We start from the raw sequence: 57,671 nt of genomic DNA, 5'->3' as shown, positions 1-57,671 counted from the left end.
CAGATGCCTATGAAAAAGAATATCAACTGGCAGAGTTTACAAAGGTTTTTAAAACTTTTTTAAAAACATATAACGATAATACCACCCTCCCTGACACGGCGCACATTCAAGTAACCAGATCAAGTGATTCAAAATATCAGGTATTTTATTACAATACTTATAAAGATGGTGTTGTATATAGGCTCGACTGGTTTGTGGTTTATGGCAGTATTTATAAAAAACAGGTTCTGCATTTTCATGATAAAACCTTTTCGCATAAAGATAAAAGGGGAAATGGGGCGTTTAGGTTGCATCTGTCAAAGTTAACAGAAGGAACCCATGATTTATATCCATTAACATTTTCTTTTAAGGCTGATGGCAAAATTTATAGAGAATACCGGGATTTGGCGTCTGTTTGCATGTTTGAGCAATTGCTTTTACGAAAAACAGATAAAGAGAGAATGTCATTAAACGACTCCATCTTGAGCAGGATGGAAATTCTGTGGGGAAATAAAGAGTATTTTGGATCAGGGTTTAAAGGTTTAGGCCGGATGTCAACTTTAATATCGGAAGACAAAAGAGTAAAAGTTTGTACCTGGAATATTCCTATGGAGAACTCATCAAATAAGTTTTTTGGTGCGGTAATTATAAAAGACGATAAGGGGGATGTAAAATACTTTGTTTTAAACGATGCATCGGATAAAATGCGTTCTCCGGAAAAGGCTGTATTATCTCCACGAAAATGGTATGGAGCAGTATATTATGATATTGTTCCGGTTAAAGATAGAAATTATGGAACATATTATATGTTGCTGGGCTACAAACCCAATAATGAAATGACAAAGAAGAAAGTAGTAGAACCTCTTATTGTAATCAGTAACACTACTCCCAAATTTGGTCACTCAGTATTCCAACGGGAAAGGGTGGTTGATAAAAGGTTGGTATTTGAATATGGGGCAAACAATAATATGATGCTAAAATACGACAAGCATAACAAACGTTTTGTTTTTGATCATTTATCACCATCAAGTCCGTTGTTTAAAGGTAATTTTAGACTCTATGGGCCAGATTTTTCGTATGATAGTTACGAGTTTGAAAAGGGCAAATGGGTGCTATATAAAGATGTGGACTTGAGGAATGCTGCTTTGGAATAAAGAGAGAGGGCGTTAACAATTGTTCATTTTGTTACCCTCAATCATAGTTTTAAAATTCTATTCAATTATTTATGGGTGTTTTTGCAGAAAAGTTTGATGATATAAAAATATTTAGGTTTGATGTTCCCGGTTTTCAAAAGCTGACATTAAAGCAAAAGCTATATGTTTATTATTTAAGCCAGGCAACATTGGCCGGGCGAGATATTTTATGGGATCAGCACGGAAAGTATAACCTTTACTTACGTGATATCCTCGAAGCTGTTTATGTACAGGTTAACGAAGATCAGCATGCGGAGTGGGAAGCTTTTGTTACCTATTTAAAAAAGGTTTGGTTTTCGTCAGGGGTTCATCACCATTACAGTACGGATAAATTTATCCCTGGATTTTCTGCTGAGACTTTTTCGTTGTGGGTTAGTAAGTTAAATGTAGGTGCTGGCAAGATTACAGATGACCATCTGAATGCACAAAATTTAGAAAAATTAAAGGAGCTGATATTTAATCCTGAAGTAAGTGCAAAAAGGGTAAATACAAATCCGGATTTCGACCTGATCACCTCTTCTGCAAATAATTTTTACCACGGAGTAAATCAAACAGAAGTAGAATCCTATTACCAAAAGTTGAAAGATGAATCAGAAAACAAAAAGCTTTCTTTTGGTTTAAATTCACGACTTGTCAAAAATAATGGAAAAATAACTGAAGAGGTATATAAATCCTCAGGACTGTATGGAAATGCCATTGATGAAATTGTTCATAACCTGAAGCAGGCTAAAAACTACGCAGAGTCAGAAGAGCAGATTGCCATTATTGATTTGTTGGTGAGGTTTTACCAGACTGGTGATTTGGAAACTTTTGATGATTTTAATATCAGTTGGGTAAAGGCTCTTTGTGGCGATGTGGATTTTATAAATGGGTTTATAGAAACATATGGCGATCCAATGGGCATGAAGGCAACCTGGGAAGGATTGGTGCAAATAAAGGATGAAGATGAAACCAGAAAAGCCCAGGTGATTGCAGAAAATGCAAATTGGTTTGAAGCAAACTCTCCGGTAGACAAAAAGTTTAAAAAGGATGAGATTGTTGGTATTTCTTTGAAAGCTATAAATGCAGTAATGTTAGGAGGGGATTGTTATCCGGCTAGTCCATTGGGTATCAACCTGCCTAATGCCGAATGGATAAGGGAAGAGTTTGGATCTAAATCGGTTACGTTGACCAATATTTCAAATGCACACCATAAAGCTTCGTTAAGCACAGGATTCGCAGAAGAATTTACGTGCTCAGGAGAAGATGTTGAGCTTGAAAAAAAATATGGGGCAATAGCGGATAATTTGCATACGCACTTGCATGAATGTGTGGGACATGGTTCCGGGAAGTTGATGGCTGGTGTGAGTTCCGAAGATTTGAAATCTTTTGGCTCTGTAATTGAAGAAGCCCGAGCCGATTTGTATGGCTTGTATTTTATGTATCATCCCAAAACACTAGAATTGGGGTTAATTCCACATTTGGATGCTGCAAAAGCTCATTATAATTCGTACATCAGAAACGGATTGCTAACCCAAATAACAAGGATTAAATTGGGTGACCATATTGAACAGGCTCATATGCGAAACCGACAACTCATATGTAAATGGGTTTACGAAAAAGGGCAGGACGAAGTAATAAAGAAGGTAATAGAAAAGGGCAAAACTTATTTTGTAATTCATGATTTTGAAAAGCTACACACCTTGTTTGGTGAATTGCTTCGGGAGATACAAAGAATAAAATCAGAGGGAGATTATGAAGCTGCAAAATTGATTGTTGAAACCTATGGTGTTACTATTGAAAAGGATTTGCACAGGGAAGTTTTGGAGCGGTATGAAAAATTGAAGCTTCCTCCGTTTACCGGATTTTTAAACCCTGAAATGGAATTGCAGAAAAAAGGTGAAGAAATTATAGATGTTTGTATATCTTACCAGACAGATTATGCTCAACAGATGATAGGATATTCAAAAAAGTTTGGTTGCTTAAACGCCTTTGATTAGTAACCGGGTTTAAAACAAATATTTAATAATGCGTATTAGGTCGATTTACTTATCTATTTAAGATATTTAAGTCTTTTTTTTGCAATTGGCTTTTTGTTTATAATAAAAAACTCGCTTTCTTTGCATAAATAATTTGATATAGAAATCATTAAAAGATAAAATATATGGAAATTTCAAGAAACAAAATGGTAACACTATCCTATGTGTTGCGATTGAACGGATTTGAGGGGGAGATTGTTGAAGAAACCAGTGAAGAAAAACCATTGGAGTTTATTTTTGGAACAGGAAGAATGTTGCAAATGTTCGAGAATAAGCTTGAGGGATTAAAGGCCGGAGAAGAATTTAAGTTTGAGCTAAAGGCAGATGATGCTTATGGCCAGATAAATGAAGAGGCTAAGGTAAATATTCCTAAGAATATTTTTGAAGTAAATGATGGTAAAATGGATGAGGAGTTGATTAAAGTAGGAAATATGGTTCCTATGCAGGATGCTCAGGGAAACCGTTTGAATGGTATTGTTTTAGATGTTACTGATGAACATGTGCAAATGGACTTTAATCATCCGTTGGCAGGCGATGATCTATTCTTTTCTGGTGCTGTAAAAGAAGTGAGAGAAGCTACTGATGAGGAAATTATGGCTGTAGTTGGTGGCGGTGGCTGTGGTTCAGGTTGTGGCTGCGGTGATGCACAAACAGGTTGTGATAGCGGATCTTGTGGATCTGATGGATCCGGATCAGGTGGTTGTGGTTGTTCATAACAAAGCACGATAAAAATTTAAAATATAAAGCCTGTTTTCTATGTGAAAATGGGCTTTTTTATTTTTATACAATATATGTGAAAGGGATAATTCAATATCTTTTCTATTTTTGTGACATTAATCATGTAATATAGATTGTTAGATTTTAAATAAGAGATATTTAGACTTCTTGAAAGATATGCTTATGAAACTAACATTTTATCAATATTGAACTTGTAGATTAGACAGATATTGAATTAATTAAGGCCAAGAGTCCCTTATCTCAAGTCTCTAATCTAATAATCATTAAATAACAATGGCAGGTAATTCTTTTGGAAAATTTTTTAAACTTACATCTTTTGGTGAGTCACATGGTAAAGCAGTTGGTGGTGTAATAGAAGGCGTTATGCCGGGACTGGAAATAGATATGGATTTTATTCAAGGTGAATTGAACCGTCGCCGTCCTGGTCAGAGTTCAATTACTACACCACGGGATGAAAAGGATAAAGTGGAGATTTTATCCGGTGTTATGGATGGTATAGCAACAGGTACACCTATAGGTTTTGTAATTTGGAATGCCGATCAGCGCTCAAAGGATTATGGAAATATAAAGGATGTATTCCGGCCTTCCCATGCCGATTATACATATCAAAGCAAATATGGTATCCGTGATCATAGGGGAGGGGGACGTTCCTCTGCAAGGGAAACCATTGCACGGGTGGTTGCCGGCGCAATTGCTAAACTGACTTTAAAAAAATATGGAGTTGATATTGCTGCCTATACTTCTCAAGTTGGCAATATTAAGCTGGAAAAGACATACAACGAACTGGATTTGTCGAAGATTGAAGATAATATTGTTCGTTGCCCCGATGCTGAAATGGCAGAAAAAATGATTGAATATATTGATCAGGTTCGTCAGGCAAAAGATTCGGTTGGAGGAGTGATTACTTGTGTAGTTAAAAATTCTCCAGTTGGACTGGGAGAGCCGGTGTTTGATAAGTTCCATGCTGAGATGGGAAAAGCAATGTTGGGTATTAATGCCGTTAAGGGATTTGAATATGGTATGGGCTTTAAGGCAGGTGAGATGAAAGGAACTGAGCACAATGATGAGTTTTATATGGAAGGGGAACAGGTCAGGACCCGGACCAATAAGTCAGGCGGTGTTCAAGGAGGAATTACCAATGGAGAAGATATATACATGAATATTGCTTTTAAACCTATTGCAACTATTTTAAAAGAGCAAAATACCGTTAATAAGCATGGCGAAGAGGTGCAGACTACGGTAAAAGGGCGTCATGATCCATGTGTGCTGCCTCGTGCAGTACCTATTGTTGAGGCTATGGCAGCTATGGTTATGGTTGATATGATATATTTGAATAAGATGTATAGCTAGTTTTGAGTTAAAAGTCGAAAGTATTGTAGTTTAATGAAAAATACTCCTCTTTACATAAAAATTATTCTTGGTATTATATTGGGTGCTGTATGGGCCATTTTATCAGGTTGGCTGGGCTGGCAGGAATTTACCCGTGACTGGATTGCCCCGTTTGGTAAAATATTTATTAACCTGTTAAAATTAATTGCAATTCCATTGATTTTATTCTCAATAATAAGTGGTATTGTTAGCCTGGGTAATCCCAAAGATCTTGGTAAATTGGGGGTCAGGACTTTGGGTTTGTATTTAATTACTACGGTATTAGCGGTTTCCTTAGGCTTGGTGTTAGTGAATGCTATTGCCCCCGGAAAATCGCTGTCGGAAGAGATACGTACAGAAAGTAGGATTACCTATGAACTTTGGGCAAAACAAGAGGGGGTAGAAATTAAAGATCAGGTTCGGCTTATTGATTCGCCTGAATTAGAAGAGATTGTATTACAGAAGCGCGAACAGCTGAAACGAGATGTTTCCATGGATAAAGCACCGGTTTTTCAGTCTCCAAAGGATCATGGGCCACTTCAGGCTCTTGTTGATGTGGTTCCGGTAAATATCTTCAATGCCCTTAGTGGTAATGGATCTATGCTCCAAATTATATTCTTTGCCATCTTCTTTGGGATTGCAATACTGTATGTTCCTACTGAAAAATCAATAGTTTTAATTCAATTTTTTGATGGGGCCTCCGAGGTTTTTATTAAGATGGTAGATATAATTATGAAAGGATCTCCGTTTTTCGTATTTGCCTTGATGGCTGGAGTTATAAATGATATTGCCGGAGATAATCCAGCCATGATTGTTGAGATATTTAAAGGATTGGGATGGTATTCTGTTACAGTTGTAGTTGGTTTGTTACTGATGGCTTTTGTTATCTATCCTGCTGTTTTAAAAATGTTAGTACCTCAACGTAAGTTTTTTGACTTTTTAAGGGGGATAAGTCCGGCACAGGCATTGGCCTTTTCAACCAGCTCCAGCGCAGCTACTTTGCCTGTTACATTTGAGTGTGTAGAGGAAAATTTAGGTGTGGATAAAAAAACAGCTGGTTTTGTATTGCCAATAGGAGCTACTGTAAATATGGATGGAACTAGCCTTTATCAGGCTGTTGCAGTCGTTTTTCTTGCTCAGATGCATATGATTGATCTTTCATTATGGCAACAAATTACCGTAGTATTAACAGCAACGCTAGCCAGTATAGGTTCTGCTGCAATTCCCAGTGCAGGAGTAGTTATGCTGATGGTAGTGTTAAACTCTGTAGGATTAAACCCAGCCTGGATCGCTATTATTCTGCCTGTTGATAGAATCCTGGATATGGTAAGAACTACTGTAAATGTAACAGGGGATGCAACTGTGGCAACAATTATTGATAAGTATGCCCAGTAAGGTGTTTTAATGTAAATTGGTTGGTTTTGTAAAGTTGAGTTTTGCAAGTTTATTGCCCACAGATATTGAAATGATAAGGAAATAAAAAAAGCTGCTTTAGGATTGTGTTTCCAAAGCAGCTTTTTTTTATTTCAATTTTTATTTAAATCAATTCTTTTGCAGCATTTAAAGCTCCGTCGTAATCCGGATCATTAGTAATTTCAGGAACATACTCAACATATTTAACTGTATTATCTTTGTCGATAATAACAGTCCCGCGTGTTAACAACCTGAATTCATCAATAACAAAACCATATTTCTCGCCAAAATCAAGGTCTTTATGATCGGAAAGAGTTATGATGTTTTCAAGCCCTTCTGCACCACAAAAGCGGCTTTGTGCAAAAGGAAGGTCAACAGAAATAGATAGGACCACAACATCTTTCAGGTTGTTGGCTTCTACATTAAACCTTCTGTTTTGAGCGGCACATACGCCAGTGTCAATTGATGGATATATAACAAGAACCTTTACTTTTCCATCATAATCAGAAAGTTTTACAGGTTCTAGTTTTTCATTTATAACAGTAAAGTCAGGTGCTTTATCACCAACGTTTATTTTATTACCTACTATTGTTACAGGATTTCCTGCGAATGTAATTTGTAAATCTGTCTTGTTCATTATTTAATTTGTTTTTGTTTATGAAAAGAACAAGAAAGTTATAAAAAGGTTTTTATTAATGGTGAAATTTGCATTTGTTAACCGTAAATAAATTTCACATATGTTGGTTTTATTTTGTTTAAGTAATTGTAATATAGTGTATAGTGACTGTTAGTTTAGACAGGATATTTTTTTTGAAGGTTTGCTTTTTGCTTTGATTTTTTTAGGTATCGAAACTAAAAACTCAGTTCCCTTACCAACTTCGGAATTTATAATTATGGTGCCATTTAGTTTTTTTATCAGGTCGTAACTTATAGAAAGACTTAGGCCAACACCATCCTTCTTGTTGTTGAGCTTAAAACTTATGGTGTTGAATTTTTTAAAGATCATTTTCTGTTTTTCGCTTGTTATACCCGGGCCTGTATCGCGTACAAATATCTTTATATTGTTTTTGTTTTTATGACAATGGGCAATCCCAAACTTTACTTCGCCTTGTTGTGTGTATTTTATGGCGTTTGAAATAAGGTTTGAAAGGGCCTGATGCAATAGTAATTCGTCAGTAAAAACTTCCAGGTTCTCGTTGCAGTTGATTTCGTAGGATAAAACTATATTTTTATTCGGAGGCAATTGGTTGGAAAAAGAGTTAAAAAGCCTGACAATTAGAGGCTTTATGAGTGTTGTTTTTTTGTTTGGTTCAATTAGTCCGGCTTCAAGTTGCGTGGCGGTAATAATGTTGTTCATAAGTTTTAGGAGCGAGTCTCCGTTTTCCTTAATTATCTTAAAGTAAAATTCCTTTGTTTGAGCATCATCTTCACAGTTTTTTAATAACTCAGAAAAGCCAATAATGGCGTTCATCGGAGTGCGGACTTCGTGGCTCATATTTTCCAGGAAACCTGATTTTACACGTTCTGAGTTTATTTTGTTCATGGTTTGAGCTATAAACTGCTTTTGTATCAGGTACAATAAGGGTACTTCAATCAGGAAAAATAGCATTGATACAAGGTAGAGGTCTAAAAATCTATCAAAAGTGCTTTTATAAGGAATGATGGTTTGGGGCATATAATATTCTAAGGTGAATAGTGCCAAAAGATTGGTTGAGAATGCGATGATAAGTAGAGATTTTCTTTTTATTTCAATAAAGAATAAAAATAATGGAATGAAAGCTTGTAAAACAAATAACGTAGGACCATTACTGCCGCCATTGGTAAGCCATAAAAAGTTTAATGCAGCAAATATGTATATAATAAACGCCCTTTTTGCAAAATGGTATTTGTTTTTAAAATGAGATAGATATAATAGTAAACAATTTAATAGTAAGGATGCTCCAGTAAATAAGGTCAGCTTATATGATAAACCAAGGATTAGGTTTGAAATAGTTGAGAATATACTGATTACGATACAGAAAAACAGGATGTAATGAAATGTTTCCTGCGTGTTTATTCTTCTGATTTTAATACTGATCCATCGTTCTAAGGTGGAGATGAGAGGTAGGTGCATATTTAATGTTTATGAGTTAGTGAGATAAAGGCTTAATGATGAAATATGTGATAAAAAAAATATTAACTATCTTAAAGTTTGTATAATAATTTGATATTTCCAAATTTTATTTGGTACAACATGTTTATTATCAGTTGTTAATTGTAGTTATAACGGTGTCTTTTTTGTGTTTTTGGTAAGGATGAAAATATGGCTTGATAAAAGATATAGGTGTTATATGTAAATAAAAAAAGCCATCGGAATTGATGGCTTTAGAATATTTTGATTTTGAAAGCTGTTGCTTTAGTTAGCTTTTAACGCTTCAACCTTTTTGCGATAATCGTTAATGGCAACATGGTAGTCTGGGTCTTTTAATATGTTTACGTCACATATTTTTTCAGCCCTATTGATTAATTTGACACAGTCATGACTTAAATAGCGCAGGTGTACATTGGTGCCTACCAATTGGTATTTTTCAGCTACTTTATTGATGGCTTCAATAGCAGATTGATCCATAATTCTTGAGTCTTCAAAACTGATGACCACTTCTTTTGGGTCGTTTTTAACATCAAAGCTATTTGAAAAAGTTGCGGTTGCAGCAAAAAACAGCGGGCCATGAACAATATAGTGCTTAACTCCATGTTCTTCGTCCATAGTACTTGAAATTCGTATTTTTACAGCGTTTTCCCAGGCAAATACGAGAGCTGAAACAATAACCCCTGCAGCAACAGCAATTGCCAGGTCAAAAATCACTGTAAGGATAGTAACCAGGGCGATAACGATAACATCTGCTATTGGAATTTTATTGATGATTTTAAACGTACTCCACGCAAAAGTTCCAATAACTACCATAAACATAACCCCTACAAGAGCTGCAATTGGTATCATTTCAATATATGCAGAACCAAATAGGATAAACATTAGCAAAGCAATGGCTGCAACAATTCCAGATAGTCTGCCGCGGCCGCCTGATTTGATATTGATGATACTTTGGCCAATCATGGCGCATCCACCCATACCTCCAAAAAAACCGTTTGTGATATTTGCAATCCCCTGGGCAACACATTCCCTGTTTCCACTACCTCTGGTCTCTGTTAATTCATCAACCAAAGTAAGGGTCATTAACGATTCGATCAATCCGATCATTGCCAGGATAAAGGCATAAGGGGCAATAAAACCGAGTGTTTCAAAGTTTAAAGGAATCATGGGGATGTTAAATGTTGGCAATCCGGCCTTGATGCCTGTGCCTCCTCCTGAAATAACAAAGGATCTTACTGTTTCAGTTTCAATACCCCCAAGTATAACTATTAACGAAACCACAATTATTCCTACAAGGGCTGCCGGGATCTTTTTGCTAAACTTTGGCAAAAAATACATTATTGCCATGGTTAAAAATACGAGCCCAAGCATTATGTATAGCTTTGATCCTGATAGAAATACGCCGTTTATTTTAAACATGCCAAGTTGCGATGTGAAAATCACAATAGCCAATCCATTTACAAATCCCATCATTACCGATTGTGGAACCATACGGATAAATTTACCGAGTTTAAGCATGCCGGCTGACATTTGAATTAACCCGGCCAGTATAATAGTAGCAAATAAATATTGGATTCCCATCATACTCCCATCTGGCCCCATAGCATTCCCTTCAATAACAAGGTTAACCATTACTACAGCAAGTGCGCCAGTTGCCCCGGATATCATTCCTGGTCTTCCGCCCAATACTGCAGTGACTAGGCCCATCATAAAAGCCCCATATAAACCAATGATGGGTGAAATACCCGCAACAAAGGCAAAGGCAACCGCTTCCGGTACCAAGGCAAGGGCTACGGTAAGGCCAGATAAAATATCATCTTTAACCGACCCCTGTCGTTTGTCGATAAATGAAAAAGTAAACTTCATATTTTGTATGTTATGTATTACTAATGAAATGTTTAAGATTGTTTTCCTAATCCAGCCCGCAAAATTAATAAAATCACTTTGTTTTATGCTATTGAATTAGGAGTTGAAGTTCGGAAAAAGAATAAAGAATGTTAAAATGGAAAGGCATTTAAGAAATATATCAGGAAAAACTTACATCCTGATTTGATAAAATCATTTCTTTTTTGGGGAGGTCGGTAGAAGAATGCGTGTTAAAGTTATTTTATTTGGAGAGTGTAGTATAATAAGTTGGGATTATCTGATTTTATGAATATATTAAGCCAACAATTGTGTAGTGTTTGAGTATGGATACAGTAGCAGAGGAACTATCGTTGATAGGTAAATTGAAAGAGGAGCTAAATCTTTTAAAGGAGAGAAATATAAAGGGTGACTTGTCGCGTGCATTAGATCTTGTTGATGAATTGGAAAGTGATATTAAGAATAGGTGTTCATCACATTTAATTACGGACGAATTACGTTTTATTCTTGATAAAATAGATGAAGCTGTATATGTAAAGGATACAAAATCTTGTTTTATTTACGCCAACAACAAGTTTCTGAAAATTGTGGAAGTTGATTCTTTTGGTGAGATTGAAGGAAAAACAGATGACGATTTAAATTGGGGCAACCTGGAGCGCGACCGGTTTAAGTACATGAGTAAGATATGTATTCAAAACAAAGCCTCCGTTAAAAATGTAATTGGCCCGGTTAAACGCAGTAATGGTCAGCATTATTGGTTTGAATGTCGTAAGTCGCCCGTAATTAATGCCCAGGGGAAGGTTGAAGCTGTTTTTGGTATTTTAGATGATGTAACTAATTCTAGAAAAAAGCAGCAGGCCTTGTTGCATAGTGAGGCTAGGTTGAAAAACTATTTCCTGAACACTAATGATGGGTTGTTTATTCTTAATTATAAGTTTGAAATAATCGATGTTAATCCTGCCATATTTCAGATAACAGGGTATAAACGGGATGAATTGCTGAAGCGTAACTTATTTGATCTGTTTATTGACAACGAAAGCCTGGATGGTTTAAAAGAGAAGTGTAAAAATATTGGTATAAATACAGAGTCGCATGAATGCAGTCTTATTTCTTTGGATAATAAGCTGAAGCATGTTAAGCTGGATATTTTAAATGTTGAAATAGACCATTATATCTGTTTTGTTAAAGATATTTCGGATCTAAAACGAGCTATAAAAAAAGCAGAGGAAAGTAATCGTTTAAAAACTGCTTTTTTGCAAAACATCAGTCATGAATTGCGTACCCCTTTAAATGCAATAATTGGTTTCTCAAATATTCTCGTTCGTAAGATGTATGATACAGAGAAAGATGCAGATGCCTACAAAAAGGTGATCTATAATAACTCAGAGTATTTGCTTGGATTGATAAATAATGTAATTGATTTAAGTAAAATAGAAACAGGACAGACTGATTTAAATCCTTCCAAATTTGTGTTGGTGCCTTTTATAAAAAATGATGTATTGCCTGTGATCATTGCCGAAAAAGAACGTTTGAATAAAGATAAGGTGATTATAGATTTGGATGTGAGTGATCTTTCGGAAAGGGTGGGTTTGTATGCCGACCAGGGCAGGTTGAAGCAGATTATAGTAAATTTGATGCACAACGCCCTAAAATTTACTATTGAGGGCAAAGTTTCGTTAAAAATATATGAGGCAGGAGATTGCTTGTTGTTTGAAGTAGCGGATACAGGTATTGGGATTAATAATGAACAGTTAGGAAGGATTTTTCACCGGTTTTACAAGGTTCAGGGGGAAGGTGTGGTTACCCCGTTCCCAAATCAAGGATCGGGTTTGGGACTGGCTATTGTAAAAAAGTTATTGAACCTTATGAATGGGCGAATTAAAGTTGAATCGGAAATAAACAAAGGAACCAGATTTATTTTTGAAATTCCCAAACAATATGAGCCCGCTCGATAAATGGATTGTAGGAAGTGACATCTTTATTAGTGTTAAAAATAGTTATGTAGGTATTAGTTAGTGAGAATATTCTTAATTTTGTCTCGCTTAAATACAGAAAAATTAATTGCATTATAATGAAGAAAGTAGCTATTCCTACTAAAGGAGATATGATTGACAGCCATTTTGGACATTGTGAGAAATTTACCATCTATACTTTGTCTGATAAAGATGAAATAATTGGAACGAGTGAATTCCGTGGCCCGGAATCATGCGGGTGTAAAAGTAATCTTGCTTATGATTTAAAAGAGCAGGGTGTAAGTGTATTGCTAGCCGGAGGTATGGGGCAAGGAGCAATTAACAAATTAAAGGAATGTGGAATAGAATCGTTTATTGGTTTTAGTGGAGCTGTAAAAGATGTATTGGAGAAATGGTTAGGAGGAAATCTTGGGAATTTTTCAGTATGTAATGCACATGCCAATGGGGATCATAATTGTTCTCATTAAAAAAGTTAGCTTTCTATTCAGGATTGCAACGGAGTAGGCAAAATGTCTACTTCAAATACAATCCGTTTAGTTTGATATACTCAAATGCTTGTTGGGGTAATAGGTATCTGTAATCTTTTCCTTGTTTAATACCTTTTCTAAGTGTAGTGGATGCAATGTTGAATACGGGAGCTTCTATTACTTCAATTGAAGCGTTCAAGGCAATTTTCCCTATTGGGTATTCGGGTCTGGGATAAACTTTTATAGGGCAGCGTTGGAGTATGTCTTCAATGTTTTTCCATCTGCTAAGAGAAAGCAGGTTATCGGAACCCATAATAATTGAAAAGGAGTGGTCGGGGTAGAGTTTGTATAGTTCCCTAATAGTTTTATATGAGTATGATGGAATGGGTAAGTTGAGTTCTATATCGCATATTTTAAACCGGGTATCATTTTCAATACTTAATTCAAGCATTTTAATTCTGTGTTCGGCAGCTATTAAGTCGTGTGATTGCTTAAATGGGTTTTGCGGACTCACAACAAACCATATTTCTTCCAACTCTGTATTTTCTATAATATAGTTGGCAAGAGCTAAATGTCCTACATGAACGGGGTTGAAGGAGCCAAAAAATAATCCGGTGTTTTTTTTGCTATCAGGCATTTAAAAAACTGTTGAGGATGTTTTCTGTTTCTTTGATAGCCTTTTCCAGGTTGTCGTTAACCACAATCTGGTCAAAATCTTTTGCGTATGAAATTTCCTCCTCAGCTTTGTTGAGGCGTTGTTTTATGGTTTCTTTGGTATCGGTTCCTCGTCCGGTTAATCGTTTTTCAAGTTCTTCAATAGAAGGGGGCTGGATGAAAATTGAGACAGCCCTGTCTCCATACATTTTTTTAATATTTAAACCACCAACAACATCTACATCAAAGATGATGTTGTTGCCTTTGCTGGTAATTCTTTCCACTTCGCTTTTGAGTGTTCCATAATATTTATCAGTGTACACTTCTTCCCACTCCAGTAATTCTCCTAAGCTTATTTTTTGCCTGAATTCATCAGGCGACAAAAAGTAATAATCATTTCCGTGTTTTTCTTCTCCTCTGGGAGATCTGGTAGTTGCTGAAATTGAAAACTCAAGGTTGAAATCCTTATCTAAAAGGCTTTTTACAATAGTAGTTTTTCCAGACCCGGATGGAGCGGAAAATATGATTAGTTTACCTTTGTTGGTCATATAAGTATTTTGTGATATTATATTATGTTGTCGCGTAATTGTAATAAAATGATTAATCAAGTATTTACACTTGCGGATAATGAAAAAACTATAAAATATTCAGGTTTTGCTCTTTAATTTTTTCAAGTTCATCTTTCATTTGAATTACGAGCTTTTGAATCTCGGCATGGTTTGCTTTGGAACCCAAAGTGTTAATTTCTCTACCGATTTCCTGAGTAATAAACCCAAGTTTCTTTCCAACCATTTCTTCATTATTAATTGTTTCTAAAAAATAATCTAAATGATTGGCTAGTCTTACCTTTTCTTCTGTAACATCAAGTTTTTCCAGGTAAAAAATCATTTCTTGCTCAAACCGGTTCTTGTCAACGTTAATTTTTTCTTTTAATTCATTCAATTGATCCAGAATCCTCTCTCTGATTCTTTCAATTCGTTCATTTTCAAAAGATTCAGTCTGTGAGGCTAGCTTTCTTATGTTTTCGATCCTGTTAATAATATCAGTATTGAGATGTTTGCCTTCTTGATTACGGAATTCATTTAAGCATTCAATTGCCTTGGAGAAGGTACTTGCTATGATTTTCCATTCCTCTTCGTTCAATTCTGCTTGCTCAGTTTTAATCGTATCAGGCAAAGGCATAATAGCCCTTAGTATATCTGTTTTTTCTGTTAGTCCAAGCTTATCCGAAATTGGCAATAACTGATTGTAATAGTTTTCAATGACCTGCGTGTTTATTGAAGTGTTTTTTTCGGTACCCAAAAAATCTACATAAAAACCAACATCAATTTTGCCACGTCCCAGTTTGTTTGCTATTTCGTTACGCAAAATCAAATCTTTTTCTCTATAAATATTTGGTAAGCGCATGTTTACATCCAACTGCTTGCTGTTTAGGGATTTGATTTCAATGCTTATTTTTTTTCCGGGAAGTTCACAAGTGGCTTTGCCAAAGCCTGTCATTGATTTTATCATAATATCTTTTTTGCTTTTTTAAGGTGCAAAGTTAATCTTTTTACAGATAAGGAAGATAAAAAGTGAGGATTTGTAAGAAAAATAATACTTTATAAAATGTTTTGTGATGATTAAGCATATTGTGATGAATTATTGTTGCTCGTATCTGTAATTGCAGTAATAGTTGAACAAAATCAAGGTTAAATGGTTTTGACTAATAAAAATGATTTTTTTTGAATAAAAGTGCTGAATTTAAGTAATTTGATGTGCGGAATGTCGAGATATTTCGTATATCTTTTTATATTTGACGAAATTGAGCTGTGTATAAAAAGGAATAATAGTTAACTGCAGAAAATCTATAGAAATGGGAGTTTATTCAATTAAAGATTTAGAAAGGATATCAGGGGTAAAAGCACATACAATCAGAATTTGGGAAAGAAGGTATAATATTGTAGAGCCGGCCAGGACAAAAACAAATATCAGAAAATATTCGGATAGGGATTTGAAGCGTTTGTTGAATGTTTCAATACTTAATAATAACGGATATAAAATATCGCATATTGCATATTTGAGTGATGAAGATTTAGGCAAGAGGCTTGCTTATTTGTGTTTGGATACAAAAAAAGTAGATATCCAGGTTGAGAGTTTGATGGTAGCTATGCTTGAATTAGATGAAGTGAAGTTTAATTCAGTATTAAACCAGTCGATCATTAAACGCGGTTTTGAAAAAACGGTAGAAGAAGTATTGTTTCCATTTCTTGATAGGGTAGGCATATTGTGGCAGGCAGGATCTGTAAATCCGGCCCAGGAACATTTTATGAGTAACCTTATCCGTCAAAAGCTTATTGTAGCTATTGATAATCAGATGGAGAACCAAAAGGTAGATAAGCGTATAACCTTTTTTCTTGATGAAGGAGAGTTGCACGAAATAGGCTTGCTTTTTTATAGTTTTCTTGCCCGAAAGGAAGGTTATAAAGTGATTTATCTTGGAAGTAATGTTCCATTTGAAGATATAAAGGGTATTGATCAGGTTAGAAAGGCAGATGCATTTTTCACTTGTTTTGTTTCACCACCGGAAAACAGTCTTGATAAAATTTTGAAAGCTTATAGCGAGGAGTTCCCAAATACCCCAATATTTATTAACGGAATGCAAGTGAAAGAGTATGAGGGTGATTTGCCCGATAATGTTATGCATATTTCTAGTGCTGAGGTGTTTGTGGAAGTATTGAGGAAAATGTAACAGAAAAACTAAAATTAACTTTTAGTTGGCGAATATCAATTATTAATAGCTTATATTGTGCCGGTATTTTGCAATTGATATTATTTTAATAAAGTAAACAATGAAGGAAATTCTAATTGGTAAGGGTTATGAGGATATTCGTTTTGGAATGACCCGTTCTGAGATTAAGAAAGTGTTGGGTGAACCAGATGAGGTTGACCAGTATGCATCAAGTGAAGAAGCAGACGATAATACAGAGGCTTATCATTACGATGAAATTGAACTTTCGGTTTCGTTTGATGAAGTTGATGAATGGAAACTGAGTTCTATTGCTGTAAGTGATCCTGAAGCTACCCTTGAAGGACAAAAGCTTTTAGGAGTTTCTGAAAAGGAGTTGCTTGCAAAAGTTGAAGGATTGGAATTAGGGGAATATGAAAAAGAAGATATTTCATCGCCGGAAAGCCCAGATAACGAAGTGATATCCTTTTATGATTCCAGTGTGAATTTTTGGATGGAAAATGGCAAGGTTTCTGAAATACAGTTTGGTCCTTTATGGGATGAAGAAAACGAGAGTTTTATTTGGCCAGAGTAAAATAAGGATAACTAAAAAAATATGTAAAGCCCTCAATGAAGCAAATTCAATGAGGGCTTTATTTTTGATAATAGTAATACGGTTATGCCAGTACTTTAATAACAACTTTTTTAACTGGCTTTGATTCTTCGATCATAATGCCGGGGGCATGGATGTCGGTAGGAAAAAATATAGCAAACATCCCTTCGTCTACTCTGATTAAGCTTGTTTGTGCTTTGTAAAAAGATAGATCCTTCTCTGGATCATAGGCTTCAGAAATCTCCTGATCTTCAAGAGGGGCATATCCCATATATTCAGAACCTTTTTCTACGTATTGAATATCAATATATCTTTCGTGAGTTTCAGGTTTTGCATCTTCAATATTTTTGGTGTTGTACTCCTGTACTAAAGCAAAAACTTCGTCGCCATCAATATTGTATCTTCCTGGTTCGATGTTTTCAAAGTCTACTTCTTCTAAAAATTCAAGACCTTTGTTGATCCTGGCGTTTAAGTTGCGGTAATGTTTTACATTATCTAAGCTGTCAATAATCATTTTTTGATCTTTATGTTATAAGTAAGATCCCAAATATACACCTTTTTATCCTGCTTTTGAGGTGGAATTATTATCTTGCTTTAAATTATTAAATTCAGGAATGATGATACGAAAAGATTACATATTGAGGATGATAGAGGAAATAGGCAAAATGATTGCTGCGATATTGGGATTGCTTAAAAATGAAAATGTGCAGCAGGCAAAAAAGTTGTATGATGAAGGTTTGGTTAGGATTTTTGATTTGGGAGAGGATGATATTCTTGAAAAAGAGGCAGGCCAGCTAAGGGTTGTTTTTGAGAATCAGTTTGGTGAGAGTTTTGAAGGATTAGAAGTGGTTGCCAATTTTTTGGTAAAAGGTGGGGATATTCATATAAAGTCAGGAGATGAGGCTAAGGCTAAAAGATGCTATGTAAAAGCATTGGAGTTATATAATATTGTTGAAATAGAATCGGCTACGTTTTCGTTAAACAGGCAAGCAGATATGGGCAAGGTTTCCCAGCTGATAGATCAGATCTGTGGGTGAGCATGTTTAGGTGGAGATTGAATCCCGTTAGATTCTTTTAGTAATTTATTTGTTACGGCCGCAATGTTGTACAAAAGTCTTAAGTGTTGTTTTTTTTCAATATTTGATTCTTTATCTGTTTTTTCTTTTAACTCTAAAAGCAGTGGTCTTAATGAGTTTTGTGTTGTTTTGCTTTGCTTTAATTCTATCGTGTTAGCTGCTTCAAATAACGAATCAGTTATTCGGTTCATAATAAATAAATAGTCATCTGCTTTGTTTTTATAATTTTTGTTTGTAGCTCCTAATGCAGAAAGGTGTGATAATAATGCATGATTAAGGAAAGTAAGGGTAAAGGCTTTCTGAATTAGTCGTTGTTTTTTTTGTGGTTCTATTTGCATACTTTGCCAGGCAAGTGTTAATGCATTATCTGCTTTATGGGCCAGCCGCCTGGCTAATCTGTAGTTGTAGTCGTCACTATTGTTGTGAAGTAATTGGGTGTTGATTTCTTTCAGGTATTTTGCATTAGTGGTTAATGCATTAGATATAAGTCTGGGAATTTGTTTGTATTGCCAATTGGGCCATAGAAAGCGAATTGCCAAAAATGAAAGTGATGCACCTATAATTGTATCAATTAGCCTGGGGGCAAGAATGTGTACTTCTGTTTCACCATTAAAGCTGTTGCTTGCCAATACGTAAATTGTAATAAAAATTACAGCATATGAGTATTGGGTACGTAAAAAGTAGAAAAAGAAATATATACTCACTAAAATAAGTATGAGTTGACCGGATGATGATGTAAGTTGGGTCAGTAGAATCCCTGCTATAACTCCTGTCATTGTTCCGTATATTCTTTGGAAAAGGCGCTTTCTGGTTTCGCTGTAGGTTGGTTGGCTAACAAAAAGAGAGGTAAGTATGATCCATTCCCCATTTTCAAGATTAAATAAAATAGTTAGCGTGTAGGCTATTAAAAAGCATGAGCTTAACCTAATGGCATATCTTAGTCTGGGGTGGGTGAAGTCCAATTGTTCTTTTATTCTTTCCCAAGTTCCTCTGTTATCTACACCTAGTTTGGGAATTGAGGTGCTTTCTTTTATGTTATAGATTTTTTTTAGAGATTGGTGTGATCGCATAAGATTGTACAACAATAGTTCAAGAAGTTGTTTGTCGTGCGGGGGTAATTTGTCAATCTCGTATTGCAAAGAGCTGATAATCCAATCAATAGATATCGGGTGCGAATAAGTTGTGTTGGTCAGTAAATTATCTGCCAGTAATCTGGTTGCGTGAGATAGCTGGTGTAATAGTTCAGAAAAACCTTCTAGTAGCTCTTTGTATTCGATTTTTTCTTTAAGGGTTTCGTATTGTTCATGGCTGGAGGCGGCTCTTTCGTGCAAACTTTGTAACAACATAAAGCGCTGCAGGTATGGCAAAAGTTTATTGCTATCCACTTCTTTGTTATAAATATTAATAACTTCTTTACACTTTTCAAGGGCTGCAACAACCTTAATGTTTAAGATAGAGAGTTTGTTGTTTGGTTTTGAGTGGTTTTGAGTGTTGGCAAAAGACCTTGCCTTTTCATCCAGGTATTCTGAAAGCATCTTAAAACCAGATGAAAGTTGTTCATCAAGTAGCCTCCAGGGTTTTCTAAATAAAAGCAGGAGTGAAGTGATTCCATAAATTAGAGCCCCAGAACAAAGTAATAGGGGTTGTAAATACCAACTTGAACTTTCGTGGTAAACCAGCATTGCATATATTCCTATTAAAATAGCACCATATGATATGGCTCTGTATCGTTCACTAATACCTCCGATGAGTATGAAAATAATGGTAGAGAGTATAAAGCCAATTCCAAATATCAGAGGGAATGGTTTTAATAGGGAAACAGAAATTGTTGTAATTGTAAAGCCTATTATAGTAATGGTCAGGGCTTTGAGTCTCCCTTTTGGATGGTCATCTGATTCTGATAAAGCGGCCGCTACTGTTCCTAATGACATGGTAATGCCAGCGGTTATATTATTGAAAAGCAAAAATGGAATTGACTGAACAAAAACTGGAATTACTACCTTTAATGCCAACATCCTGTTGGGATTTCTCCAAAAATCTTTATTTATTTTTTGTAGCCAGGCTGACTGTTTTTTGTAATCGGTCATGAAATTCTTAACGAAAATTATAAAAGAGTAAACCGTAAACTGGTTAAAATGTTCAAGATATAATTTCTATACGTAAATATCTACATAAATATATGTGTAAATAAGAATAATGAGTTATCTTTGTGCTTTGGTTGTTAGTCAATGGTTTATAAGTAAATATAGGTATGAAGGAGGAATTGCAAATAGATGAAATTATTGATAATAGAAAAGGGTTAAACCACAGGGGAGAAGTTGAAAATATAGAAAAGAAGGAACGTGGGTTGTATTATACAAAAAAGGAGCCACGAAAGGCCTTTACTAATTTTCAGCGAAACCAATATAGGGCGTTGTTTAATTCAATGGCACTAACAGATCGTAAATCAATGATTTTGGTTAGAATCAATACTGCCCTTATTTCTGTATTGATTGTCTTTAATCATTATATTATGGATCATGTACCCTTGGGTAAATCATTAATAATATTGGCATTATTAGGAATGGGTTTATCGTTAATAACCAGTATGCTCTCGTCAAAAACGCCCGGTTTTTTAATAAAACGTACGTTAAAAGGACAAATAATGCCAAAGTATTCAGAGCTGAAGTATAATGTTTTAATGACTTTTGATAGTCCCTCGTTGGAAGAATATGAAGAGGCCATGAATGAAGTGGTAAATAGTCAGGAATTACAAATAGGCAATCAAACACGGGCCAGTTATCTTTTTAACAGAATCCTAATGCGTCAATACCGGCTGTTGGAATTTTCGTATAATGCTTTTATTGTAACAATTGGATTGGTTATAGTATTGTTTATTGTTGGGTTGGTTTGGTAGGTTTTAGGTCAGTATGAGCTTCATGGTGTGGAGAGGTTGTGGGGTTCGTTACTTTTGGGAAATTTCTTTTCAGAATATAACATTAACAGGATGGCAAAAATAAGGAAAATTATACCAACAGAATAGGTGATGCTAAATCCAAACCATTCGTATAGTTTTATGCCTATTATAGGGGCGAATAACGCTCTGAAGCCAGTTAAAAACAAGTGGACGGACTGGTAATCGGCAGCTTCGTGCGGTTTGCAAAAGTAACTGCTTCCAATACCCCATAAAATAGGCATGCTTCCCATAAATAGTCCATTAAACAGAACCGCTATCAATAGCATGTGGTATAGTTTTAATCCCCATATTTCGGTATAGCTGTTCAGGTATTCTGTTAACCCTGTAAATGTAATAAATAGCATTAACGTGCTAAAAGTTAAAATGCCAAACCTTCTGGGATCCCTTTTGCCAATAAGCTTTCCGAAGATTGGTAAAATAGCAATGGCAACAAGGTTGTAAGCGTTGTTGTAAAAGGAAACTGAAGAATAATTCAAATCAAGTGCTTCTTTGTAAAATATGGTAATCACAGCATGAGTGCTCATCCATGCAAAACCATATAAAATAAAGCCCATTTCCAAATGTCGGAATGGTGTATTGCTTTTTAAAATAGCAAATATCCTCTTAAATGAACTGCCTAATGCCTGTCTAATGGGTTTGATGTTGGTTTCTATATGTTGTTTAAACTCAATTTTTGTAAGCTGGAAAATAGAGACAACTCCCAGGATCCCAACCATGGGGTAAAATATTCTGTATGAATTTGGATCAAAATCAAGCAATAATCCAACGGTAAAAGTAGAAAGCATGGTTAATACTTTATTTATTGTTGTTGCATACCCAAATAATTTCCCGAAATTCTCATGTTTGTAGTTCCCTTTTAAATATTGGTTTATAGATGGAACAACGGCGATTTGAGAAGTGTAAAACAATAAAAATACGCCTAAAAATAGCATATGAAAACCTGGGGATAGACCTGTTTCAGGTGAAACGGCAGGGAATATGGAAAAAATAATTAATGGCAGACGGGTAACAATTCCTACGGTTCTAAGGAGAATTTTTCGGTTAGGATACCTGCGCATAATTTCGTTTGCCAACATGGCAAATAAAAACACAACCATACTAAATTGAAACAAAAAAGCCAGTTGTACATTTGATCCCTTGAGTGATTTGATAAAAATAAATTCGTTTAGAATCAGAGCTCCTCTCGCTATCCCGTCAATGCTACTATAAAACAAATGTAGTTTAAATGCTCTTTTTTCTGAGCTATCTAAAGAGTGAAGTATTTTCATATTGCTGATTGAGCCTTCAAAATTACGATAAACAAGTAAAAGGATTTGTGCATGTAATATTAATTATCCTTAAAATATTATTTTTGAACAGGTATCAAAAGGTTTTGTTTTATTCCAGTAGATAAATGTTTTGAATTTTGAAAGGTATAGGGTCGCATATGTCATTAGAAAAAAGAAGGTTGATACATAGCGTTATTTTCCCGTTGTTTTTTCTGTTTGTTATCTTTTGTATAAAGTTGATAGAAGAGTTGGAGCATCTTAGGTTTACAGAATTGGGCGTAAAACCTTTATGTGCCGAAGGAGTATTGGGAATATTTACTTCGCCATTGGTACATGGAGACTGGGGGCATTTATATTCAAATTCTGTGTCGTTGCTGGTGTTGGGGGTGGCTCTGTTTTACTTCTATAACAAAATAGCCTATAAGGTCTTTATTTTGATCTATTTATTGAGTGGGTTGGGTACGTGGTTGGCAGCAAGGGATTTATGGCATATAGGAGCAAGTGGTGTTATATATGGATTAGCAGGTTTTTTAGCATTAAGCGGAATAATCAGAAGGCATTTGCGTTTAATTGCCATATCGTTTATTGTGATTTTTTTTTATGGAAGTTTGGTTTGGGGGGCGTTGCCATTAAAGTTTAACCTGCCTTATTCTTGGGAAGGTCATTTTTGGGGAGGCCTGGTAGGTTTAATATTAGCTGTAGTTTACCGGAGAGAAGGGCCGCAGCGCCCAAAATCTCCTTTTGATTTTGAAGATGAAGAGGGGGAAGGTGATTCAGAAGATGGAGAAGTTCCGTATTGGATGAAAACAGATGTTGAACCATGATGTCTGTTTTGTTCGATTTCTGTTATTTTTGTACTTATAAATGAGATTAGATACTAAACATGATAAAATTTAATGATTATGATTAAAAGTTATTGGAAACAGGTTGTTGCTTTCTTCGTTGTTGCGGCAAGTTTAATATCCTGTTCAACAGTTCCTATTACAGGTAGAAGCCAGTTGAGTTTATTCCCCTCGTCGCAGATGGCAGAGATGGGGTTGACCAATTACAACTCTTTTTTAAAAGAAGCCAAATTATCAGATAATAAAGAGCAAACTGATATGGTGAAAAGAGTTGGAACCAATATTGCCAATGCAGTGGAAAAATATATGAAGGACCACGGATATGAGAGTCAGTTGGCCAATTTTGACTGGGAATTTAATTTAGTGGAAGACGATACTCCTAATGCCTGGTGTATGCCCGGCGGAAAAGTGGTTTTTTATACCGGTATCCTTCCATATACTAAAAATGAGGATGGTTTGGCTGTGGTAATGGGGCATGAGATAGCCCATGCTGTAGCCAAGCATGGTAATGAGCGGATGAGTCATGCTATGGGAGTGCAGGCTGTAGCAGCTGGATTGCAAGTGGCATTGCAGGAAAAACCTCAGCAAACTCAACAAATTTATATGGCAGCCTTTGGACTTGGGGCTCAATATGGGATGATGCTGCCATACTCCCGTAAACATGAATATGAGGCAGATAAGATGGGGTTGATCTTTATGTCGATGGCTGGTTATAACCCCGAAGAAGCGGTTGATTTTTGGACTCGCATGTCGCAAATGGGCGGACAAAAGCCGCCCGAATTTATGAGTACACACCCTGCTGATGAAAGTCGCATCAAGCAAATTGAGGCTAATATGGCAGAAGCAAAGAGCTACGCAAAGTAATAGGTCTTAAATATTTTAAAACCCGACAAGTTTGTTTTTGTATTATGCAAATAAGCTTGTCGGGTTTTGTGTTTTTGCTACAAAATATGTCTGTCAAGCATAGTGTTATCTTGAATCTTTTACTACATTTGTGCACATTGATTTAGATTAAGCATTAAAAATAATAATGAAAGAGTTGTCCAAATTTAAGGTTTTAAGTATTACGTTACTGGTGACGATGTCATCATGCGTGGCCGGGGCAGTCGAAATCAATGCAGAAACACTTCGCTCATATGGTATTGAATTGGATGTTAACTCAATTGACCATATTCAATCGATACAACGAAGTAAAAAAAATAAAACACAAGGAAATAATAAGTTTGGGTTTACACGTTTGGTTGAAAGCGGAAGAAAGCATTTTGCTTTTAAAGGTTTAACCCTGGATTATTCTCCGATAGCTGTTCATCTTAGTTTTACACACCTGATAACCCCCCTGATAAACAAAACGGAATTAGTTTACCGCCAGGTTTATAAGAGGTGCTATTGCGGAGCGAATATTTTGAACAGGGCAGGTCCATCTTGCATTTTTTCATAAAAGAGGGTTTTCATTAAATCCTTAATCCTTGACTGTTCCATTTAAGGATTGTTTCAATTAAACTTAAAATTATAATAATTACTTGGGTCTGAATATTTGTAATATTTAAAAATCAGGCTTTAACAATAACATGTAATGGCATTAATTAATAATATTGTTACCAAATTATTTGGTAGCAAATACGATAGAGATTTAAAGGAATTAAATCCAATTGTTGATTTAGTAAAAAAAGTATCACCAAACCTTGAGGGATTATCAAATGATGAACTTCGTCAGCGGTCAGAGGCGTTAAAGGAAAAGATCAGAAACCACATCAAGGCTGATCAGGATAAAATTGCTGAATTGAAGTCAAAAACAGAAGATAGCTCTGTATCAATATCTGATAGAGAAAAAATATACGCTGAAGTTGATAAGCTGGAAAAGGATATCGATGAAAAGATTGAAAACATCCTTAATGAAGTTTTGCCAGAGGCTTTTGCAATTCTTAAAGATACAGCCAGAAGATTTACCCAGAATGAAACAGTAGAAGTTACTGCATCTGAGTTTGACAGGGATTTAGCTCCGTCAAATGATTTTGTTGAGATAGAGGGAGATAAGGCCATCTGGTATAATTCATGGGAAGCAGGTGGTAATACAATCACCTGGGAAATGATTCATTATGATGTTCAGTTGTTTGGTGGAGTGGCACTTCATCAGGGGAAAATTGCAGAAATGGCAACTGGTGAGGGTAAAACATTGGTGGCTACGTTACCCGTGTTCCTGAATGCTTTAACAGGGCGTGGAGTTCATGTGGTTACGGTGAATGATTACTTGGCTAAACGTGACTCCGAGTGGATGGGGCCTTTGTATCAATTCCATGGATTGAGTGTGGATTGTATCGATAAGCACCGCCCAAATTCCAATGAAAGAAGAAAAGCCTATAATTGTGATATTACTTTTGGTACCAATAATGAGTTTGGTTTTGATTACCTGCGCGACAACATGGCCGTTTCGCCGGAAGATTTGGTACAGCGTAAACATAATTATGCTATTGTCGATGAGGTTGACTCGGTGCTGATTGATGATGCACGTACTCCATTGATTATTTCTGGTCCCGTTCCCAAAGGTGACGACCAGCTGTTTGAAGAATATAAACCAAAGGTTGAAAAGCTAGTTGAGGCACAGCGTCAGTTGGTTTCAGGAATTTTGGTGGAAGCCAAAAAGAAAATGAAATCTGATGATAAGAAGGTTGCCGAAGAGGGAGCATTGTTGTTGCTTCGTGTATTTAAGGGACTTCCGCGCAATAAACCATTGATTAAGTTTTTAAGTGAGCCTGGAGTAAAAGCCAGTATGATAAAAACTGAGAACTTTTACATGCAGGAGAATAACAAGAATATGCACATTGTTACTGATCCCTTGTTCTTTGTTATTGATGAAAAGCATAATTCAATTGAGCTTACCGAAAAAGGTATTGATTTGTTAACCGGAGATACTGATGATCCGAACTTTTTTGTATTACCCGATATTGGATCAGAAGTAGCTGAATTGGAAAAATCATCGTTAGATGAAAAAGAGAAGCTGACAAAGAAAGATGAGTTGCTTCAAAGTTATGGAATTAAATCGGAGCGGGTTCATACTGTAAACCAGTTGTTGAAAGCATATACTTTGTTTGAGAAAGATACGGAGTATGTTGTGATGGATAATAAGGTGAAAATTGTTGATGAGCAAACCGGCCGTATTATGGAAGGTCGTCGGTATTCAGATGGACTCCATCAAGCCATTGAAGCAAAAGAGCGTGTTAAGGTGGAAGCAGCAACCCAAACTTATGCAACCATCACGCTTCAAAACTATTTCCGTATGTACAATAAGTTGTCGGGTATGACGGGTACAGCTCAGACGGAAGCAGGTGAGCTTTGGGATATTTATGAATTGGATGTAGTGGTTATCCCAACCAACAAACCAATTTCCCGTGACGATAGGGAAGATAAAGTTTATAAAACCAATCGGGAAAAGTATAATGCTGTTATTGAGGAGATTGTAGGGTTGGTTAATGAAGGACGTCCTGTATTGGTGGGTACAACTTCTGTAGAGATCTCGGAGTTGTTGAGCCGAATGTTAAAAATCAGGGGGATAAAACATAATGTATTGAACGCCAAATTACACCAGCGCGAGGCTGATATTGTAGCTGAAGCAGGTGGCAAGGGAGTTGTTACTATTGCAACAAACATGGCTGGTCGTGGTACTGATATTAAGCTTACTGATGAAGTTAAAGCTGCCGGTGGTTTGGCTATCGTAGGTACCGAACGTCATGAATCACGTCGTGTCGACCGTCAGTTGAGGGGACGTTCTGGTCGCCAGGGAGATGTGGGTAGTTCACAGTTCTTTGTGTCGCTTGAAGATAACCTGATGCGTTTGTTTGGTTCGGACAGGATTGTAAAATATATGGATAGGCTTGGTGTTGAGGATGGAGAAGTAATCCAGCACTCTATGATTACCAAGTCAATTGAAAGAGCCCAGAAAAAAGTTGAGGAAAATAACTTTGGTATCCGTAAGCGTTTGCTTGAGTATGATGATGTAATGAACTCACAGCGTGAGGTTATTTATACAAAGAGGCGTCATGCCCTTTATGGTGAAAGAATTCAGGTTGACCTGTCGAATATGATCTATGATACCTGTGAGAGCATGGTAACCGAGCATCACCAAAATGCCGATCATGAAGGATTGAAAATGGACCTGATAAAAGTGTTTTCAGTTTCCTCGCCATTTGGCAATGATGACTTTTTGAAGGGAAACCCGGCAGAATTGACCGATAAGCTATATAACCATGTTTGGGATTCTTATCAGCGCAAGGTTGCTGCGGTTAAGGCTCAGGCAATGCCGGTGATTAAAGATGTTTATGAAAACAGGGGGCATCAATACCAAAATATTGTAGTTCCTTTTACCGACGGTCAGAGGGTATTCCAGATAAACACCAACCTGAAGAAAGCTTATGAATCAGATGGCGCAGAATTGGTTAAATCGTTGGAGAAGTCAATGATCTTAATGACTATAGATAATGCATGGAAAGAACACCTGCGCGAACTGGATGATTTGAGAACCGCAGTGCAGAATGCATCTTATGAGCAAAAAGATCCTTTGTTGATCTATAAGTTTGAATCGTTTGAGTTGTTCAAATCAATGATGGAACAGACTAATAAAGATGTTGTTTCATCCTTGGTTAAGGCTAGCATTCCCGTTCAAAATCCAGATGAGATCAGGGAGCAGGAAGAGCGTAAAAAAACAGATCTGAGCAAGCTTACAGCTAGTAAAGATGCATATCCCGGAGCTGGAGATGGGGAAGGTAAAAAGGAGAAGCCGAAAGCCCAGCCGGTAAGGGTTGAAAAGAAGGTAGGAAGAAACGAACCTTGTCCTTGTGGTAGTGGTAAAAAGTTTAAGCAATGTCACGGTAAGGGACAGGTTTAATTTTTATAGGATTATCAGTAGTATATAAATAAAACAATTATAATGGGATATAAAGATAAGGGCCATCTCTTATCTTTTGTCTCTTATCTTATATCTAATTTTATATGATCTTTAATTTTATTACATGGACGGTAAAACCTGAAATATTTAGTCTGGGGCCTTTTTCAGTTCGTTATTACGGATTGTTTTTTGCCATGGGTTTTTTGTTGGGTTATCAGCTCATGGAGAAAATGTTTAAGTGGGAAAAAATTCCACTACCATGGCTCGAAAAGCTTTTTATGTACGTTATTATAGGTACGGTGGTAGGAGCCCGTTTGGGACATGTGTTTTTTTACGGCTGGGATTATTATTCGCAAAACCTTGGCGAAATTATAAAAGTATGGCATGGTGGTCTGGCCAGTCATGGGGGAGCTATCGGGATTGTGATTGCTATTTTGATTTACTCAAAAAAAGTATCCAAAAAATCACCTATATGGACTCTGGATCGGTTGGTAATACCAACTGCATTGGCGGCATTCTTTATCAGGATGGGTAATTTGATGAACCATGAAATATTTGGGCATGCCACAGATGTGCCATGGGCTTTTAAGTTTGTTGATAATGTACATATGTGGATGGAAGGTGCAGATCCTGTTTATACAGTAGCTTCACACCCAACTCAAATATATGAAGCGCTTACCTATTTGATTTTATTCGGATTGCTTATGTTTATGTATTGGAAAACCAATGCTAAAGACAAAACAGGCTTGATATTTGGCGTGTTTTTGATTGGAACTTTCTTGTCAAGATTCTTTATTGAGTTTGTGAAATTAGATCAGGAGGCTTTTGAGGCAGGAATGTTATTTAATATGGGGCAATTGTTAAGTATTCCGTTTGTGTTAGCAGGAATTTACTTTGTGTATAAAGGAATGCAGCAGAAAATAGAGACTGAGTAAGAGATTGGATATCATTACAATATTTTAGAACCGTTCATAAACAGAAATGTTGTATAGAACGGTTTCTTTGTATTAGTTAATAGGTTATTAGTGTGTTATTGTTTCAGTATTATTTAACATTGAAAAATTAAACAAGTATCATGTACACAACAATATTTTATATTATTATTTCAATTATTATAGTTGAATTTATTTGGGATCGATTTTTATTATACTTGAATACAACCAGGTGGTCTGAAAAAATACCTGCAGAACTAGAGGGGATCTATGATGAGGAAAAATATGCAAAGCAACAGCGCTATTCTCAAGTGAATCATAGGTTTGGCTGGTTTACAGGAGTTTTCAATATGGTATTGGTGTTGGTTATGCTTTTTGCCGGAGGTTTTGCTATTGCAGATCAATGGGCTTTGGGGGTTAGTGATAGCCCGATTGTGAGGGCTTTGGTTTTCTTTGGAATTATAGGTCTGGCATCAACAGTTTTAAATATCCCATTTTCTGTTTATAGTACTTTTGTTATCGAAGAAAAGTTTGAATTTAATAAGACCACCCCTAAAACATTTGTTTTAGACCTTGTTAAATCGTTACTGTTGGGAGCAATTCTGGGTGGAGGAATTATGGCCTTGTTAATTTGGTTTTATACCATTGCAGGGGAGTATTTTTGGTTATATGCCTGGGGATTAGTAACTGCGTTTATGCTCTTTGTTACTATGTTTTATACTTCGGTTTTGTTGCCGCTATTTAATAAGCAAACACCTTTGGATGATGGAGAGTTAAAAACAGCTATTCAGTTGTTCAGTGAAAAGGTGGGTTTTAAGCTGGATAATGTATATGTAATGGATGGTTCAAAAAGAAGTACTAAGGCAAATGCGTTTTTTAGCGGACTTGGAGCTAAGAAACGGATTGTGTTATATGATACTTTGATAAATGACCTTGAGGTTGATGAAATAGTGGGAGTTTTGGCACATGAAATTGGACATTACAAGAAGAAGCATACTCTCTGGGGAATGATTTCAGGTATTATTCAAACGGGTATCATGCTGTACATTTTTTCAATATTTGTTGATTCTCCATTATTATCCCAGGCATTAGGAGTGGAGGAGCCGGTTTTTCATATTGGGCTGATAGCCTTTGGTATATTGTATAGCCCTATTTCAGGGATCACGGGATTGTTTAGTACCGTTTTATCCCGTAAAAACGAGTACGAAGCGGATGAATTTGCAGCTAAATATCATACCCCTGAATCATTAATAAGAGCTTTGAAAACCATTTCGGTTAATGCATTGAGTAATTTAACCCCACACCCATGGTTTGTGTTTTTCCATTACTCGCATCCACCCTTGTTGCAAAGGATAAAGGCATTAAAGGGTATAAAAAAATAATAGTTTTTAAAACTGAAAATCAAATTCCCCCTTGGGGAGGTTAGGAGAGACTTATGAATCTGGAAATAGTTACAATAGGAGATGAACTTTTAATAGGGCAGGTTGTGGATACCAATTCTGCCTGGATGGGAAGAAAACTGAACGAAGCAGGATTTGAAGTGTCACGTATCAATTCCATACGCGATACAGAAGAGGAGATCTTAAATATCCTGAGTGAAGCGTCTGATAGGGCAGATGTTGTTTTGTTAACGGGTGGTTTGGGACCTACAAAAGATGATATTACCAAGGAAACTTTATGTAAATATTTTAATACAGAATTGGTTTTTAACCAGGAGGTCTTTGAAAATGTTAAGTCGTTAATTAAACGATATGTCTCTAATATTAATAAACTCAATCGTAGTCAGGCCATGGTTCCGGCCAATTGCACTGTTATTAGTAATCCGGTAGGTACGGCACCAATAATGTGGTTTGAACATGAAGGAACTGTTTTTGTTTCTATGCCAGGAGTCCCTTCTGAAATGAAATATGCCATGGAGTTCAATATAATTCCAAAGCTGGTTGAAAAGTTTAACATAGGTAGCATTGTTCATAAAACAGTTTTAGTGCAAGGAATCCCTGAAGCTGTTCTGGCAGAAATGCTTGAGGACTTTGAAGGAGGTATCGCTTCGCATATAAGCCTTGCTTATTTGCCTGCTCCCGGACAAATCCGCCTGAGGTTTACCGGGAGGGGAGAGTCTAAAGCTGACTTGGAGGCAGAGATTACTACCTTGGTTGAGCAACTAAAGCCCATAATAGGCAATAATATTCTGGCCCTTGAAGATGTTAGTATTACCAAAATAATTGCAGAACTGTTTTTGAATAAGGAGCTTACCCTGTCTTCTGCAGAAAGTTGTACGGGAGGCAATATTGCACATATGATTACCTCATTGCCTGGCAGTTCCGCTTATTTTAAAGGCAGTGTGGTTGCCTATCATAATCAGGTAAAGCAACACATACTTGGTGTGAGTGATGACGATTTAGCCAATTATGGAGCCGTGAGCCAGCCAGTAGTGGAACAAATGGCTCGGGGTGCCAGAAAGGCATTGGATTCAGATTATGCTGTGGCCACTTCGGGAATTGCAGGGCCGGATGGAGGAACGGAAGAAAAACCAGTAGGAACAGTATGGATTTCAGTATCAGGACCAGATAGAACTATAAGTGAAAAATTTCAGTTTGGCACCATTCGTGAAAGAAATATTATCCGGGCCTCAGAAATGGCATTGGTCATGTTAAAAAAAATGATCGAAAATAAATAAACCAATTTCTTGAATCAACAGGGATTTTCTTACCCCTAATTCTTGTTACAGGTTTTTGACTATATATCTTCAATCCTAAACTATATTTTGAACAAAAATACCTAAAAGTTGTAGTTGTATTTATGTTATAAATATAATTATGATTTGCAATGTCTTCAACAATATTTTGAAGATATAACTTCTTATTGTCTGTTTCTTCACTTTTTAGGAGGAGGTGTCATTATTTTATAGGTGATATTTCTTTTGTACCCCTCTAACTATAAATGGTGATATACATCTTTACCAATCATTGGGTATTGCCCCTCTTTAATATAATCCATTGTTTTGTGATGTTCATATTTGATTAATAAGTCACACTGATGAAAATGGAAAAGATATTTTTGAGGATAGTATGCGTGGTTATCTTTGTTATTGTTTGTAAAAGTACTAATGCGCAAAATGATTTTTCTAAATACCGCTTTGGTGGTTATGGCGAAATCCTATACCAAAGAATGGATTATAGCGCCGACAGATACAGTAATGCAGATGGTGCTCAAAAAGAAAACAGGGCATTTATCACCTTACCTCGTGTGGTTTTTTCATTCGATTATAAATTCAGAGATGACCTTGTTTTAACTTCCGAAATTGAATTTGAATATGGAGGTACCGGATCTGCTTTAGAATTGGAATACGAAGAGGCCGGCGAATATGAAATGGAGGTGGAGCATGGAGGTGAAGTAGTATTGGAACAATTGCATATTACCAAAATCTTTAATGCCAACTATAGTTTATCTATCGGTCATTTAATTGTTCCCGTTGGACAAACCAATGCGCGTCACGAATCTGTTACCTACTTCGGAACAGTTAGGCCTGAAAGTGAAACATCAATTATTCCATTAACCTGGCACGAAACAGGAATCTCGTTTAATGCTAATTATAAAAGATGGAGAGCTCAATTGTTTATTATAAACGGATTGGATGCCAATGGTTTTTCATCAGCCTATTGGGTTAGATCAGGTAAACAAGGATTATTTGAAAATGTAAAAATGACCGATCCGGCTTTTGCCTATCGTATTGAAAATTCGAGTATTAAAAATTTACGATTAAGCTCTTCCGGATATTTTGGCAATAGCACTGGTAATACTCAAAAGCCAGAAAAAATGGGAGACCTTAAAGGTCAGGTAAGTATTGTTACGGGAGATTTTGAGTTTAACAATCGTAAAATCATCGCCCGGGGAAATGTAGTATGGGGAAACCTGTCTGATTCTTACGAGATCTCATCTATCAACAAAAATATTTCTAAAAACATTCAATACCAGCGTACTCCGGTTGCTCAAAATGCCCTGGCATACGGAGTGGAATGTGGTTATGCCTTTCAGTTAAAAGAAAAAGGCAGCCGGATTATTCCTTTTGCCAGATACGAATATTACAACTCTATGGAAAACACAGCAGCCGATATGTTGGCCGATGCCCGATATAAAAGAGATGTGGCAACATTCGGGGTTAATTATTTTATGACTCCGGCAGTAGCCGTGAAAGCAGATTACAGCCACCGAAGAATAGGGTTAGGTGATTATAACCACGAGAACACCTTTGGTTTAGCCTTGGTTTACACAGGCTGGTTTATGCAGAAATAACAAACACAATTTCAATACTTAACAATGTTTACTTTAAAAACTAATAATATGAAGAAGTTAATACTATTTAGTGCTATTGCAGCTCTTTTATTTAATGCTTGTTCCGATGACGATACGCCAGGCGACGAAACTTATGGGAATGATTATGACTTTTCAGCAATTATTGCTGATTATGTTGACTATACAGTAGTGCCTACTTATGCTGATATGAAAGATAAATCGGCGTTAATGTTGGGTGCTACAGAAGATTTTTTAGCCTCAGGATCTCAGGACGACATCAATTTGGCTTGCGAATATTGGAAACAAACCCGTCAGCCCTGGGAATGTAGTGAGGCCTTTTTGTTCGGACCAGCTGCCAACCAAAGTTTAGATCCCCTATTAGATTCATGGCCATTGGATCAGGCTCAGCTGGATCAGGTTTTGGCCAGCAATCAAACAATTGATGCAGCCTATGTAAAAGATGCTTTAGGTGCAGTATTAAGAGGTTTTCACACGATTGAATACTTGTTGTTCCGCGATGGACAAGCTCGAGTTGCAACTGATGTTAGCGATCGTGAAAAAGAGTATTTAGTAGCTGTTACAGAGGTATTAAGAGACGATTGTTTGAATTTATGGGCGCTATGGGCTGGTGTTGAAGAAGGGACAGCAGAGGCAGCTTTGGCTGAAGAGTTAGAACTTGAGTTAGGAACTCCTTATGCCGAGATCCTTAAAAATGCAGGAAATGCAGGAAGTATTTACCTGTCTCAAACGGATGCTGTAGATGAAATTTTATTAGGTATTTCAGGTATTGCCGATGAGGTTGCTAACGCTAAAATTGCTGATCCGGTAAGTAGCGGAGATGTATTGGAGGTTGAATCATGGTTTAGCTGGAACTCATTGACTGACTTCCAAAACAACATCAAAAGTATTGAAAACTCATATTTAGGAGGATATGATGGCGGAACTTCAGGTGCTTGCCTTTCTGACTATGTAAAAGAAAAAGATGCTGAATTAGATATAAAAGTTAAGGGTTTAATCTCAGATGCTATCAATGCGATCGCTGATATTCCTTACCCGTTCAGAAATAATTTAAATAATGAAGAAAAAGTCAATGCAGCAATGGATGCAGTTAATGCTGTAGCCGCGGTTTTCGACGATGAAGTAAGACCATTATTTATTGACTAATTGTTTTCCTTTTCAAGGTGAGTATTGGATAAAATCGCAATACTTATCTATATCACAAGAACTGTCCTTAACGAAGGATAGTTCTTTTATCAAGTTTTTAGTGAGAAATTAAAAGGAAAAACAATCTCTAACATATTTACAAAGACCTTTCGCTCTGCGAGTACTAACAACAACTTATAGCCTATTGTGCAAAAGGTTCTTCAAACCAATTGCATGTGAACAATCAGATAATAATTACGATGTTGAAAAGGAAAATTCTAATTGTAATGGTCATTATCGGAACCTGGATAGCCGGATGTAGTATTAACGAATCTGAGGATATCCTGACACCCGGTGGCAGGGTTGCGCTACCAGAGGAGTTATCTGCCGGAGAATCGACCGTTTTTAATTCTACCAGTAAAGCATTTGACACACCCGCCTCATGGGTGACAGGGGAATTGTCTGCACTCTTTTTAGAAGGGGATGCACTTTATGATAACCCCAGAGTATCAGATGGTAATCCTGTGAATGGTGGCTTAGGACCAGTGTATGCAGGTTACTCATGCGCCAGTTGCCACAACGATGCCGGAAGAACAAAATCTACTTTATTTACAGATGGGGGAACAGGCCAATATGGGTTCTCTTCTTTCCTGACTTTTATCCGCACCCCCAATGGTCAGAATCACAAAAATTACGGTCGCGTATTACACGATCAGGCGGTTTACGGATCGGAGCCAGAGGGTAAGGTGCGTGCAACTTATACAGAAGAGCACTATTCTTTTCCCGATGGAGAAACTTATAGTTTAATTACGCCTCACTACGAAATTTATGATTGGTATGCCGATTCTATTCCTGTGGAGCAATTAGAAATGTCGGTGCGCACCCCCTTGCGCCATGTGGGCATGGGTTTAATGCTTGCCGTTGATAAAGATGAAATTAAAGAATTAGCCAGTATTCAATACCCGGAATATGGTATCTCAGGAGAAATTAACTGGATTACAGAACGTAATACCAAACAAATAGGTTTATCGGGTCATAAAGCCCAACATGCTGACTTAACGGTAGAGCTTGGTTTTTTATCTGACATGGGCGTAACCAATGATCGCTATCCGCATGAAGTATCTGAAGGACAATCACAGGTAACCGGGGAATATGGTATACAGATTACAACAAAAGAAATGGCAGCCGTAGATTTTTATATGCACGCCTTGGGTGTTCCTGCCCGAAGAGCCGTTCAAAACGAGACAGTACAAAAAGGCGAAGATCTCTTTTATCAGGCCAAATGTCATTTATGTCACACGCCTACGCTTCATACTCAAAAAGAAGGTGTAAAACTGTTGGATGGTACAAACTTACCATGGCTGGGGGGACAAACCATACATCCATATAGCGATTATTTATTACACGATATGGGTCCGGAATTAGGTGACGATTATTCCCAGTTCAACGCTTCCGGCGACGAGTGGCGAACCACACCTTTATGGGGAATAGGCCTGCAGGAAGTAGTCAACGGTCATAGTCATTTTTTACACGATGGAAGAGCCCGAAACTTTACGGAAGCCATCATGTGGCACGGAGGAGAAGGAGATGTTTCCAGACAGCTATTCTCAAAAATGACACAAGAAGAACGTGAAACACTTATCATGTTTTTGCGATCACTATAATTAAAGATACAAGATACAAGTATCAAGACGCAAGACTGATTTACGTCGTATTTAGGTAAATGATACTTGATACAAAAAACAAACTTATGTATTTCGATAAAATTAAAACAAACCTGGTAGATATAAATTACTCCAAATTTGATGGAGCTAATTCTGAAGAATACAACATCATCATGCAACCAACCATAAATGGTTCCATTGATGAACAAATAAATGCCTTACGATTAGGTTTGGAATTATTCTTTAAAAAAGAAGCCTGTACTTCTGACGACATTGCCTTTCAACGTTTATTTGTGAGCGATTTCACCAATCAATCCGCAGACTTATACAATGCCGATTTATTTAACTGTGATTGTGCTTTGTCCATCGTACAACAAAGTCCTTTAAACGGCAATAAAGTGGCCTTGTGGACTACCATCTATAAAGGAAAAGAGAATGCCATTTTCAGGAAAGAAAAGGACGATTGCAAACTGGTGATTGACCACAATGGTTACCAGCATATGTATACCACACAAATGATTGGCGATAAAGATAATTATTGCTCTTATGATCAAACCAATCATATTTTCGATGATTATCTGCGTATGCTTGATGGTCATAATTTAACATTGAAAGAGCATTGTATTAGAACCTGGTTTTATGTGCGCGATATTGATAACAACTACGCCGGAATGGTTAAAGCCAGAAACGAAATCTTTGATCAATACCAAATGACCAAGGATACGCATTTTATTACCAGCACAGGAATCGAAGGTCGTTTTGCCGATCCTTCTGCTTTAGTCTTACTGGATACGTATGCTGTTGGCGGAATCAAGCCCGAGCAAATTAAATTTTTAGAAGCTCGTGATTACCTGAATCCAACACACGAATACGGAGTAGCTTTTGAACGAGGAACTGCTGTTGATTATGGCGATCGCAGACAGATATTCATTTCCGGAACTGCAAGTATCGATAACAAAGGAGAGATTGTACACGTGGGTGATATTCATGGGCAAATCAACCGCACCTTCGAAAATATTCAGGCTTTATTAAGCGAAGCAGAATCTAATCTGGATGATATCAGCAGCATGATTGTTTACCTGCGCGATGTAGCAGATTATAATGTTACCGAAGCGTACATGAAAAAGAATTATCCGCACTTGCCATACATAATTGTTCTGGCTCCTGTTTGTCGTCCGGGATGGTTAATTGAAATAGAATGTATTGCAGTTAAGGAAATCAATAACAAAGCATACAACTGCTTTTAATGAGGAGGAAATAATGATGAAGAATTTATACCTATTAATCCTGTTTTGCTTATCGGTTTCGTTTATTCAGGCGCAAACCGACAGCACTTTAAATAAATATATCGACAACGGTTTAATTTCTATTGCCGATAAAGACGGAATGACATGGAGTACTAAAAAAGGTGATTTCCTTTTTAAACCGTATACCTTAATTCAAACTCGTGGCATTTATAATTACTACGATGATGAAGGTCTAAGCCTGGCCGAAGAAGATAACGTAATGAACTCTGGTTTTGCAGTTCCTTTTGCATTGGTGGGTTTTGCAGGTAAAGCGTTTAATAAAATTACCTATAACGTAGCCTTAAATGCAGCCTCATCAGGTGCTGCTATTTTAAACCAGGCCTGGTTCGATATTAACCAAAGTGATGCGCTTCGTTTTCGTATTGGTAAATTTAAAACACCTTTTAATCAGGCTTATTTATCCCGCAACGGACAAACCTTATTTCCATTATTACCCACATCATTAAATGCCAGAGTAAATGTGCCATTCAGTATCAACTCTGTCAATCCCACTATTGCTACAGGTTTTGATATTGGTGTTCAGATGCATGGTGTTCTCAATAAAAAAATTGGATATCAATTGGGCGTTTTTAATGGAACCGGAATTGGTGTTAATAGCGCAACTAATTCCATTAGTGATGACACTGGACTTCCTGCACTTTTATACTCTGGGAGATTGGTGTACATGTCCTTAGGCGAGATGCCTAAATATCAGGGACACCCCGATCGTTTAGATGAAAAATATATGCTATTGGGTGTATCTGGTTCTTATAGTCTGGAAGCCAACTACGAAAGCAGCAACGATATGAGAGCAGGTTGCGAGTTTGCCCTTTTATATAACCGCTGGTATGTGGCTGCTGAAGCCTACCTGCTTAGTATGGATTTTGTGGAGCGTCAGCAAACATCTCCGGTATATACTTTCTGGGGAGGATACGCTCAGGCTGGGTATTTTTTATCGCCTAAAGTACAGTTGGCAACCCGTTTTGATATGATGGACAGAAACTCCATTGATGAAGCCGGATACTTATATATGCCTGCTGTTGGTTTTAACTACTTTTTGGCCGGACATAATCTAAAAATTCAAACCATGTATCAGTTTATGGGTAAAGCAGGCCATGCCTCTGTGGCCGAAGCCAATGATGATGACAATGGGATGAGTGAGCATAGCGTTTGTGTTCAACTGCAATTTGCATTTTAAACCTAAAGGTATGATGAAGTGGATAGGAATTTTAGTAGTAAGTGGCATAACTTTTTTCAGTAGTTGCACACATCCTTACGAGGAAGAAGTGGGCAATACCTGGAATGTAAATATGTCGCTTTCCTTTATCGATCCGGAATTCTGGCCCGAAGGTCAACTGTTGCATATTGGTTTATTTGAGGACGATGACACCCGCAATCCGGTTGCCCATATTAACCTGAATCAACCTGCAAACAGTAGTGTTAATGCCAGTATTTACGAGGTTGCAGAAGGTAGTTACAATGCGCAGCTCTATCTGACAGAAAATGGCATTTACAAAGTAAAAGTTTTGGATTTAGGTACCTATGATGTGTACGACAATATCAACGAATCAATCGAAAATATTCAGTTGATTACTTATGATAGAGTGCAACGACAGGTTTTTAACAACTGTGTAGTTTGTCATGGTAGTTCGGCCGGAGATATCGCTGCCGGTTTAAATCTGACGCCGGACAACAGCTACGAGCATTTGGTAAATGTAGCTGCATTTATGCAACCCAATATGGTATTGGTTTATCCGAATGGTGCCGACTATAGTTATTTACTAAAAGTGCTGCAAAAGGAAATTGACTTTAACCATCCGGCCAGTAGTTCAGCTACAGAAGCCGACCGACAGCTGGTGATGGATTGGATAGAACAAGGTGCTTTAAACAATTAATCAGAATCAGATGCAAAATAAAAGAACGTTCCAAACATCTAAAAGTAGCATTGGTTTTTCAAAGAAAAAGCTCTTGCCATTTAATCAGGTATCTCGCGTCTTGTGTCTTGATACTTGCATCTTTATACTTGTGTCTCCTCAACTAATAAGAAGGTTTACAAAAGCACTTAGTTTTCTTGCCTTTACTCTTATTGTTCATGGTTGCTATTACGATGTAATCATTGAAAAAGAGATAGAAGAAACACAGGCTATCAGTTTTAGCGAAGACATCATTCCCATTTTTAAAAGTTCCTGTATTTCTTGCCATGATGGTGTAGTATCGTATCCTAGTTTATTACAAAACGAAGCTTATCAGGCATTATGGACAGGCAATTATATTGAAGAGGGCGATGCTTCATCAAGCAAATTGGTACTAAAACTAAAAGACAGTCATCCTTTTGAAGGCGCTATTACCGATAATGAGTTAAAGAAAATACAGCTTTGGATTCAGCAGGGAGCCGAAGACAATTAAACGATTGAAGCATATGGAAAGGAAAGTTATCATATTCATCATGCTCATACTCTCAGGTATGCTGCATGCTCAACACAATTCAGCCAATCATATTTGGGATGGACGTTTGGTAAATCATCCCACCACCAATATGCCTTACAAAGGGCAAAACCAGATTTTTGTGATTCACTATTTTGATGCGATTGGCGAAAATGGTTTTAAAGATATGTTTGGAGTTTATGGTTCGGCCAATATTCAAATGGGTTTAGAATATGGTTTTAGCGATGTTTTTTCAGCTTACTTTTTAACCGAAAAGCTAAATAAAACGCAGGAACTGGGAATCCGTTATCTTTTATCAGAACAAAATAAAGAGTTAGATAATCCTGTTGGTCTGGCCGCCAGCTTTAGTGTTTCTATCGATGGCCGCGATGAAAAGTATTTTGGTGAAAACTATTACTTTATCAATCGCTTTTTCTACACTTCTCAACTTTCTCTTACACATATTTTTAATCATCGTTGGGAAATGATGGCCAATGCAACTATAGCACATTTCAATATCGTTCCGGAAGGTAACTTTTCTACTTTTCTGGCTATTAACCCATCACTTTCATTTAAACTGAATAGAAAAAAAGCCGTGTTTGCCTCCTTTGATTTTCCTTTAGGACTGGCTTCTGCCTCCGAAGAAAATCCACAACAACCCAAACCTTTGGTAACACTGGGAATGATATTTAAAACCCGAACGCATAATTTTCAACTGTTTGTATCCAATGGAAGTCATATCAATCCCGCCAAAGAATACCTGAACAACCAAATCGGATTCAACCCTGAACAATTTTGCTTTGGATTTAACATCAACGTAAAACCACATACAAATTAAGAAGGGAACAAGGAGAAAGGAACAAGGGGAAAGGTTAAAGGGAAAAAGGTTAAAGGGTAAGCCGATTACAGAAGACTGATAACTGTTAATTGAAAATTGAAACTTTATGAAAAACTGTATTTATATAGCGATAGCGTTGCTTTGGATGAGCATGAACGCACAAGCAAAAAATAATGCTGAACCTAAATTGGTATATGAAAAGTCGGCTGCATGTCAGCTATTTCAGGTTAATGATGAAAAGGGATTGCCGGTTTATTATTACATGGACATTAACGAGTATCCCTCCGATATAAAAGAGTGTTATCCCATGAATGTACGCATTTATTGGGATGCATGGGGTAATTTTTTAAAGTTAGGTTTTAAGGATAAAACCGGATTAGCCAAAATAGATAGTGAAATATTTAATGATAGAGATTATCTTCGGTTGCACGAGCTACTCAATGATCAAAATTCAGAACTTGGATTCTATAAGTTAGATAAGCTCTCTCCTCACGAGTCAGAAGAAGCGTATTATAATGTAGATGCCTTTTCTGGCGCTACGGTTGTAAGTACCGGGTATGATTGTGTTCGGGGTGCGGTAAAAACTTGTTATGTTTTATGGCACATTGTAAATGGAGAAATAAAAGATATTGTTAGGGAAACGACTATTCGAAATTGGGATTCCGGTAACTTAGGATTACAAGGGTCAATGACATTAGAGCAAGTAAGAGATTTGTATAAAAAGAATCCTGAAAGTGTATTTCAAATGTTGCAATCAAATGTACCTGTCACTACTTTAAATAATATTATACAATTGGTAAAGACAGAACGGTTAATAAATAAACAGTTGGATAAGGTTTTGTCTTCACAGTTGTTAGCAGAGGGGAATGAAATCATCCAGTTACTTGTTTATAATTACCTTTTACAAGCAGGGTATAGGGATAAGCTGGTTAGGGGCTATGTTCCTTCAAAAAGCTATTTGAAATAAGTTCAAAAACATCAAAAAAACACCGGGAGAATAAGTGTTCCCGGTGTTTTGTATTATTGTCAGCAACTAAGAAGGTTGTAAACCTTACTCACCAAGCATGATTTTTATAATTTCTTTATCCGTTTGGGCCATACCGTCTCTACCTAGTCGGCCGATGTTTTTAATTGTATTTTCAACGCCTTTTGTTACAATGCCTTCTCCTGCATAAAATTGTTGTCCGTTTTTATACATATGATAACCGAGTATACCTGCTTCAACAGCAGAGGCAATTTTTCCGGCACAAGAGGGTTTGGCTCCATCACAAATAATTCCGGATACAATTGCCAGGGCATTCACAATAGTATGGGCAACTTCTTCATATTTACCACCCAAAAGCCAAGTGATTCCTGCACCAGCTCCGATGCCGGCAGATATGGCTCCACAATAGGCAGAAAGCCTTCCGATTCCGGTTTTTTGATGGATGGTAACCAGGTTTGAAATCAATAAGGCCCTATATAAAGTATCCTGATCAACCTGGAGTTCTTTGGCATATTCAATAACAGGCACAGAGGCTGCCAATCCCTGGTTTCCACTTCCGGAAACAATTACAACAGGCAGTTCACATCCGCTCATTCTGGCGTCCGATCCGGCAGCAGCAAAGGCTTTCGCCCTTGTTTTAATGTCATTTCCCCAAGTATTTAATAATACAGAACCAACATTTGCGCCCCATTTGTTTTTAATTCCTTCTTCAGCTATAGCTGAGTTATATTTTACCTGCTTCTGCAAGGCATCTTTTACCTTATCAATATCAACAGATTCTGCAAAGTCGATAATGCCTTCAACCGTCATTATTGACCTGTCGGTAACAGTTGTTTGGTTTATGTCATCGCATGGCTGGGTATGAAATACCTCCTTGTCATCTTTCCCTATGTGAACAATATTTGTATGGTAATGGGAAATTTGTACCGAGGCACATGAACTGCCTGCATAAACCTTAACAATGATGTCAAAGATAATATCATTCGGGGAGTTGTGCAGGCTAATGTCGGTGGAGTCAAGAAAGAGAGCGATTTCTTTTTGTTTTTCCCTGCTTACTTCCGAGATTACTTCAAGAACTTTATCTGCATTTCCGGCAACAATACCTGCAGCTGTAGCAGCCTTAATTCCCCTTAAGTTACCTGTGTTGGGAACAACAACACTCTTTACGTTTTTAATAATGTTGTCGCTAGCATACACTTCAACCCGATCGGGCATATCTTCAAGTACTTTTCGCGCCATGGCTGCTGCATAAGCAATGGCAATGGGTTCGGTGCACCCCATGGCTGGCATAAGTTCTTCATGCAGAATGTCCAGGTAGGCAGAATATAATTTATCAGATTTATCCATTTGTTTATATTTTAATTTGAAAATACACAGTGCCATTTGTGGTCCTGGTATATTACTAAGACAACTTTTTTTTTAATATGGGTGACCTGGTATGCAAAAATATATGAGCAAGTGATGGTAATCAATGATTAAAGTCTGCATTGAAGTGTGTAGCTGATGGATAAATTTTAACTACTATATTGCTGTATGTATATTTTTTTTTATAGTTTCGAATGCTCTAAGATGAATTACCGACATAACTTATGTAAAAAACTATGAATGAGAAAATAGGAAATATATCCAACTATCTTGCGTCTGTTATCCTTTTTATATTTGGCTGTTTATATCTTTTTAATAATACTTTTATGTCATACCATGGAGAGGCTTTACATGCAACCTGGAATGATTTGGATAGTAGTGTGCAGATTTTAATATTGGCTTTAATGCGGGCTGTTGGAGGTGGGTTTCTTGCAGTGGCAATAGTTATTGCGCTGCTTCAGGTTAAATTTTCGTTAACAAAAATAAGCTGGATTCCCGGGATAATATTTGCAACTGGTGTAACAATAGATTTAACTTCTATTTATGCCACTTTAATACTCAGAACCCATTCAACCGCAAAGCCTCCTACATTTTTGGCTCTACTTGGTTTATGTGTCCTTTTAATAGGTTATATTTATAATCGCAAAACATTAAAGTGTTTATAGTTTTTTAACCTTAAAACAAATTATTATGATTTTAGGCGTATCAGAATGGCTTAGTGAAAAACTAGGTTGGGATGTAAAATTGATCAGGATAGCATTTGTAGTTTCTGTGCTGTTTTTTGGAACAGGTTTGGGTTTATACATCATATTATGGATTGTGAAAATGCTATCCAAATAGAGTGTGACAGAATTATTAGTCTGCGGGATTAACGGTTGCTTTTATGGTTTGATTTAAAAAACTAAATACTTTCTCAGTTATTTTATCCGTAGTTTTATTTTGGGGTAAACAATTTGCAATTATATTGATATATCCCTTCTCTTTAAGTATTTCCAGTGAGGGTTTAAAATTTAAATCAAATACCCAGGATAACTGCATGACTTTAATATCCAGTTGGTTTTTTATGTTTGCCCTTGAAATCTGTTCCCCTGCCAGGATTTGTTCAGTAATCATATGCGAAACAGTTTGGCCAGCCGGCATTTCCCAGGTAAGTGTATGGTTGGCTTTTTTCATAGGAGCAGTATAATAATCGGTAATAACCTTTAAAATATCCAGCTTGTCAGCATCCCGGATGAGTTGTGCAAAAAAAAGTTCCCGGCCTGCTAAGTGATCAGGTATTTTTAGTTTGTTATGATGTTGGATGGCAGCATATATCGTATCAGCATCTTTAAAATCCAGGAGCATGTTATTCTCTTGTAACACCTTAACAGAACAAGCAGCATGGTCAATGGAAGTTGCATCATTAAAAGTGTTATAATCAATCAGCTGTTTAAAACGGCCAATGTCGTGAAATAACCCAATGGTAATGGCCAAAGTTTTGTCAGATGTGTTTAGTTTAAGATTATCTGCAATTGTGCCACATATCTCAGAAACCCGGATGGAGTGGTCGTATTTTATCCTGAAGTTTCTTTTATGATTTTCAGAGAGATTTGAAAAAGAATAGTAGTACGAATCAAAATTCTTGCGTGCCAGTTTAATCCTGTCTTCCATTGAGGTTATATTTTAAGATCGCAAAAATAAGGATTATTGCGTAAGAATATACTATACCTTACCTGTTCAATAAATATGTATTATTAATAAATGTTAAAGTATGGCGCAATAGAAGAGATTGTGTCATTATCGGCACGGGTTTTGATATTAGTTCAGAGTGGAAAGCAAAGTGTTTTTTCATAAATTAGGTTAGGGTTTAAGTTTTGTTTGGAGCGTTTAATAACGCTCCAACTTTATGTTTCCAACAAATAACATTATTTAAGGTTTTATTGTAAACATTTTTAATCCCATATCGTTTAACAAAGCATAAAGCATAAGATTTTTTTTCATAGATTAGAGTTTAGGGTTAATAAAAAAAGAGTTTCTGGAAATGGAAACTCTTTTTTTATGTTGGCTTAGTTTATTTTAACCTTGCTGCTTTTGTCTCTTTTTATATCACATATCAGTGCAGGAGGTAAATAGGCATTGGAGTTGTTGTAAATTTTGGCATTTAACTTGTCTAAATTTAACCTATATCCATTATCAAACCTGGAGTTGTCCATATTTAAATATAGGTTTTTGATTTTGCCATCCCAATAGGTAAAGCGCGAAGAGTTTTCTAATGTAAGCATGAAATTTTCAATGGAAGAGTTTTTGCTTAGGGTTAATCTTGAATTTTTCAGGTCTGCATTTAGTTTGTTTTGAGCAAATTGTCTAAGTTCGATTGAACAACTGTTTCCATTTATAGAGATGTCTTGAGCAACATGCAGGTTTATGTTGTTGTGCAAATTGCTTTTAGTCGATTTTAATATCAAAGTATCTGCAGAAAAGTTGAATTCAGGATTCATTTTTATAGAATCCTTAAAAAAGCTATAAGAAATAAAATTGAATGAATCTTTTATTATCGTCACATTACATTCTGATTCCAATTTTATATGTTTAAAACTGTTTAGGTTTATCTTTTCTTCTTCTATATTGTTTTTAGAAAACCTACCTGCCAGTTGTTTGCTATTGAACGCAAAGCCACATATCATTAAACTGATTAGTACTATGCCAAATAAAGAGAAGTAGGAGGAAAATATAATTTTACTTGTTTTCATTTTCATTTAGTTTAGTTATTAACTCCTGCATATCAGAAGCTTTGATTTTTAATAAATCTATTTGTTTAATTATTTCAGGAAGTGTTAGTTCGAAAAACTCATGCTTTCGTACCTGAATTATTTTTTCAGGGGCGTTTTCTGATACAAAATACCCAACGCCTCTTTTGTTGCTGATAATATTGTCGCGTTGCAGTTCGCTGTATGTGCGCATAATAGTATTGTGGTTTACACCCAGTTCTGCTGCGTGTTCCCTAACGGATGGGATCTTGTCGCCTACAGCAAGTTTACCGGATAATATCTTATCGCATATATTATCAGCTATTTGCTGAAAAATCCCTTTCGAACTTTTAAATTCCATCGTCACACTTCCCTTTCTTTAAGTTTAAAGTAGGCATAGCTTATTGAGCACAAGGCAGAGAATATTAAAAAAATATATAAGGCATTCAGAGCTTCTGTATCGGAAGAAAATAGACTTTTAAAGGTGTATGCAATGCCGTTTTCAAGTCTAAGTTTTTGCATTAAGATGTAAAAATATCCTATTACGCTTAAAATTAAGCAGCCTAAGAACAATACAGTTTTTATTAGTGGATATTTTTTAAATACCGAAGAGCCTGTAAATGCCAGGAATGCGCTTGTGGTAATAAGGAGTGCCACTACTTTGTTAAAACCATTGTTTTTATCTATAACAGTATATACTGCATCGTATGAAAAGCTGATGAAATCCCTTGGGGTGTTGTCCGGATTAACATGGTAGATAAAATCAGCTGCGGATACGGCTAAATTGCTGACCAAAGGAAAAATTAATACAAATAGAGTTGGTATGAATATGAGTTTAAGGATAAACTCAAAGGTAAATTTTTCGAAAACAGAAGCCGGCAACATATAGTGTTTCAGGCTGAGCTCTTTTTTTCTGAGGAAGGGAAATGAATGGCCAATAACAGGTAATAAAACAATGGCCATGCATATGAAGAAAAATGGGGGCCAGTTGCTGTTGTTGTATGCCAATGATTTATTATAGGACATTACTAAAGTTACCAAAAATAAACCTGCAGAAAGTCCTGATATAGATAGTAAATAGGTCTTTTGATTCATTACAAAGTTATATTTGGCATATTTTAAAAACCGGGAAATATTAAAGTACTGTTGCATTTGTTTCAAGTTTAGTTCCGTTAATTAATGCGTTAAATAAAAGTTCCAGATCAATAGCTGTCTCAACTCCGTTTTTAGGTTTTAAAACATTGTAACCACCTGGGGCAATTTCATAATAAAATACATCGTCGTCAATTGCTGGTGAGGACATAAAGCTAAAGTTCTTTGATATTTCAAATGTGTTTTGATTGAAAATTTCTTTGCCGTTATCAATTACAACCACCCTGTCAATCAAGTTTTCAATATCCCTTACCTGGTGGGTTGAAATAATTACATTTTGTTCCTCAGTTATTGCACCGGCCAAAACCTTTCTGAATTGTGCCTTTGATGGTATATCTAACCCATTTGTGGGTTCATCGAGCAATAATAGCTTGCAATTAGTTGATAATGCAAAAGCTATTATGAACTTCTTTTTCTGTCCATATGAAAGTTTACTTAGGTTCGCATTTTTATCCAGTTCAAAACTTTCAATAAGTTGGTATAATTTATCGGTGTTGAATTTAGGATAGAGGCTGCTAAGTGCAGATGTGTAACACCTTATGGTAACAGGAGGAATGTGTAATTCTTCATGAACAAAGAATACATCAGCAAGGAAATCTGGATTTCTGCTAAATGGAGTGTGCCCAAAAACAGAAATCTCACCGGATTTTGGTTTTAATAACCCAGCCATAAGCTTGAGTAGGGTTGATTTGCCTGCTCCGTTTTTACCTAGAAGGCCAATGATGTTGCCCTCTTGTGCTTTGAAGCACAGATCTTTGTAGAGTTCTTTTTTCTTGTTGTAAGAAAAGTTAAGCTTGTTAATTTGGATCATAAGTTATGTTTTAATATTAGTGTACTAGAAAACTAGAACACTACAAAGGTAGAAGAAATGTTTTGTAATCCAAATTTATTCGAAAAAATTCTTTGTCAATCTATCAACTCGTTCTAGCTATTTATCTGTTTGGTTTTGGCTCGTTCCGGTTGGGGGCAGGCGTGTTTACGACCTGGAGCAAACAATAGAATATAACATGGGTATTTTATTGCCAATCCCATTAATCTGGTATTTACCTTTTGTATTTTCAATGGTATTGTCAAAACAATTATATGGAGAATAATCGTATTCGTTAAAGTGATCAACAGATAAACCTTTTTTTAAAAGGGCGGTTATAACTTCTGCCAGACTGTGATTCCATGATACAGACTGTTCTTTAATGTCAGATTTTTTACTTGAATCAGTATAGGTTCCTTCTAATTCCTCAATAATGGGAGAGCCTCCAAAGTAGTTGTATTCTATCTTTTTAAAGTCGTAGCTAAACATCCAAACAACGGGGTGAAATTCGACCATGATAAATTTACCTCCAGGTTTAAGAAAATGGTTAATAATCTCAGCCCATTTGTTCATGTCGGGAAGCCAGCCTATAACACCATAAGAAGTGTAAACAATATCATATTTCTGCGTCAGTGCTTCCTTTAGTGAATACACATCGCTTTGGATAAATTGGGTGTCAGTTCCTGCTTGATTTGCTAATTCTCGTGCTTTTTCAATGGCTTTATCAGATAGGTCGATACCTGTTGCTTTAGCTCCTAAGCGGGATAATGAGATTGTATCCATCCCAAAATGGCATTGAAGATGGAGGACTGATTTACCTCTTAAATCTCCCAATAACTCAAGTTCAATGGGGTTTAAGGAGCTTTTCCCATTTATAAATGCAGGCACATCATAGAAGTCAGATTTATAGTGGATGTCGGTTTTTTTATTCCAAAGATTTTGGTTGATTTCAAGATAGTTCATGGATGTAGAATATTAAAAGGATTGCCTTGCAATAATAACAAAGGTGTTAAGTGGTGATATTGTTATTGAAGTAATTATAGGTTGATCACCTTTTCTGCTTTTTTCTGGAGCTCGATAATATCAATCATAGTTCCCGGTATTCCCACTTCAACGGTTTCTAAAATGTTGAAATGGTTTAGGCATGTTTTACAGGCTATTAGTTTCACACCTGCCAGTTCCAGAACTTTGAATTGTTCAATTACCGGAGAACCTTTGCAAATTAATTTTACGCCAGAGTTGTATAGGGCTATAAAGCGGGGTAATTTACTTTCTTCGTTAATTAGTTTTAAGTAGTTGGCAATTAGTAATTGACCCAATTCCTGGTCGCCATTTCCCATACTGTCCTGGGTTATTTGTATTAATGTATTGTTCATATTAGTTGTTTTTTTAATGCGAAAATAATGATTATTAGTAATTGTATGGCAGGTTGTCTCTTATTAAACATTGTTTGCCACATCAATAAAGCTTTTTAAAATGGGATTTGAACTTTCATTATTCCACACCATTCTTAGTGTTGTTCGCTGACTTATTTTTTTTAGTTCAATAAACTTAATGTTTAGGTTGAATCCGTATTGAAGGATAGTTGGAACTATTGAAACTCCAAAGTTGTTCTCCACTAATCTGAATATTGAATTTGCGTTTACTGTAGAGTGAGAAACAACAGGCGAAAAGCTGGCATCATCAAATATTTGCATCACTTTTTCGTAATAAGATTCACTATACGAGCTATCAAATAAAATAAAAGGTTCTTCTTTTAACTGGTACAGATTTGTAAAGTTTTTTTCATTAATAGGATGATTTTTAGGGAGTACCAATGAAAAGGTGTCTTCATGCATGGCCTTTATTTCTAATCCTTTTGGAACTCGCTCTGTTCTGACAAAGCCCACATCAATATCCTGGTTTAGTAATGCATGGGTTTGTTTGTTGTTATCCATTTCGTTTAAACTGAAGGTAACGTTCGGATGCGAAGCTTTAAACTTAAGTAACAGTTCGGGAATTACTTTTTGCATGGCCGATCCCACAAAACCCAGGTTTAGATGTCCGTTAATGCCTTGTTGTAATAGCTTTGCGTGTTGAAGTAAGTCGTCCAGTCTTTTAAAATTACTTTTTAATTCTTTTTGAAGATAATTCCCTGCCTCGGTAAGTTCAACCTTGCGGTTGTGACGCTTGAAAAGTTTTACACCAAGCTCTTCTTCCATCTGTTTTATCTGCCTGCTTAATCCAGGTTGTGATATAAAAAGGCGTTCTGCAGCCTTTCTGAAGTGCAGATCCTCGGCTACTGCCAGAAAATATTTGTAATGCCTGAATTCTATTTGATTACTCATGGGTATCAATTGTGATTATAAATAGTCTCATTCTGTATCAAAACTAGTGGTAAATTTGTAGAAAAGAAAGCAATATTAAAGATAATAGATGTTAGGTGATTTGAAATATGGTACTTTTTATTTTTAAGTATTTAAAATCATCACTATGGTAAAAAAAATAATGTAGATATGTTCAAATACGGAATCGACCACTTAACTGTAGATAAGGCAATGGCAATAGCCAAAGGGAGGTTAAAAGCCGGATTGTCGCCTGACGCAATAGCCAAGGTTCAGGATTGTCGCCGAAAAGTAGAAGCGATGGCACAGGGCAAAGAACCTGTATATGGTATAAACACTGGTTTTGGGCCACTTTGCGATACACAGATTACTCCTGAAGAAACTAGTTTGTTGCAGGAAAACCTGCTGATAACTCATGCCGTAGGGGTAGGAAACCCTATAGATAAAGAGCTGTCCAAATTAATGATGATATGTAAAGTTCATGCTTTAAGCCAGGGGTTTTCGGGGGTTAGACTGGAGGTTATAGAGCGTATCCTTTATTTTATCGAGAAAGATGTTTTGCCGGTGGTGCCAGAACAGGGATCGGTGGGTGCATCAGGAGATCTGGCTCCTTTGTCGCATTTGTTTTTGCCATTGTTGGGCGAAGGTGAGCTTTGGGTAGGAGATGAGGTGGTTTCTGCCAAGGCGTTTTACAATAAACATGGTTTGCAACCAATTAAGCTGGCAGCAAAAGAGGGTTTGGGCCTGATTAACGGGACTCAGTTTATTTTGGCACACACCATAATGGGACTTTACAGGATGGAGTATTTGCTTGATTTGGCAGATGTGGCCGGAACCATGAGCCTGGAGGGTTTTATGGGCAGCGCCTCGCCGTTTAGGGAAGAGATTCATACCATCCGGCCTTTTAAAGGGAATTTAAGGGTGGCAGAGCGAATAAGGTATTTGTTAAAAGATTCTGAAAATGTACAGGTTCACGAACATTGCCAAAGGGTACAGGATCCTTATTCTATCAGATGTATGCCACAGGTTCATGGAGCTAGCCGTAATGCATGGTACCATTTAAACGAATTGGCTGAAGTTGAGATGAACTCGGTTACGGATAATCCCATTGTTTTAACGGATGAGCTGGCAATTTCAGGAGGTAATTTTCATGGACAGCCGTTGGCAATGGCCATTGATTATGTGGCGTTGGCAGCTTCAGAACTAGGTAACATTTCAGACCGGCGTTGCTATTTGATGTTGGAGGGTAAATATGGTTTGCCTCGTTTGCTGACAGAACATGGTGGCTTAAATTCCGGTTTTATGATTCCACAATATACTACAGCGGCATTGGTTACTGAGAACAAATCGCTTTGTTTCCCGCCTTCAGCTGATAGTGTTCCAACTTCCCTGGGGCAGGAAGACCATGTTTCAATGGGTAGCATCTCCGGACGAAAATTTAACAGGATTTTAACAAACCTTGAAAAGATTTTTGCCATAGAATTGATGTATGCAGCTCAGGCCATGGAGTTCAGGAGACCGAATAAGTTTTCTCCCGTGATAGAGCAAAATTTTGCCATTATCCGCAATAAAGTAGCTAAGCTCGAAAATGACAGGTTGATTAAGGATGATATTGCAGCTATGGTAAGCTTGGTTGAGTATAGGGCTTTTATTGTAAGGTAGCTGTTGGTTAGTAGCTTATGGTAAATAGCCTATAGCTGATGACCTATAGTAGATACCTTTGGAGTATACCGGATTTTAATTAATATAAAAAAGTGTCTGGTGACTTTACCTTTAACCAATTGTAAATGACTAAAAAACTTAAAAATGACCTTTAAAGAACAAATATTGCAAGGGATTCCTAATGAACTGCCTGCAAAAAAAGCATATAACATTGAAGCAAACCATGCGCCCAAGCGTAAAGATATTCTTAGCATAGAAGAAAAACAACTTGCTATAAAAAATGCCTTGCGGTATTTCCCCAAAGAGTGGCATAAGGAACTGGCAAAAGAGTTTGCGCAAGAGTTGAAGGAATTTGGACGCATATATATGTATCGTTTTATTCCGGATTATAAAATGTATGCCCGCCCAATTTCAGAATATCCTGCCCAATGCCAGCAGGCTGCGGCTATTATGTTGATGATTCAGAATAACCTGGATCCTGCAGTTGCCCAGCACCCAGAAGAGTTAATTACCTATGGCGGCAACGGCGCCGTGTTTCAAAACTGGGCTCAGTACTTGCTGACCATGCAGTATTTATCAACCATGACAAATGAACAGACATTACATATGTATTCGGGTCACCCGATGGGCTTGTTCCCCTCATCAAAGGATGCTCCAAGGGTCGTGGTTACCAATGGAATGGTGATCCCCAATTATTCAAAACCAGATGATTGGGAGCGTTTTAATGCATTGGGGGTTTCGCAATACGGGCAAATGACAGCAGGTTCGTATATGTATATTGGTCCTCAGGGTATTGTTCATGGCACAACTATTACTGTAATGAATGCCTTTCGAAAAATCCTTTCTAAAGGAGAAGAGCCTAAAGGAAAGGTGTTTTTAACAGCCGGGTTAGGAGGTATGAGTGGAGCACAGCCTAAGGCAGGCAATATAGCGGGATGCATTACTGTTTGCGCAGAGGTGAATCCTGCCGCAGCAAAAAAACGTCATTCTCAAGGATGGGTTGATGAATTGATCGATTCAATGGAAGCACTGCTGTCAAGAGTAAAGGCTGCTCAAGAAAAAAATGAAATCGTATCAATAGCATTTATTGGAAATGTGGTAGATGTGTGGGAACAGTTTGATAAGGAAGGCGTTTTTGTTCATGTGGGGTCAGATCAAACCTCGTTGCATATTCCATGGACGGGAGGTTATTATCCGGTAGGTGTATCTTATGAGGAAGCAAACCGGCTTATCCGTGAAGAACCAGATGTGTTCAAAGAAAAAGTACAGGTTTCGTTGCGTCGCCATGCGGCGGCTATTAATAAACATACCGCTAAGGGAACATACTTTTTTGATTATGGAAATGCCTTTTTGTTAGAGGCGTCGCGTGCGGGTGCAGATGTGATGGCTGTTAATGGCAAAGATTTTAAGTATCCATCTTATGTTCAGGATATATTGGGCCCCATGTGTTTTGACTATGGTTTTGGACCATTTCGTTGGGTTTGCACTTCAGGGAACCCTGCAGATTTGGACCGAACTGATGAAATAGCCATGAAGGTGTTGCAGGAGATTATGGATAACTCGCCGGAAGAAATTCAGATGCAGATGCATGATAATATTACATGGATTCGTGATGCAAAAAAGAATAGGCTGGTTGTGGGATCGCAGGCACGCATATTGTATGCTGATGCAGAAGGGCGTGCAAAAATAGCCAGGGCTTTTAATAATGAGGTGGCTCTTGGTAATATAGGTCCTGTGGTTTTGGGTCGCGACCATCATGATGTGAGTGGAACAGATTCCCCTTATCGTGAAACTTCAAATATTTATGATGGCAGTAGGTATACTGCAGATATGGCCATTCAAAACGTAATTGGCGACAGTTTTCGTGGTGCCACCTGGGTATCTATCCATAACGGAGGTGGTGTTGGTTGGGGCGAAGTAATTAATGGTGGTTTTGGAATGTTGTTGGATGGTTCTTCAGAGGCTGAAAAACGCCTGGAAAAAATGTTGTTTTATGATGTAAACAACGGTATTGCCCGTCGCAGTTGGGCTCGAAACAAAGAAGCCCGATTTGCCATAGAAAGAGAGATGAAAAGAAGTCCGGAATTAAAGGTTACCTTGCCTACATTAGTGGATGATGTTTTGCTGAAGGATTTATTTTAGAAATTAGTACTAAGAGGTAGGTATCAAGCATCAAGATTTCGTTATTTTTTGTTACAAATCTTGATAAATATAACTTTTGATATTACGTAGGATTAAAAGGAATGAAAACACTATTCAAAAATATAAAGCAATTGGTTCAGGTACGGCCGGAATCAACTCAATATGTTGCAGGGGTACAGATGAAGGAATTGCCCTGCATTGATAATGCCTGGTTATTGGTTGAAGATGGTATTATTACCGATTTTGGAGAAATGACTGGTTGTCCTGCCATACAGGTGGATGAGGAGGTTGAATGTACTGGGAGGTTGGTGATGCCAACCTGGTGTGATTCGCATACCCATATTGTTTATGCCGGAAATCGTGAAAAGGAGTTTGTGGATAGGATCAATGGCCTGTCCTACGAAGAAATAGCTGAACGGGGTGGTGGTATTTTGAATTCTGCAAAAAGGCTTCGCGAAATTTCGGAGGAAGAACTTTATGAGCAAAGCAGGGTGCGTTTAGAAGAGATAATGGCCATGGGGACAGGGGCTGTTGAGATAAAATCAGGCTATGGGTTGAGTGCAGACTCGGAACTGAAAATGCTATGGGTTATCAAGCGATTAAAGCAAAATTATCCTGTCCAAATCAAAGCAACATTTCTTGGTGCTCATGCCATCCCTGATGAGTTTAAAAACAATGGGGCTGGTTATATTGATATGTTGATAAATGAGGTAATGCCTAAAATTGCAAAGGAAAACCTGGCTGAGTATGTGGATGTATTTTGTGAAAAGGGATATTTCGATGTTGAGGATACTGAAAAAATTCTGGCAGCAGGAAAGAATTTTGGCTTAATTCCGAAAATCCATGTCAATCAGTTTAATGTTATTGGAGGAGTTCAGGCTGGTGTTAAGTATAATGCCTTGTCAGTTGATCATCTTGAAGAATTGAGCGATCAGGATATCCAGACTTTAAAAAAATCGGGAACAATGCCGGTGGCACTTCCATCATGCTCCTTCTTTTTGAGCATCCCCTATACTCCGGCTCGCAGAATCATTGATGCAGGATTGCCTTTGGCCTTGGCTACTGACTATAACCCGGGTTCTACACCCTCGGGTAATATGAGCCTGGTTGTTGCCATAGCTTGCATTAAAATGAAAATGAATCCGGAAGAGGCTATAAATGCAGCCACCATAAATGGTGCCTATGCTATGGGTGTGGCAGATAGGGTTGGCAGTATCACAAAAGGGAAAAAGGCTAGCTTGATTGTTACAAAGCCATTAAATTCTTATGCTTCCATAGCTTATTCCTATGGCGCAAACCATATTGAGAGGGTGTTTATTAGATAGTAATGTCAATAAAAGATAATGAGCTTGCTCCAAAAGAGTTGAATATCAAAAAAGGAATGAACAAAATTAACGCAAGATATATTCCTCCCGAACAGCGGTATTGGGAAGGACGGCCAACAAACCCTGAAGTAGGGATTCAGTATTGGCATCAATTAATACAATTACAGAACCTGGAAGAGTTTAAATCAAATAGTCACGATAACTCAATTGGTATTGTCGGATACGTGTGTGATGAGGGAGTCCGGAGAAACAGGGGGCGTATAGGGGCTCGTAAAGGCCCTGAATTTCTTCGGGAACGACTGGCTAAACTGCCTGTCCACTTTGATTCGGGTAAAGTGATGGATATGGGTGATATAGTTAGTGTTGACCGGAATATGGAAGCTTGTCAGGAAATGTTGGCTGAAGTTGTATCTAATTTGCTTGATAGTAAGGTGTTCCCAATTGTTGTGGGCGGGGGGCATGATTTGGCTTATGGGCATTTTAACGGGATTGCCAGACATTTAAAAAACTCTGGCCCAACAAAAATAGGGATCATCAATTTTGATGCTCATTTCGATATGCGTCCGGTGGAAGGAAGAAGTAATTCAGGTACCCCATTTAACCAGATATTGAACGAATATAAGGATAGTGGTTTAGAGGTAGAATATTTTGCCATAGGAATCCAGCAGCAGTCCAATACACGGGAATTATATCAGGTGGCAAAAGATATGAAGGCTCAATATGCTATCAATTATGATTGCGAATCGTCTGGAAGTGAATTAAATGCTTTAAAAGACCGCCTAAGGCCTGTAGTTGAAAGAAATCATTATTTATATATTAGTATAGATATGGATGGCTTTTCTTCGGCTTATGCTCCGGGAGTAAGTGCACCTTCGCCATTGGGCTTTACCCCATATTTTATGATGAAAATGTTGTCGTTTTTGTTTGAAACAAAAAAAGTAATATCATTTGATATTGCAGAGTTAAACCCAGATTTGGACAGGGATAATTTAACTGCTTTGCTGGCAGCAAAGATTGTTGATTTTGTACTTGCAAAATTGAATTCAAAACAGGTTGGGGTTGCAGGCTAGAAGAAAGAGTTTGGTTTGTATTTTAACGATTTTATATGAAACTATCCTGCCCAATGATGTGTCAGGATAGTTTCTTTTTTTCTTCTCTATTGGGTTAAAATTTCATTATACAAAGTATAGTTCTCATCATCAAAACAAACAAACCTTATTTCTTCAATACCTTTAAAAAGATTGTTTTTAACAGTAGTGATGGCAATTTGAGCTGCTTCCTTTTTAGGATATCCATAAACACCTGTTGAGATGTTGGGGAAAGCAATGGTTTTTATTTTGTTTTCAGCAGCTAATTTTAGGGAGTTGAGGTAACAGTTGGCCAGTTTTTCAGGTTCACCATGATGGCCGCCTTCATATACTGGTCCTACCGTATGAATCACAAAAACTGCAGGCATATTACCTGCAGTTGTAATTACAGCTTCACCTGTTGGACAGCCTCCCTGGCGGTTTCGTATTTCAAGGCATTCTTCTATAATTGCTTTTCCCCCAGCCCGGTGGATAGCACCGTCAACACCACCTCCGCCCTGTAAAGTAGAGTTGGCTGCATTAACAACGGCATCAACCTGCTGTTTGGTTATATCGCCCTTTACAAGAATGATTTTCATAGAAAATTGATTTTTGTAATTAAAAAATTAATGTTGGTGAAAGGCATCGGAAACAAACTTTAAAACCTCTGGTAAAGAATCCCTCCAATAAGTCCATGTATGACCTCCATTTCGTACACGGTATTCATGGGGAAGCTTTCTTTTGTTCATTTCAATATGAATCAGGCTGTTGCCTTCAAATAAAAAGTCATCATCACCACAATCAATATACCAACGAACCGACTTGATTGCTTTTTCCTCCATGTTTTTTATTAGGGAAAGAGCATCGTACTTTTCAAAATATGATTGTAAAACTTCATTGGAAGCCTTGATATTCTGAGGTAAGCGCTTTTTCATGTTATCGATGGTAAGTGGGCCTGTATAGGCACTAAGCGGGCATGCTGAAGAAAAAAGATCGGGTCGGTGCAATGCGTAAATAAAAGTTCCTCCACCACCCATTGATAAACCTGCTATGGCACGGAATCTTTTTTCTTTTTTAATTCGGTAAGTCGATTCCACATAAGGCATAAACTCATCAAAAAAGAAATCTTCGTAGCGCCATTTTTCATCAATACTATTGTAGTAGCCCCTTTGTGTGGTGTTGGCATCAGGCATTACAATAATCATTGGGGTAGATTGGCCTTTTTTTATGGCCTTATCTGCAATGTGTAACACTTCCCCAAATTGCACCCATCCGGTATGGTCGTCGCCGGCACCATGAAGCAAATATAAAACAGGGTAGCTTCTTTCCGAAGTTTCATAATCAGGTGGCAGGTAAATGGCATATTTTCTTTCGCCCTTAAGTATTTTGCTTGTCAT

The 57,671-nt window shown here is 37.0% G+C and carries 53 protein-coding genes (2 of these 53 cut by a window edge); 33 read left to right on the top strand and 20 right to left on the bottom strand.

The features are described from left to right. The 5 genes from OM074_RS03600 to OM074_RS03580 all read left to right on the top strand — a co-directional run. On the top strand, positions 1-1,133 hold the 3' portion of the coding sequence (locus OM074_RS03600; RefSeq protein ID WP_301197916.1) for a hypothetical protein. Its footprint begins 112 nt before the window's first position; the window shows 1,133 of its 1,245 coding nt (coding positions 113-1,245); its start codon lies off the left edge, out of view; its stop codon occupies positions 1,131-1,133. Between the two features lie 71 nt (positions 1,134-1,204). Beyond that, positions 1,205-3,151, top strand: a complete 1,947-nt coding sequence (locus OM074_RS03595) for a dipeptidyl-peptidase 3 family protein (RefSeq protein WP_301197915.1) — start codon at positions 1,205-1,207, stop codon at positions 3,149-3,151. 164 nt (positions 3,152-3,315) lie between these two features. Then, a complete protein-coding gene (locus OM074_RS03590) occupies positions 3,316-3,906 on the top strand; it encodes an FKBP-type peptidyl-prolyl cis-trans isomerase (RefSeq protein ID WP_301197914.1) in 591 nt (196 codons plus the stop codon). 295 nt (positions 3,907-4,201) lie between these two features. Beyond that, on the top strand, positions 4,202-5,278 hold the full coding sequence (aroC, locus tag OM074_RS03585; protein WP_301197913.1) for a chorismate synthase: 1,077 nt from the start codon (positions 4,202-4,204) through the stop codon (positions 5,276-5,278). A 33-nt stretch (positions 5,279-5,311) separates the two neighbouring features. Then, a complete protein-coding gene (locus tag OM074_RS03580) occupies positions 5,312-6,691 on the top strand; it encodes a dicarboxylate/amino acid:cation symporter (RefSeq protein WP_301197912.1) in 1,380 nt (459 codons plus the stop codon). Positions 6,692-6,833: 142 nt separating this feature from the next. On the opposite strand, the gene tpx is transcribed toward OM074_RS03580, so the two are convergent. The 3 genes from tpx to OM074_RS03565 form a co-directional block, all read right to left on the bottom strand. After that, positions 6,834-7,346 (bottom strand): thiol peroxidase, encoded by a 513-nt coding sequence (gene tpx, locus OM074_RS03575; RefSeq protein ID WP_301197911.1) that lies wholly within the window; start codon positions 7,344-7,346, stop codon positions 6,834-6,836. 150 nt (positions 7,347-7,496) lie between these two features. After that, positions 7,497-8,822, bottom strand: a complete 1,326-nt coding sequence (locus OM074_RS03570; RefSeq protein ID WP_301197910.1) for a sensor histidine kinase — start codon at positions 8,820-8,822, stop codon at positions 7,497-7,499. Positions 8,823-9,104: 282 nt separating this feature from the next. Further along, positions 9,105-10,706 carry a SulP family inorganic anion transporter gene (locus OM074_RS03565; RefSeq protein WP_301197909.1) on the bottom strand — a complete coding sequence of 534 codons (1,602 nt, stop codon included), beginning with the start codon at positions 10,704-10,706 and terminating at the stop codon, positions 9,105-9,107. Positions 10,707-11,029: 323 nt separating this feature from the next. Here OM074_RS03565 and OM074_RS03560 point away from each other — a divergent pair, with 323 nt between their 5' ends. Further along, positions 11,030-12,658: a PAS domain-containing sensor histidine kinase gene (locus OM074_RS03560; protein WP_301197908.1), complete on the top strand. Its 1,629-nt coding sequence runs from the start codon at positions 11,030-11,032 to the stop codon at positions 12,656-12,658. Between the two features lie 116 nt (positions 12,659-12,774). Next, the gene (locus OM074_RS03555; RefSeq protein WP_301197907.1) at positions 12,775-13,143 is read left to right on the top strand and encodes a NifB/NifX family molybdenum-iron cluster-binding protein; all 369 of its coding nucleotides are present in this window, start codon (positions 12,775-12,777) and stop codon (positions 13,141-13,143) included. Between the two features lie 46 nt (positions 13,144-13,189). Here the strand turns inward: OM074_RS03555 and nadD are convergent, their stop codons facing one another. From nadD to OM074_RS03540, 3 genes are all read right to left on the bottom strand, one after another. Beyond that, positions 13,190-13,780 carry a nicotinate (nicotinamide) nucleotide adenylyltransferase gene (gene nadD / locus OM074_RS03550; protein WP_301197906.1) on the bottom strand — a complete coding sequence of 197 codons (591 nt, stop codon included), beginning with the start codon at positions 13,778-13,780 and terminating at the stop codon, positions 13,190-13,192. Next, the gene (gene gmk / locus OM074_RS03545; protein WP_301197904.1) at positions 13,773-14,345 is read right to left on the bottom strand and encodes a guanylate kinase; all 573 of its coding nucleotides are present in this window, start codon (positions 14,343-14,345) and stop codon (positions 13,773-13,775) included. The genes nadD and gmk overlap by 8 nt, the downstream gene beginning before the upstream one ends. An 88-nt stretch (positions 14,346-14,433) precedes the next feature. Further along, the gene (locus OM074_RS03540; RefSeq protein WP_301197903.1) at positions 14,434-15,309 is read right to left on the bottom strand and encodes a YicC/YloC family endoribonuclease; all 876 of its coding nucleotides are present in this window, start codon (positions 15,307-15,309) and stop codon (positions 14,434-14,436) included. Positions 15,310-15,652: 343 nt separating this feature from the next. Between OM074_RS03540 and OM074_RS03535 the strand changes: the two genes are divergently transcribed. Further along, positions 15,653-16,528, top strand: coding sequence for a MerR family transcriptional regulator (locus OM074_RS03535; RefSeq protein ID WP_301197902.1), 876 nt, complete (start codon positions 15,653-15,655; stop codon positions 16,526-16,528). A gap of 100 nt (positions 16,529-16,628) precedes the next feature. Continuing rightward, positions 16,629-17,099, top strand: a complete 471-nt coding sequence (locus OM074_RS03530) for a hypothetical protein (protein ID WP_301197901.1) — start codon at positions 16,629-16,631, stop codon at positions 17,097-17,099. A gap of 82 nt (positions 17,100-17,181) precedes the next feature. Here OM074_RS03530 and OM074_RS03525 read toward each other — a convergent pair whose 3' ends face one another. Beyond that, positions 17,182-17,631 carry a NanQ anomerase/TabA/YiaL family protein gene (locus OM074_RS03525; protein ID WP_301197900.1) on the bottom strand — a complete coding sequence of 150 codons (450 nt, stop codon included), beginning with the start codon at positions 17,629-17,631 and terminating at the stop codon, positions 17,182-17,184. 100 nt (positions 17,632-17,731) lie between these two features. On the opposite strand from OM074_RS03525, the gene OM074_RS03520 reads away from it, so the two are divergent. Further along, positions 17,732-18,154, top strand: coding sequence for a DUF6483 family protein (locus OM074_RS03520; RefSeq protein ID WP_301197899.1), 423 nt, complete (start codon positions 17,732-17,734; stop codon positions 18,152-18,154). Here the strand turns inward: OM074_RS03520 and OM074_RS03515 are convergent. After that, positions 18,139-20,280, bottom strand: a complete 2,142-nt coding sequence (locus OM074_RS03515) for an FUSC family membrane protein (protein WP_301197898.1) — start codon at positions 20,278-20,280, stop codon at positions 18,139-18,141. The two genes, OM074_RS03520 and OM074_RS03515, sit on opposite strands and share 16 nt — an antisense overlap. A 164-nt stretch (positions 20,281-20,444) precedes the next feature. On the opposite strand from OM074_RS03515, the gene OM074_RS03510 reads away from it, so the two are divergent. Next, the gene (locus OM074_RS03510) at positions 20,445-21,089 is read left to right on the top strand and encodes a Pycsar system effector family protein (protein ID WP_301197897.1); all 645 of its coding nucleotides are present in this window, start codon (positions 20,445-20,447) and stop codon (positions 21,087-21,089) included. Between the two features lie 20 nt (positions 21,090-21,109). Here OM074_RS03510 and OM074_RS03505 read toward each other — a convergent pair whose 3' ends face one another. Continuing rightward, positions 21,110-22,417, bottom strand: coding sequence for an MFS transporter (locus OM074_RS03505; protein WP_301197896.1), 1,308 nt, complete (start codon positions 22,415-22,417; stop codon positions 21,110-21,112). Positions 22,418-22,554: 137 nt separating this feature from the next. Between OM074_RS03505 and OM074_RS03500 the strand changes: the two genes are divergently transcribed. From OM074_RS03500 to OM074_RS03425, 16 genes are all read left to right on the top strand, one after another. Continuing rightward, positions 22,555-23,241, top strand: a complete 687-nt coding sequence (locus OM074_RS03500) for a rhomboid family intramembrane serine protease (protein WP_301197895.1) — start codon at positions 22,555-22,557, stop codon at positions 23,239-23,241. Between the two features lie 78 nt (positions 23,242-23,319). After that, positions 23,320-24,123, top strand: a complete 804-nt coding sequence (locus OM074_RS03495; protein WP_301197894.1) for a M48 family metallopeptidase — start codon at positions 23,320-23,322, stop codon at positions 24,121-24,123. 166 nt (positions 24,124-24,289) lie between these two features. Then, positions 24,290-24,697, top strand: coding sequence for a hypothetical protein (locus OM074_RS03490; RefSeq protein WP_301197893.1), 408 nt, complete (start codon positions 24,290-24,292; stop codon positions 24,695-24,697). A gap of 135 nt (positions 24,698-24,832) precedes the next feature. Continuing rightward, positions 24,833-28,138 (top strand): preprotein translocase subunit SecA, encoded by a 3,306-nt coding sequence (gene secA, locus OM074_RS03485; protein ID WP_301197892.1) that lies wholly within the window; start codon positions 24,833-24,835, stop codon positions 28,136-28,138. A 104-nt stretch (positions 28,139-28,242) separates the two neighbouring features. Then, positions 28,243-29,073, top strand: a complete 831-nt coding sequence (gene lgt / locus OM074_RS03480) for a prolipoprotein diacylglyceryl transferase (protein ID WP_301197891.1) — start codon at positions 28,243-28,245, stop codon at positions 29,071-29,073. A 140-nt stretch (positions 29,074-29,213) separates the two neighbouring features. Beyond that, positions 29,214-30,452: a M48 family metallopeptidase gene (locus OM074_RS03475; protein WP_301197890.1), complete on the top strand. Its 1,239-nt coding sequence runs from the start codon at positions 29,214-29,216 to the stop codon at positions 30,450-30,452. A 53-nt stretch (positions 30,453-30,505) separates the two neighbouring features. After that, positions 30,506-31,747, top strand: coding sequence for a competence/damage-inducible protein A (locus tag OM074_RS03470; protein WP_301197889.1), 1,242 nt, complete (start codon positions 30,506-30,508; stop codon positions 31,745-31,747). Positions 31,748-32,112: 365 nt separating this feature from the next. Beyond that, positions 32,113-33,363, top strand: a complete 1,251-nt coding sequence (locus tag OM074_RS03465) for a hypothetical protein (protein ID WP_301197888.1) — start codon at positions 32,113-32,115, stop codon at positions 33,361-33,363. 48 nt (positions 33,364-33,411) lie between these two features. Then, on the top strand, positions 33,412-34,527 hold the full coding sequence (locus OM074_RS03460; RefSeq protein WP_301197887.1) for an imelysin family protein: 1,116 nt from the start codon (positions 33,412-33,414) through the stop codon (positions 34,525-34,527). A gap of 239 nt (positions 34,528-34,766) precedes the next feature. Then, positions 34,767-36,170 (top strand): di-heme oxidoredictase family protein, encoded by a 1,404-nt coding sequence (locus OM074_RS03455; RefSeq protein WP_301197886.1) that lies wholly within the window; start codon positions 34,767-34,769, stop codon positions 36,168-36,170. Between the two features lie 86 nt (positions 36,171-36,256). Then, positions 36,257-37,417 carry a Rid family hydrolase gene (locus OM074_RS03450; protein ID WP_301197885.1) on the top strand — a complete coding sequence of 387 codons (1,161 nt, stop codon included), beginning with the start codon at positions 36,257-36,259 and terminating at the stop codon, positions 37,415-37,417. Positions 37,418-37,430: 13 nt separating this feature from the next. Next, on the top strand, positions 37,431-38,654 hold the full coding sequence (locus OM074_RS03445; RefSeq protein WP_301197884.1) for a porin: 1,224 nt from the start codon (positions 37,431-37,433) through the stop codon (positions 38,652-38,654). Positions 38,655-38,664: 10 nt separating this feature from the next. Beyond that, positions 38,665-39,351: a hypothetical protein gene (locus OM074_RS03440; RefSeq protein ID WP_301197883.1), complete on the top strand. Its 687-nt coding sequence runs from the start codon at positions 38,665-38,667 to the stop codon at positions 39,349-39,351. Between the two features lie 10 nt (positions 39,352-39,361). Continuing rightward, the gene (locus OM074_RS03435; protein ID WP_301197882.1) at positions 39,362-39,862 is read left to right on the top strand and encodes a hypothetical protein; all 501 of its coding nucleotides are present in this window, start codon (positions 39,362-39,364) and stop codon (positions 39,860-39,862) included. A 13-nt stretch (positions 39,863-39,875) separates the two neighbouring features. After that, positions 39,876-40,718 carry a DUF5777 family beta-barrel protein gene (locus OM074_RS03430; RefSeq protein WP_301197881.1) on the top strand — a complete coding sequence of 281 codons (843 nt, stop codon included), beginning with the start codon at positions 39,876-39,878 and terminating at the stop codon, positions 40,716-40,718. Positions 40,719-40,824: 106 nt separating this feature from the next. Then, positions 40,825-41,685 (top strand): hypothetical protein, encoded by an 861-nt coding sequence (locus OM074_RS03425; protein ID WP_301197880.1) that lies wholly within the window; start codon positions 40,825-40,827, stop codon positions 41,683-41,685. Between the two features lie 84 nt (positions 41,686-41,769). On the opposite strand, the gene OM074_RS03420 is transcribed toward OM074_RS03425, so the two are convergent. Further along, the gene (locus tag OM074_RS03420; protein ID WP_301197879.1) at positions 41,770-43,050 is read right to left on the bottom strand and encodes an L-cysteine desulfidase family protein; all 1,281 of its coding nucleotides are present in this window, start codon (positions 43,048-43,050) and stop codon (positions 41,770-41,772) included. A 254-nt stretch (positions 43,051-43,304) separates the two neighbouring features. Here OM074_RS03420 and OM074_RS03415 point away from each other — a divergent pair, with 254 nt between their 5' ends. Further along, complete coding sequence (locus OM074_RS03415; RefSeq protein ID WP_301197878.1) at positions 43,305-43,733, top strand: hypothetical protein; 429 nt, start codon at positions 43,305-43,307, stop codon at positions 43,731-43,733. 25 nt (positions 43,734-43,758) lie between these two features. Continuing rightward, positions 43,759-43,908 carry a PspC domain-containing protein gene (locus OM074_RS03410; protein ID WP_301197877.1) on the top strand — a complete coding sequence of 50 codons (150 nt, stop codon included), beginning with the start codon at positions 43,759-43,761 and terminating at the stop codon, positions 43,906-43,908. Positions 43,909-43,923: 15 nt separating this feature from the next. Here the strand turns inward: OM074_RS03410 and OM074_RS03405 are convergent, their stop codons facing one another. From OM074_RS03405 to OM074_RS03370, 8 genes are all read right to left on the bottom strand, one after another. Next, on the bottom strand, positions 43,924-44,718 hold the full coding sequence (locus tag OM074_RS03405; protein WP_301197876.1) for an HD domain-containing protein: 795 nt from the start codon (positions 44,716-44,718) through the stop codon (positions 43,924-43,926). A 395-nt stretch (positions 44,719-45,113) separates the two neighbouring features. Beyond that, entirely contained in the window at positions 45,114-45,797 is a 684-nt protein-coding gene (locus tag OM074_RS03400) for a hypothetical protein (protein WP_301197875.1), read from the bottom strand. Then, positions 45,784-46,155, bottom strand: coding sequence for a GntR family transcriptional regulator (locus OM074_RS03395; protein WP_301197874.1), 372 nt, complete (start codon positions 46,153-46,155; stop codon positions 45,784-45,786). The genes OM074_RS03400 and OM074_RS03395 overlap by 14 nt, the downstream gene beginning before the upstream one ends. Positions 46,156-46,157: 2 nt before the next feature. Further along, complete coding sequence (locus OM074_RS03390) at positions 46,158-46,946, bottom strand: hypothetical protein (RefSeq protein WP_301197873.1); 789 nt, start codon at positions 46,944-46,946, stop codon at positions 46,158-46,160. Continuing rightward, positions 46,930-47,757 (bottom strand): ABC transporter ATP-binding protein, encoded by an 828-nt coding sequence (locus OM074_RS03385; protein ID WP_301197872.1) that lies wholly within the window; start codon positions 47,755-47,757, stop codon positions 46,930-46,932. Before OM074_RS03385 ends, OM074_RS03390 begins: the two co-directional genes overlap by 17 nt. 165 nt (positions 47,758-47,922) lie before the next feature. Then, a complete protein-coding gene (locus tag OM074_RS03380; protein ID WP_301197871.1) occupies positions 47,923-48,717 on the bottom strand; it encodes a class I SAM-dependent methyltransferase in 795 nt (264 codons plus the stop codon). A gap of 74 nt (positions 48,718-48,791) precedes the next feature. Next, entirely contained in the window at positions 48,792-49,130 is a 339-nt protein-coding gene (locus OM074_RS03375) for a DsrE family protein (protein WP_301197870.1), read from the bottom strand. A 63-nt stretch (positions 49,131-49,193) separates the two neighbouring features. Further along, positions 49,194-50,081: a LysR family transcriptional regulator gene (locus OM074_RS03370; protein ID WP_301197869.1), complete on the bottom strand. Its 888-nt coding sequence runs from the start codon at positions 50,079-50,081 to the stop codon at positions 49,194-49,196. 168 nt (positions 50,082-50,249) lie between these two features. On the opposite strand from OM074_RS03370, the gene hutH reads away from it, so the two are divergent. The 4 genes from hutH (at position 50,250) to hutG (ending at position 56,277) form a co-directional block, all read left to right on the top strand. Beyond that, positions 50,250-51,740: a histidine ammonia-lyase gene (gene hutH, locus OM074_RS03365; RefSeq protein ID WP_301197868.1), complete on the top strand. Its 1,491-nt coding sequence runs from the start codon at positions 50,250-50,252 to the stop codon at positions 51,738-51,740. A gap of 144 nt (positions 51,741-51,884) precedes the next feature. Beyond that, positions 51,885-53,882 (top strand): urocanate hydratase, encoded by a 1,998-nt coding sequence (gene hutU / locus OM074_RS03360; protein WP_301197867.1) that lies wholly within the window; start codon positions 51,885-51,887, stop codon positions 53,880-53,882. A 101-nt stretch (positions 53,883-53,983) separates the two neighbouring features. Next, positions 53,984-55,207: an imidazolonepropionase gene (hutI, locus tag OM074_RS03355; protein ID WP_301197866.1), complete on the top strand. Its 1,224-nt coding sequence runs from the start codon at positions 53,984-53,986 to the stop codon at positions 55,205-55,207. Between the two features lie 2 nt (positions 55,208-55,209). After that, positions 55,210-56,277 (top strand): formimidoylglutamase, encoded by a 1,068-nt coding sequence (hutG, locus tag OM074_RS03350; protein WP_301197865.1) that lies wholly within the window; start codon positions 55,210-55,212, stop codon positions 56,275-56,277. A gap of 86 nt (positions 56,278-56,363) precedes the next feature. On the opposite strand, the gene OM074_RS03345 is transcribed toward hutG, so the two are convergent. Next, positions 56,364-56,873: an O-acetyl-ADP-ribose deacetylase gene (locus OM074_RS03345; protein ID WP_301197864.1), complete on the bottom strand. Its 510-nt coding sequence runs from the start codon at positions 56,871-56,873 to the stop codon at positions 56,364-56,366. A gap of 27 nt (positions 56,874-56,900) precedes the next feature. After that, on the bottom strand, positions 56,901-57,671 hold the 3' portion of the coding sequence (locus OM074_RS03340; protein WP_301197863.1) for an alpha/beta hydrolase. The gene runs 87 nt beyond the window's last position; 771 of the gene's 858 nt are visible here — the last part of the coding sequence; its start codon lies beyond the right edge, outside the window — the gene reads right to left on this strand; its stop codon occupies positions 56,901-56,903.

The organism is Plebeiibacterium marinum, from assembly GCF_026013615.1.
Lineage (GTDB): Bacteria > Bacteroidota > Bacteroidia > Bacteroidales > Marinilabiliaceae > Saccharicrinis > Saccharicrinis marinus_A.
The sequence above is the reverse complement of the archived record's forward strand: the minus strand, read 5'-3'. Positions and strand labels throughout refer to the sequence as shown.

Excerpts from the sequence above, each read along its gene's own strand:
- OM074_RS03595 (WP_301197915.1), top strand. The coding sequence starts at position 1,205 with ATGGGTGTTTTTGCAGAAAAGTTTGATGATATAAAAATATTTAGGTTT.
- OM074_RS03590 (WP_301197914.1), top strand. The coding sequence starts at position 3,316 with ATGGAAATTTCAAGAAACAAAATGGTAACACTATCCTATGTGTTGCGA.
- aroC (WP_301197913.1), top strand. The coding sequence starts at position 4,202 with ATGGCAGGTAATTCTTTTGGAAAATTTTTTAAACTTACATCTTTTGGT.
- OM074_RS03580 (WP_301197912.1), top strand. The coding sequence starts at position 5,312 with ATGAAAAATACTCCTCTTTACATAAAAATTATTCTTGGTATTATATTG.
- tpx (WP_301197911.1), bottom strand. The coding sequence starts at position 7,346 with ATGAACAAGACAGATTTACAAATTACATTCGCAGGAAATCCTGTAACA.
- OM074_RS03570 (WP_301197910.1), bottom strand. The coding sequence starts at position 8,822 with ATGCACCTACCTCTCATCTCCACCTTAGAACGATGGATCAGTATTAAA.
- OM074_RS03565 (WP_301197909.1), bottom strand. The coding sequence starts at position 10,706 with ATGAAGTTTACTTTTTCATTTATCGACAAACGACAGGGGTCGGTTAAA.
- OM074_RS03560 (WP_301197908.1), top strand. The coding sequence starts at position 11,030 with ATGGATACAGTAGCAGAGGAACTATCGTTGATAGGTAAATTGAAAGAG.
- OM074_RS03555 (WP_301197907.1), top strand. The coding sequence starts at position 12,775 with ATGAAGAAAGTAGCTATTCCTACTAAAGGAGATATGATTGACAGCCAT.
- nadD (WP_301197906.1), bottom strand. The coding sequence starts at position 13,780 with ATGCCTGATAGCAAAAAAAACACCGGATTATTTTTTGGCTCCTTCAAC.
- gmk (WP_301197904.1), bottom strand. The coding sequence starts at position 14,345 with ATGACCAACAAAGGTAAACTAATCATATTTTCCGCTCCATCCGGGTCT.
- OM074_RS03540 (WP_301197903.1), bottom strand. The coding sequence starts at position 15,309 with ATGATAAAATCAATGACAGGCTTTGGCAAAGCCACTTGTGAACTTCCC.
- OM074_RS03535 (WP_301197902.1), top strand. The coding sequence starts at position 15,653 with ATGGGAGTTTATTCAATTAAAGATTTAGAAAGGATATCAGGGGTAAAA.
- OM074_RS03530 (WP_301197901.1), top strand. The coding sequence starts at position 16,629 with ATGAAGGAAATTCTAATTGGTAAGGGTTATGAGGATATTCGTTTTGGA.
- OM074_RS03525 (WP_301197900.1), bottom strand. The coding sequence starts at position 17,631 with ATGATTATTGACAGCTTAGATAATGTAAAACATTACCGCAACTTAAAC.
- OM074_RS03520 (WP_301197899.1), top strand. The coding sequence starts at position 17,732 with ATGATGATACGAAAAGATTACATATTGAGGATGATAGAGGAAATAGGC.
- OM074_RS03515 (WP_301197898.1), bottom strand. The coding sequence starts at position 20,280 with ATGACCGATTACAAAAAACAGTCAGCCTGGCTACAAAAAATAAATAAA.
- OM074_RS03510 (WP_301197897.1), top strand. The coding sequence starts at position 20,445 with ATGAAGGAGGAATTGCAAATAGATGAAATTATTGATAATAGAAAAGGG.
- OM074_RS03505 (WP_301197896.1), bottom strand. The coding sequence starts at position 22,417 with ATGAAAATACTTCACTCTTTAGATAGCTCAGAAAAAAGAGCATTTAAA.
- OM074_RS03495 (WP_301197894.1), top strand. The coding sequence starts at position 23,320 with ATGATTAAAAGTTATTGGAAACAGGTTGTTGCTTTCTTCGTTGTTGCG.
- OM074_RS03490 (WP_301197893.1), top strand. The coding sequence starts at position 24,290 with ATGAAAGAGTTGTCCAAATTTAAGGTTTTAAGTATTACGTTACTGGTG.
- secA (WP_301197892.1), top strand. The coding sequence starts at position 24,833 with ATGGCATTAATTAATAATATTGTTACCAAATTATTTGGTAGCAAATAC.
- lgt (WP_301197891.1), top strand. The coding sequence starts at position 28,243 with ATGATCTTTAATTTTATTACATGGACGGTAAAACCTGAAATATTTAGT.
- OM074_RS03475 (WP_301197890.1), top strand. The coding sequence starts at position 29,214 with ATGTACACAACAATATTTTATATTATTATTTCAATTATTATAGTTGAA.
- OM074_RS03470 (WP_301197889.1), top strand. The coding sequence starts at position 30,506 with ATGAATCTGGAAATAGTTACAATAGGAGATGAACTTTTAATAGGGCAG.
- OM074_RS03465 (WP_301197888.1), top strand. The coding sequence starts at position 32,113 with ATGGAAAAGATATTTTTGAGGATAGTATGCGTGGTTATCTTTGTTATT.
- OM074_RS03460 (WP_301197887.1), top strand. The coding sequence starts at position 33,412 with ATGAAGAAGTTAATACTATTTAGTGCTATTGCAGCTCTTTTATTTAAT.
- OM074_RS03455 (WP_301197886.1), top strand. The coding sequence starts at position 34,767 with ATGTTGAAAAGGAAAATTCTAATTGTAATGGTCATTATCGGAACCTGG.
- OM074_RS03450 (WP_301197885.1), top strand. The coding sequence starts at position 36,257 with ATGTATTTCGATAAAATTAAAACAAACCTGGTAGATATAAATTACTCC.
- OM074_RS03445 (WP_301197884.1), top strand. The coding sequence starts at position 37,431 with ATGATGAAGAATTTATACCTATTAATCCTGTTTTGCTTATCGGTTTCG.
- OM074_RS03440 (WP_301197883.1), top strand. The coding sequence starts at position 38,665 with ATGATGAAGTGGATAGGAATTTTAGTAGTAAGTGGCATAACTTTTTTC.
- OM074_RS03435 (WP_301197882.1), top strand. The coding sequence starts at position 39,362 with ATGCAAAATAAAAGAACGTTCCAAACATCTAAAAGTAGCATTGGTTTT.
- OM074_RS03430 (WP_301197881.1), top strand. The coding sequence starts at position 39,876 with ATGGAAAGGAAAGTTATCATATTCATCATGCTCATACTCTCAGGTATG.
- OM074_RS03425 (WP_301197880.1), top strand. The coding sequence starts at position 40,825 with ATGAAAAACTGTATTTATATAGCGATAGCGTTGCTTTGGATGAGCATG.
- OM074_RS03420 (WP_301197879.1), bottom strand. The coding sequence starts at position 43,050 with ATGGATAAATCTGATAAATTATATTCTGCCTACCTGGACATTCTGCAT.
- OM074_RS03415 (WP_301197878.1), top strand. The coding sequence starts at position 43,305 with ATGAATGAGAAAATAGGAAATATATCCAACTATCTTGCGTCTGTTATC.
- OM074_RS03410 (WP_301197877.1), top strand. The coding sequence starts at position 43,759 with ATGATTTTAGGCGTATCAGAATGGCTTAGTGAAAAACTAGGTTGGGAT.
- OM074_RS03405 (WP_301197876.1), bottom strand. The coding sequence starts at position 44,718 with ATGGAAGACAGGATTAAACTGGCACGCAAGAATTTTGATTCGTACTAC.
- OM074_RS03400 (WP_301197875.1), bottom strand. The coding sequence starts at position 45,797 with ATGAAAACAAGTAAAATTATATTTTCCTCCTACTTCTCTTTATTTGGC.
- OM074_RS03395 (WP_301197874.1), bottom strand. The coding sequence starts at position 46,155 with ATGGAATTTAAAAGTTCGAAAGGGATTTTTCAGCAAATAGCTGATAAT.
- OM074_RS03390 (WP_301197873.1), bottom strand. The coding sequence starts at position 46,946 with ATGCAACAGTACTTTAATATTTCCCGGTTTTTAAAATATGCCAAATAT.
- OM074_RS03385 (WP_301197872.1), bottom strand. The coding sequence starts at position 47,757 with ATGATCCAAATTAACAAGCTTAACTTTTCTTACAACAAGAAAAAAGAA.
- OM074_RS03380 (WP_301197871.1), bottom strand. The coding sequence starts at position 48,717 with ATGAACTATCTTGAAATCAACCAAAATCTTTGGAATAAAAAAACCGAC.
- OM074_RS03375 (WP_301197870.1), bottom strand. The coding sequence starts at position 49,130 with ATGAACAATACATTAATACAAATAACCCAGGACAGTATGGGAAATGGC.
- OM074_RS03370 (WP_301197869.1), bottom strand. The coding sequence starts at position 50,081 with ATGAGTAATCAAATAGAATTCAGGCATTACAAATATTTTCTGGCAGTA.
- hutH (WP_301197868.1), top strand. The coding sequence starts at position 50,250 with ATGTTCAAATACGGAATCGACCACTTAACTGTAGATAAGGCAATGGCA.
- hutU (WP_301197867.1), top strand. The coding sequence starts at position 51,885 with ATGACCTTTAAAGAACAAATATTGCAAGGGATTCCTAATGAACTGCCT.
- hutI (WP_301197866.1), top strand. The coding sequence starts at position 53,984 with ATGAAAACACTATTCAAAAATATAAAGCAATTGGTTCAGGTACGGCCG.
- hutG (WP_301197865.1), top strand. The coding sequence starts at position 55,210 with ATGTCAATAAAAGATAATGAGCTTGCTCCAAAAGAGTTGAATATCAAA.
- OM074_RS03345 (WP_301197864.1), bottom strand. The coding sequence starts at position 56,873 with ATGAAAATCATTCTTGTAAAGGGCGATATAACCAAACAGCAGGTTGAT.